This is a genomic window from Arthrobacter sp. NPDC080086, from assembly GCF_040702285.1.
This window is the reverse complement of the sequence record NZ_JBFBKP010000036.1, coordinates 1-41,440: the sequence shown is the minus strand read 5'-3', so window position 1 is coordinate 41,440 and position 41,440 is coordinate 1. Positions and strand designations below refer to the sequence as shown.

Annotated in this window: 49 protein-coding genes and 1 pseudogene; 13 read left to right on the top strand and 37 right to left on the bottom strand. The window is 65.3% G+C overall.

Features of this window, described 5'->3' with window-relative positions; all coding sequences use genetic code 11:
- The first annotated feature begins 10 nt into the window (after positions 1–10).
- The 8 genes from AB0305_RS13510 to AB0305_RS13475 all read left to right on the top strand — a co-directional run bounded on the left by AB0305_RS13510 (position 11) and on the right by AB0305_RS13475 (position 7,347).
- Entirely contained in the window at positions 11–385 is a 375-nt protein-coding gene (locus tag AB0305_RS13510) for a TadE/TadG family type IV pilus assembly protein (protein ID WP_364133312.1), read from the top strand.
- The gene (locus tag AB0305_RS13505) at positions 373–1,410 is read left to right on the top strand and encodes a TadE/TadG family type IV pilus assembly protein (protein ID WP_364133314.1); all 1,038 of its coding nucleotides are present in this window, start codon (positions 373–375) and stop codon (positions 1,408–1,410) included. The genes AB0305_RS13510 and AB0305_RS13505 overlap by 13 nt, the downstream gene beginning before the upstream one ends.
- Positions 1,411–1,454: 44 nt before the next feature.
- Entirely contained in the window at positions 1,455–2,231 is a 777-nt protein-coding gene (locus tag AB0305_RS13500; protein ID WP_364133317.1) for an RcpC/CpaB family pilus assembly protein, read from the top strand.
- The gene (locus tag AB0305_RS13495) at positions 2,228–3,418 is read left to right on the top strand and encodes an AAA family ATPase (RefSeq protein WP_364133320.1); all 1,191 of its coding nucleotides are present in this window, start codon (positions 2,228–2,230) and stop codon (positions 3,416–3,418) included. Before AB0305_RS13500 ends, AB0305_RS13495 begins: the two co-directional genes overlap by 4 nt.
- Positions 3,419–4,960, top strand: a complete 1,542-nt coding sequence (locus tag AB0305_RS13490) for a CpaF family protein (protein WP_364133322.1) — start codon at positions 3,419–3,421, stop codon at positions 4,958–4,960.
- A gap of 8 nt (positions 4,961–4,968) precedes the next feature.
- Positions 4,969–5,901: a type II secretion system F family protein gene (locus tag AB0305_RS13485; protein ID WP_290255904.1), complete on the top strand. Its 933-nt coding sequence runs from the start codon at positions 4,969–4,971 to the stop codon at positions 5,899–5,901.
- Positions 5,902–5,908: 7 nt separating this feature from the next.
- Positions 5,909–6,790 (top strand): type II secretion system F family protein, encoded by an 882-nt coding sequence (locus AB0305_RS13480; protein ID WP_290255905.1) that lies wholly within the window; start codon positions 5,909–5,911, stop codon positions 6,788–6,790.
- A gap of 107 nt (positions 6,791–6,897) precedes the next feature.
- Positions 6,898–7,347 carry an Hpt domain-containing protein gene (locus AB0305_RS13475; protein ID WP_364133325.1) on the top strand — a complete coding sequence of 150 codons (450 nt, stop codon included), beginning with the start codon at positions 6,898–6,900 and terminating at the stop codon, positions 7,345–7,347.
- On the opposite strand, the gene AB0305_RS13470 is transcribed toward AB0305_RS13475, so the two are convergent.
- Positions 7,344–8,087 carry a response regulator transcription factor gene (locus AB0305_RS13470; protein ID WP_290255908.1) on the bottom strand — a complete coding sequence of 248 codons (744 nt, stop codon included), beginning with the start codon at positions 8,085–8,087 and terminating at the stop codon, positions 7,344–7,346. The two genes, AB0305_RS13475 and AB0305_RS13470, sit on opposite strands and share 4 nt — an antisense overlap.
- Before the next feature lie 265 nt (positions 8,088–8,352).
- Between AB0305_RS13470 and AB0305_RS13465 the strand changes: the two genes are divergently transcribed.
- On the top strand, positions 8,353–10,002 hold the full coding sequence (locus AB0305_RS13465; RefSeq protein ID WP_366173162.1) for an ATP-binding protein: 1,650 nt from the start codon (positions 8,353–8,355) through the stop codon (positions 10,000–10,002).
- 44 nt (positions 10,003–10,046) lie between these two features.
- Here the strand turns inward: AB0305_RS13465 and AB0305_RS13460 are convergent, their stop codons facing one another.
- From AB0305_RS13460 to AB0305_RS13425, 8 genes are all read right to left on the bottom strand, one after another.
- Positions 10,047–10,937 carry a tRNA pseudouridine synthase A gene (locus AB0305_RS13460; RefSeq protein WP_364133331.1) on the bottom strand — a complete coding sequence of 297 codons (891 nt, stop codon included), beginning with the start codon at positions 10,935–10,937 and terminating at the stop codon, positions 10,047–10,049.
- A gap of 32 nt (positions 10,938–10,969) precedes the next feature.
- A complete protein-coding gene (gene rplQ, locus AB0305_RS13455; protein WP_290255911.1) occupies positions 10,970–11,524 on the bottom strand; it encodes a 50S ribosomal protein L17 in 555 nt (184 codons plus the stop codon).
- A 75-nt stretch (positions 11,525–11,599) separates the two neighbouring features.
- Positions 11,600–12,610, bottom strand: coding sequence for a DNA-directed RNA polymerase subunit alpha (locus AB0305_RS13450; protein WP_290255912.1), 1,011 nt, complete (start codon positions 12,608–12,610; stop codon positions 11,600–11,602).
- 125 nt (positions 12,611–12,735) lie between these two features.
- Positions 12,736–13,137: a 30S ribosomal protein S11 gene (gene rpsK / locus AB0305_RS13445; RefSeq protein WP_066436904.1), complete on the bottom strand. Its 402-nt coding sequence runs from the start codon at positions 13,135–13,137 to the stop codon at positions 12,736–12,738.
- A gap of 101 nt (positions 13,138–13,238) precedes the next feature.
- On the bottom strand, positions 13,239–13,616 hold the full coding sequence (gene rpsM, locus AB0305_RS13440; RefSeq protein ID WP_011775569.1) for a 30S ribosomal protein S13: 378 nt from the start codon (positions 13,614–13,616) through the stop codon (positions 13,239–13,241).
- A 184-nt stretch (positions 13,617–13,800) separates the two neighbouring features.
- Positions 13,801–13,914 (bottom strand): 50S ribosomal protein L36, encoded by a 114-nt coding sequence (gene rpmJ, locus AB0305_RS13435; RefSeq protein ID WP_009358722.1) that lies wholly within the window; start codon positions 13,912–13,914, stop codon positions 13,801–13,803.
- Positions 13,915–13,982: 68 nt separating this feature from the next.
- Positions 13,983–14,204: a translation initiation factor IF-1 gene (gene infA, locus AB0305_RS13430; RefSeq protein WP_009358723.1), complete on the bottom strand. Its 222-nt coding sequence runs from the start codon at positions 14,202–14,204 to the stop codon at positions 13,983–13,985.
- A 181-nt stretch (positions 14,205–14,385) separates the two neighbouring features.
- The gene (locus AB0305_RS13425; RefSeq protein WP_364133334.1) at positions 14,386–15,408 is read right to left on the bottom strand and encodes a P1 family peptidase; all 1,023 of its coding nucleotides are present in this window, start codon (positions 15,406–15,408) and stop codon (positions 14,386–14,388) included.
- Between the two features lie 246 nt (positions 15,409–15,654).
- Between AB0305_RS13425 and AB0305_RS13420 the strand changes: the two genes are divergently transcribed.
- The 3 genes from AB0305_RS13420 to AB0305_RS13410 all read left to right on the top strand — a co-directional run bounded on the left by AB0305_RS13420 (position 15,655) and on the right by AB0305_RS13410 (position 18,966).
- On the top strand, positions 15,655–16,605 hold the full coding sequence (locus tag AB0305_RS13420; protein ID WP_364133336.1) for a sugar ABC transporter permease: 951 nt from the start codon (positions 15,655–15,657) through the stop codon (positions 16,603–16,605).
- Positions 16,602–17,534, top strand: coding sequence for a carbohydrate ABC transporter permease (locus AB0305_RS13415; protein ID WP_290255916.1), 933 nt, complete (start codon positions 16,602–16,604; stop codon positions 17,532–17,534). Before AB0305_RS13420 ends, AB0305_RS13415 begins: the two co-directional genes overlap by 4 nt.
- Positions 17,535–17,619: 85 nt before the next feature.
- Positions 17,620–18,966 carry an ABC transporter substrate-binding protein gene (locus tag AB0305_RS13410; protein ID WP_364133340.1) on the top strand — a complete coding sequence of 449 codons (1,347 nt, stop codon included), beginning with the start codon at positions 17,620–17,622 and terminating at the stop codon, positions 18,964–18,966.
- A 107-nt stretch (positions 18,967–19,073) separates the two neighbouring features.
- On the opposite strand, the gene map is transcribed toward AB0305_RS13410, so the two are convergent.
- From map to rpsJ, 23 genes are all read right to left on the bottom strand, one after another.
- Complete coding sequence (gene map, locus AB0305_RS13405) at positions 19,074–19,901, bottom strand: type I methionyl aminopeptidase (protein ID WP_364133342.1); 828 nt, start codon at positions 19,899–19,901, stop codon at positions 19,074–19,076.
- A gap of 105 nt (positions 19,902–20,006) precedes the next feature.
- Positions 20,007–20,576: an adenylate kinase gene (locus AB0305_RS13400; RefSeq protein ID WP_290255919.1), complete on the bottom strand. Its 570-nt coding sequence runs from the start codon at positions 20,574–20,576 to the stop codon at positions 20,007–20,009.
- A 5-nt stretch (positions 20,577–20,581) separates the two neighbouring features.
- Entirely contained in the window at positions 20,582–21,892 is a 1,311-nt protein-coding gene (gene secY, locus AB0305_RS13395; protein ID WP_290255920.1) for a preprotein translocase subunit SecY, read from the bottom strand.
- Between the two features lie 190 nt (positions 21,893–22,082).
- On the bottom strand, positions 22,083–22,574 hold the full coding sequence (gene rplO, locus AB0305_RS13390; RefSeq protein WP_364133347.1) for a 50S ribosomal protein L15: 492 nt from the start codon (positions 22,572–22,574) through the stop codon (positions 22,083–22,085).
- The gene (rpmD, locus tag AB0305_RS13385; RefSeq protein WP_056626615.1) at positions 22,575–22,781 is read right to left on the bottom strand and encodes a 50S ribosomal protein L30; all 207 of its coding nucleotides are present in this window, start codon (positions 22,779–22,781) and stop codon (positions 22,575–22,577) included.
- 3 nt (positions 22,782–22,784) lie between these two features.
- A complete protein-coding gene (rpsE, locus tag AB0305_RS13380; RefSeq protein ID WP_290255922.1) occupies positions 22,785–23,465 on the bottom strand; it encodes a 30S ribosomal protein S5 in 681 nt (226 codons plus the stop codon).
- A 26-nt stretch (positions 23,466–23,491) separates the two neighbouring features.
- Positions 23,492–23,875 carry a 50S ribosomal protein L18 gene (gene rplR, locus AB0305_RS13375; RefSeq protein ID WP_290255923.1) on the bottom strand — a complete coding sequence of 128 codons (384 nt, stop codon included), beginning with the start codon at positions 23,873–23,875 and terminating at the stop codon, positions 23,492–23,494.
- 2 nt (positions 23,876–23,877) lie between these two features.
- Positions 23,878–24,414 (bottom strand): 50S ribosomal protein L6, encoded by a 537-nt coding sequence (gene rplF, locus AB0305_RS13370; RefSeq protein WP_290255924.1) that lies wholly within the window; start codon positions 24,412–24,414, stop codon positions 23,878–23,880.
- Between the two features lie 18 nt (positions 24,415–24,432).
- A complete protein-coding gene (gene rpsH / locus AB0305_RS13365; protein WP_018769139.1) occupies positions 24,433–24,831 on the bottom strand; it encodes a 30S ribosomal protein S8 in 399 nt (132 codons plus the stop codon).
- Positions 24,832–24,909: 78 nt separating this feature from the next.
- Complete coding sequence (gene rplE / locus AB0305_RS13360) at positions 24,910–25,491, bottom strand: 50S ribosomal protein L5 (protein ID WP_290255925.1); 582 nt, start codon at positions 25,489–25,491, stop codon at positions 24,910–24,912.
- The gene (gene rplX, locus AB0305_RS13355; protein ID WP_290255926.1) at positions 25,491–25,850 is read right to left on the bottom strand and encodes a 50S ribosomal protein L24; all 360 of its coding nucleotides are present in this window, start codon (positions 25,848–25,850) and stop codon (positions 25,491–25,493) included. Before rplX ends, rplE begins: the two co-directional genes overlap by 1 nt.
- Positions 25,851–25,853: 3 nt before the next feature.
- Positions 25,854–26,222, bottom strand: a complete 369-nt coding sequence (gene rplN / locus AB0305_RS13350) for a 50S ribosomal protein L14 (protein ID WP_003803789.1) — start codon at positions 26,220–26,222, stop codon at positions 25,854–25,856.
- A 696-nt stretch (positions 26,223–26,918) separates the two neighbouring features.
- Positions 26,919–27,227: a 30S ribosomal protein S17 gene (rpsQ, locus tag AB0305_RS13345; protein ID WP_056737811.1), complete on the bottom strand. Its 309-nt coding sequence runs from the start codon at positions 27,225–27,227 to the stop codon at positions 26,919–26,921.
- Complete coding sequence (gene rpmC, locus AB0305_RS13340; RefSeq protein ID WP_290255927.1) at positions 27,224–27,553, bottom strand: 50S ribosomal protein L29; 330 nt, start codon at positions 27,551–27,553, stop codon at positions 27,224–27,226. The genes rpsQ and rpmC overlap by 4 nt, the downstream gene beginning before the upstream one ends.
- A gap of 2 nt (positions 27,554–27,555) precedes the next feature.
- Positions 27,556–27,972: a 50S ribosomal protein L16 gene (gene rplP, locus AB0305_RS13335; protein WP_056737809.1), complete on the bottom strand. Its 417-nt coding sequence runs from the start codon at positions 27,970–27,972 to the stop codon at positions 27,556–27,558.
- Positions 27,973–28,800: a 30S ribosomal protein S3 gene (rpsC, locus tag AB0305_RS13330; protein ID WP_290255928.1), complete on the bottom strand. Its 828-nt coding sequence runs from the start codon at positions 28,798–28,800 to the stop codon at positions 27,973–27,975.
- Positions 28,801–29,166 (bottom strand): 50S ribosomal protein L22, encoded by a 366-nt coding sequence (gene rplV, locus AB0305_RS13325; protein WP_003803798.1) that lies wholly within the window; start codon positions 29,164–29,166, stop codon positions 28,801–28,803.
- A gap of 38 nt (positions 29,167–29,204) precedes the next feature.
- Positions 29,205–29,486, bottom strand: coding sequence for a 30S ribosomal protein S19 (gene rpsS / locus AB0305_RS13320; protein ID WP_018773666.1), 282 nt, complete (start codon positions 29,484–29,486; stop codon positions 29,205–29,207).
- 12 nt (positions 29,487–29,498) lie between these two features.
- On the bottom strand, positions 29,499–30,338 hold the full coding sequence (gene rplB / locus AB0305_RS13315) for a 50S ribosomal protein L2 (protein WP_290255929.1): 840 nt from the start codon (positions 30,336–30,338) through the stop codon (positions 29,499–29,501).
- 29 nt (positions 30,339–30,367) lie between these two features.
- On the bottom strand, positions 30,368–30,673 hold the full coding sequence (gene rplW / locus AB0305_RS13310; protein ID WP_290255930.1) for a 50S ribosomal protein L23: 306 nt from the start codon (positions 30,671–30,673) through the stop codon (positions 30,368–30,370).
- The gene (gene rplD / locus AB0305_RS13305) at positions 30,670–31,290 is read right to left on the bottom strand and encodes a 50S ribosomal protein L4 (protein ID WP_290255931.1); all 621 of its coding nucleotides are present in this window, start codon (positions 31,288–31,290) and stop codon (positions 30,670–30,672) included. Before rplD ends, rplW begins: the two co-directional genes overlap by 4 nt.
- 4 nt (positions 31,291–31,294) lie before the next feature.
- Complete coding sequence (rplC, locus tag AB0305_RS13300) at positions 31,295–31,945, bottom strand: 50S ribosomal protein L3 (RefSeq protein ID WP_290255932.1); 651 nt, start codon at positions 31,943–31,945, stop codon at positions 31,295–31,297.
- Positions 31,946–31,962: 17 nt separating this feature from the next.
- Complete coding sequence (rpsJ, locus tag AB0305_RS13295; protein WP_003803825.1) at positions 31,963–32,271, bottom strand: 30S ribosomal protein S10; 309 nt, start codon at positions 32,269–32,271, stop codon at positions 31,963–31,965.
- A gap of 395 nt (positions 32,272–32,666) precedes the next feature.
- Between rpsJ and AB0305_RS13290 the strand changes: the two genes are divergently transcribed.
- Positions 32,667–34,100, top strand: a complete 1,434-nt coding sequence (locus AB0305_RS13290; RefSeq protein WP_364133357.1) for a GH1 family beta-glucosidase — start codon at positions 32,667–32,669, stop codon at positions 34,098–34,100.
- A 108-nt stretch (positions 34,101–34,208) separates the two neighbouring features.
- Here the strand turns inward: AB0305_RS13290 and tuf are convergent, their stop codons facing one another.
- The 5 genes and pseudogenes from tuf to AB0305_RS13265 all read right to left on the bottom strand — a co-directional run.
- Complete coding sequence (gene tuf, locus AB0305_RS13285) at positions 34,209–35,399, bottom strand: elongation factor Tu (protein ID WP_290255934.1); 1,191 nt, start codon at positions 35,397–35,399, stop codon at positions 34,209–34,211.
- A gap of 240 nt (positions 35,400–35,639) precedes the next feature.
- Positions 35,640–37,754: an elongation factor G gene (gene fusA, locus AB0305_RS13280; RefSeq protein WP_290255935.1), complete on the bottom strand. Its 2,115-nt coding sequence runs from the start codon at positions 37,752–37,754 to the stop codon at positions 35,640–35,642.
- 69 nt (positions 37,755–37,823) lie between these two features.
- The gene (gene rpsG / locus AB0305_RS13275) at positions 37,824–38,294 is read right to left on the bottom strand and encodes a 30S ribosomal protein S7 (protein WP_026531948.1); all 471 of its coding nucleotides are present in this window, start codon (positions 38,292–38,294) and stop codon (positions 37,824–37,826) included.
- Between the two features lies 1 nt (position 38,295).
- Positions 38,296–38,670 carry a 30S ribosomal protein S12 gene (gene rpsL / locus AB0305_RS13270; RefSeq protein ID WP_009358312.1) on the bottom strand — a complete coding sequence of 125 codons (375 nt, stop codon included), beginning with the start codon at positions 38,668–38,670 and terminating at the stop codon, positions 38,296–38,298.
- Between the two features lie 466 nt (positions 38,671–39,136).
- A pseudogene (locus AB0305_RS13265) lies at positions 39,137–41,440 on the bottom strand (DNA-directed RNA polymerase subunit beta'); the annotation flags it as partial.

Below are 41,440 nucleotides of genomic sequence, written 5' to 3'. Positions count from 1 at the left end.
AGGCGGTCCCATGTCCAAATCAAGCGAACGGGGTGCCGTCGCAGTGGAGTTCGCCCTGCTGGCCCCGGTCCTGGTCATGATCCTGTTGGGAATCATGGAATTCGGCCGCGCCTACAACGTGCAGATCGCTCTCTCCAGCGCGGCCCGCGAAGGCGTCCGGGTAATGGCCATCAATAACAACAGCACCGCCGCCAAAACGGCAGTCAAAAACGCTGCTGCCGCATTGCAGCCGGCCCTGGCTGATACCAACATCACCATCAGCCCCACCCCCTGTACGTCCGGTGCGCAGGTCACGGTCAAGATCACCTACACGCTCTCCACCTTGACCGGCATTGCCGGGCCGTTCCCGATGGAAGGCAAAGGAGTCATGCTGTGCGGAGGTTAGCTGGTCCGGTCCCTAGCGCGAACCGTGAGCGCGGCGGGATCGCCATCATGGTTGCGATTCTGATGGTGGTTCTGCTGGGTTTCGGCGCGCTGGCTGTCGACGTTGGCATGCTGTACGCCGAGCGAACCCAGCTTCGTAACGGTTCCGACGCCGCCGCGCTGGCCGTTGCGCAAAAGTGCGCCAAGGACATCAACGACGCCGACTGTTCCACCACTTCGGTGCTGGCACAGGGGCTGGCTAACGGCAATGCCGGCGACGGGCTAAGCAATATCAAGTCGCTGCTCTTGGACAAGACAAACCGCACTGTCACGGTCGCCGCCGGATCCCAGGAAGCGGGCAAGGCGCCCAACCAGGTTTCATTGTTTTTGGCCCGCGCCCTCGGCTATAGCTCCGCCGAGGTCTATGCCACGTCGAGCGTCACCTGGGGCAGTCCGATCAAGGGCCCAATGCCTTTCCCGGTCGCCTTCTCGATCTGCCAGGTGCAGGGACACGTCGACGGCACGCTGCAACTGCTGCAGGACCACGGCAGCAACGCCAACCCGGACTGCAACTACGGACCCTCCGGAGCCGCCGTGGCCGGCGGCTTTGGTTGGCTGGTCAGCGATCCTGGCGTGTGCGGCGGGCTGATCGACCTCGCAGCGGCCGAGAGCGGGAGCGACCCGGGCAACAATTCCCCATCCATCTGCGCCGCCACGCTGAACAGCTGGGCCGCCGACATCACCGCCGGCAAGGACGTCATCGTTTTGCTTCCCGTTTTCAACCGCGTCACCGGTACCGGCAACAGCGCCATCTACGGCCTGACGACGTTCGCCGCGTTCAAGGTCAAGGGCTGGAAGTTCAGTGGCAACAGTACGCTCCCGGACACCTTCCAAAATACGACGCCGACCGTCACCGCTGCCGTGGCCTGCGACGGCAACTGTCGCGGCATCATTGGCAGCTTCATCAAATACGTTTCCCTGGCGGATGGCTTCACCTTGGGTCCCGTCGACGCCAACGGCGCCACAATAGTCCGCCTTACCCAGTAGCACTTTGTACCTCGCCATCCCCCTCACCGGTTCAGGAGCAGTTTTTGAAGTCACGCTTATTGGCAGGCGTCGCGGCAGTCGTTCTCGCCATTGTCGGCGCCGTCCTCGTTATCAGCTACGCCCAGGGCGCGGACAGCCGCGCCGTCCAGGACCTAAACCCCGTCAGTGTCCTGGTAGTGCAGAAGACCGTCCCCGCCGGCACGCCGACCGCGAGTCTGCAGGCCTTCCTCGCAACCCAGGAGCTGCCCGGCACGGCCGTCTCGAAGTCGGCCCTGAAGAATCTTGATGGCCAGGGCGGCAAAGTGACCTCCGCGGAGCTGCTGCCGGGCGAGCAGCTGGTGGCGGAGCGGCTGATCCAGCCCGAGGAACTGAAGACCAGCGGCGCCGTCGATGTTCCCAAGGGTCTCCAGGAAGTCTCCTTCCAGCTAGAGCCGCAGCGAGTGGTCGGCGGCCGCATAGCTGCCGGTGACCACGTCGGTGTATTCATCAATCTCAAAAACGGCGGAATCGAGGGCAAAAGCGACAAGGAGACCACACAGCTAACTGTCCACAAGGCCCTCGTCACTGCTGTACAACGAGCCCCGGTCGCCACGCCCAGCCCCCAGCCTTCGCCAAGCGGCCCCTCGGCACCCACCGCCGACACCTCGTTGCCAGTCGGCTCAATGATCGTGACCGTGGCGGTCAACGATGTGGACGCGACGAAGATTGTCTACGCCTCCAACTTCACCGAAGTGGCGAGCATTTGGCTGAGCCGGGAACCGCTCGACGCCACGGACAGCGGCCGTCCCGGGATCATCACCCGTCCGGAGGTATACAAGTGAGCCGCTTCGTCCTCATCTCCCCCAACACCGACTTCGACGCGCGGCTTCGGCGGGCCGTCGGCGGCGGACTGACAGGCGGCGTCCAGACTTTTGCCGCCGTCGACCCCGCCAACCCGGGCGAACTCTTCGCCAAGCTGGACCAGGAACGCCCGGAGGTGCTGATCCTCGGACCCGATGTCCCGGCCGAGGACGCGCTCCGGCTCGCCACGGTCTTCGACGTCCAACTGCCCGAACTCAGCGTCATCCTGGTCGGGGAGGCGGACCCCGACGTCGTCCTGCTCGCCATGCGCGCCGGCATCCGCGACGTCCTTAGCCCCTCCGCGGACCCGGCACAGATCCGGGTGCTGCTGGAGCGGGCCTGCCAGTCCTACGCCAGCCGCAACCGCACCGCCGCGGTGCAAAACCCGGACGCCCCGCGCGGCCTGGTGATCGGGGTCTTCTCCCCCAAGGGCGGCGTCGGCAAAACCACCATCGCCACCAACATCGCCATCGGTCTGGGAAAGGTCGCACCGATGAGCGTCGTCGTGGTGGACCTGGACCTGCAGTTCGGCGACATCGCCTCAGGCCTTTACCTCAACCCCGAACACACCGTCACGGACGCCGTTTCTGCCTCCGCCAGCCAGGATTCCCTGGTCCTCAAGGCCTTCCTCACCGTGCACCCCAGCAGCATCTACGCGCTGTGCGCTCCGCGGACCCCGGTGGAGGCGGACAGCATCACCCCCCAGCAGGTCAGCCGCCTGATCGCCCAGCTTGCCGAGCAGTTCCAATACGTCGTCATCGACACGGCGCCCGGGCTGCCGGAGGTGGGGCTGGCAGCGCTGGAGCAGTGCACCGATGTCGTCTGGGTCAGCGCCATGGACGTCCCCAGCATCCGCGGCCTCCGCTCCGGCCTGGACATCCTCCGCCGGCTGGACCTGCTGCCCGAGACCCGGCACGTCGTGCTGAACATGGCCGATGCGAAGTCCGGCCTCAGCGTCCAGGACGTGGAGGCCACCATCGGCGCCCCGGTGGACGTGAGCATCCCCCGGTCCAAGGCCGTGGCCTACTCCACCAACCGCGGTATCCCCGTCCTCCAGGACGCCCGGCGGGACCCCGCCGTGAAGGGGTTGCGGCAGCTGGTCGCCCGGTTCGATCCGGCCTGGCGTGCCAAGGCCCAAAAGAAACTGCACCGAAGGGTGGTCGTCTAAATGAAACTCTCCGAACGCCTCTCGGCGGCAGAGGGCGGCCACGTCCCGGCAGCCCCGCAGCCGGCTCCCCCGGCGCCGCACTTGTCCCCTGCCCACGGTCATCCGCTGCCGACGCAGATCGGGGGCGGCTCCGCCCTCGACGCTGCTTCCGGGCACACTGCAACGGAACGCCACGAGCCCTCCCGCCTCTCCGCGGCGGCGCCGTCGCACGCCCTCGGTGAGCACCACGACGGCGGCCGCGGAGCCCAGCCAGTTGACGCCTTCGCCGCACTCAAGGAACGTGCCGCCACCGCCCTGTTCGAGCGGATGGGGACCCGCTTCAGCGACTCCGCCGTGAAGGAGGAAGAGCTGCGGGCTACCGCCCGGGACGAACTGATCCGCATTGTCGACGCCGAACAGGTCCCGCTGTCCGCAGAGGAACGCGGCCGGCTGGTCCGCGACGTCGCCGACGACGTCCTCGGCTACGGGCCGCTCCAACGGCTCCTGGACGACCCGGCCGTTACCGAAATCATGGTCAACCGGATGGACCAGATCTACGTGGAACGCAAGGGTCAGCTCACGCTCACGGACTCGCGGTTCAGCTCCGAGGAGCACCTGCGCAAGGTGATTGAGCGGATCGTTTCCAAGGTGGGCCGCCGCATCGACGAGTCCTCGCCCCTGGTGGACGCCCGACTCGAGGACGGCTCCCGCGTCAATGCCGTCATCCCGCCGCTGGCCGTCGGCGGGTCCTCGCTTACCATCCGTAAATTCAGCAAGATCCCCCTGACGGTGCAGAACCTGATCGAGTTCGGCACGCTCACCCCGGAGATGGCAGAGCTGCTCAACGCCTGCGTCCGGGCCAAGCTGAACATCATCGTCTCCGGCGGCACCGGTACCGGCAAGACCACCCTGCTCAACGTCCTGTCCTCCTTTCTGCCCCACGACGAGCGGATCGTCACCATCGAGGACGCCGTGGAACTGCAGATCCAGCAGGAACACGTGGTGCGGCTGGAGAGCCGTCCCCCGAACACCGAGGGCAAGGGCGAGGTCACTATCCGCGACCTGCTCCGCAACTCCCTGCGTATGCGGCCGGACCGGATCGTCGTCGGCGAGGTCCGCGGTGGCGAGTCCCTGGACATGCTCCAGGCCATGAACACCGGCCACGACGGATCACTGTCCACCGTCCACTCCAACTCCCCCAGGGACGCCGTCGCCCGCTTGGAGACGCTGGTCCTGATGGCCGGGATGGACCTGCCCCTGCGCGCCATCCGCGAACAAATCGCCTCCGCGGTGAACCTGATCGTGCAGATCTCCAGGCTCCGTGACGGCTCCCGGCGCATCACCCACGTCACCGAGGTCCAGGGCATGGAAGGGGACATCGTCACCCTCCAGGATGCCTTCGTCTTCGACTACTCCGCCGGCGTCGACGCCCATGGACGCTTCCTGGGCAAACCGGTGGCCACAGGCATCCGCCCCCGCTTCATCGACCGCTTCGAGGACCTCGGCATCTTTGTCTCGCCGAGCGTGTTCGCGACGCCGCTGGCCCCCGCCGGACGGGGGTGACCCGGACCGTGACTCTGTACGCCGGCGTCGCCCTCCTGGTCGCCGCCATCCTGCTCCTCGCCGTCGCCGTCGTGGCCCCCGGTGCGTCCCGGGTACCCCTGGACCGACGGCGGCCGGTACAGGTCGCCGCGGAGTCCTCCCTCAGCCGCTTCGCCGGATCCGCCGCGGGCCTGGCCGAGGGCTTCTTCGCACGCCGCAAGGTCCGGCTCTTCAACCGGGAGGCCCTCGAGCAGGCCGGTCTCCGCCTGGGACAGGGGGACTTCTACGTGCTGCTGCTCTCCGGCGCACTCGTCGGAGCCCTGGCCGGCCTCCTGGTGGGCGGCCCCCTCCTGGCGGTCCTCCTGGTCCTTCTCGCTCCGGTGGCGGGTCACCTGGTCCTCACCTTCCTCGCCGGCCGCCGCCGTTCCCGGTTCGATGACCAGCTCGGCGACACCCTGCAGCTGCTCTCCGGCGGCCTGCGCGCCGGGCACAGCATCCTGCGGGCCATCGACGCGGCTGGCAACGAATCCCAAAGCCCCACCGCCGAAGAGATGCGCAGGATCATCACGGAAACCTCGCTGGGCCGTGACCTGCTCGACTCCCTGACCGACACCGCGGACCGGATGCAGAACGAGGACTTCGTCTGGATCGCCCAGGCCATCCAAATCAACCGCGAGGTCGGCGGCAACCTGGCGGAAGTCCTCGACCAGGTCAACGAGACCATCCGCGAGCGCAGCGAGATCAAGGGCCACATCAAGTCCCTCGCCGCCGAAGGCAAATTCTCCGCCTACATCCTGATGGCCATGCCCGTGGGCATCGTGCTCATGCTGATGCTGGTCAACCCCGGCTACATGAACGTCATGTTCACCAACCCGCTCGGCTGGGGCATGATCGCCGCGTCCGTCATCCTGATGACCATCGGCGGTCTGTGGATGCGCAAGATTATCGACCTGAAGTTCTGAGGCCGCCGTGAACGCCATCCTCCTCGCCGGGCTGCTGCTGATCTGCCTGCCCCTGTCCTACCTGTCCTGGTCCGTGCTCTCGGTGGACCGGAAATCCCAGCGCGCCATCCGCCAGATGCTCGCCCTCGGTACCGCACCCGTAGAGGCCACCGAGACGCGCAAACGTGACGTGCTGGAGCGGCTGGGTCGCCGCCTCACTCCCCCGGCTTACGTGCGCAAACTCGACCACCTGCTGGCCCTCGCCGGCCGGCCGGCGTCGCTGCCCTTGGGCCGGGTGCTCGCCGCGAAGCCGCTGCTCGGCGCCGTCGGTGCCCTGCTGGGGCTGTGGTTCGCCAGCGCCCCCGCGCCCATGCTCAAGCTCGTGGGACTCTTCGTGATACTGCTGGGCTACTTCATCCCAGATCTGCTGCTGTACAGCAAGGGCCAGGAGCGTCAAAAGGCCATGCAACTGGAGTTGCCCAACACGCTGGACCAGATGCTGATCTCCGTCGAGGCGGGCCTGGGCTTCGAGGGCGCCATGGCCCGGGCCGGAGAGAACGGCAAGGGACCCCTGGCGGAGGAATTGGTCCGCACTCTGCAGGACATGCAGGTGGGTCGCAGCCGCCGCGAGTCGTATCAGGCCCTCTCCGAGCGCACCAGCATCCCCGAACTCCGCAGCTTCGTCCAGGCCGTGGTGCAGGCGGACACCTATGGCATCGCCATCAGCCGCGTGCTCAGGATCCAGGCGAAGGTCATGCGCGTCAAGCGCCGGCAACGGGCCGAGGAGAAGGCCATGAAACTGCCCGTGACCATCCTGTTCCCGCTGCTGTTCTTCATCTTTCCGGTGCTTTTCATCGCCATCCTGGGCCCCGCGGTTATCAACGCGATCAACACCTTCAGCGGCCACTGACGCCGCGCGTGGCGGGCGCCTTCGGGCCCGACAAGGTTCCCCTCAGGGTTTGCGCAGGATCATCGGGCGCCCGGACGGCCGCCCGGTCAAGCGGGTACCGTAGTGCCATGTCTCTTTCAGCTGCCATCCCCGAAAACCCGGCGTCGGGGGCCGCGACCACTGCCGTCACGTCCGACGACGGCGCGCGGCCGGGGCCCGCGGCGGCACCCCTGATGGACCCGGGAGCCCTCCAGGACTTGGGCGAACAGCTCAACAGTGCGACGGTCGCGCGAGGCTTTGCCCGCGACTACGCCCTGATGTGGGAGCAGCGCTACGCCTCCCTGGCTGATTCTCTGACGCGCCGGGACGCGACGGCTGCCCTCGACGCCGTGCTGAGCGTGAAGACCTCGTCCTCGATGGTCGGCGGCCTGCGCCTGGCCGCCCTGGCCACGGAGCTGGAAGGCCTGGTCAGGGAAGGCCTGTTGGCGGAGGCCGAGGGCAGGCTCGGCGAGGTCGCGTCCCGGGGCCGGGAAACCGTCCAGGAACTGCAGTTCAGCTACATCCTGATGGAGTGCTAGGGCTGCGCAGGCGCGAGCCGGTAGCCCACACCCCGGACGGTCTGCAGCCAGCGGGGCTGCACGGCGTCCTCGCCCAGTTTCCGGCGCAGGTTGCCGATGTGGACCTCGACGGCGCGCTCGTCGGAATCGCTGATGTACGCGTCGGCCCGGTAGTACTCCCCCCGTACCACGCGGACCAGGTCCGTCTTGGACCGGACCGCGCCGGCGCCCTTGAGGAGCGCATGCAGCAGGTCGAATTCGCTGCGGGTCAGGGAGAGCGGCTCGCCGTCGACCGTCACGGAGCGCATGTCCGGGTTCAGCGACAGCCCGTTGTGGCGCAGCACGTTGTCCGGCGCCGGTGCAGGCGCCGCCACGGCTCCGCCGTTGTCCCGGCGTGGGCGGCGCATCATGGCCGCCACGCGGGCGCGGAGTTCGCGCGGCCGGAAGGGCTTGGTGAGGAAATCGTCCGCACCCGTGTGGAGTGCGGTCAGGGTGTCGAGTTCGTCGGTGCGGGCCGTGAGCATGACGACGTATGCGTCGCTGAACTGGCGGATGCGGCGCAGGACCTCAAAGCCGTCAATGTCCGGCAGTCCCACGTCCAGGGTGACCACCTGGGCATCCTCGCGGCGGACGACGTCGACGCCTTCGCGGCCCTCGGATGCGGAATGCACCTCGAAGCCCGCCTGCCGCAGCACGGCCTCGACGAGGTTCCGCACATCGGCGTCGTCTTCTACGACCACGGCCACGCCCAGGTCTGTCATGCCACCCTCACATCCGCTGCAGTTCCGCTTCCACCGCCGCCACCGGCCCGGGGTACCTCCGTCAGGCGGGGCGCCGCCGCGCCAAAGACCCGCAGCACGTCCTGCCACCATACCCAGCCGGGGACCGAATCCCGGGCTCCGGCACATTTTTGTTCAGCAATCTTCGTATGTTTTATGTCAATTTATTTTGACACAACTGTAAACTCAAGCTTCGTGAGAGGAGCGTTGGTCTTTGGGTGAGTGGCGGCTGGTTCATGACGTGCGGGTGCCCCGCCGCCCGACCATCCTGCACACCCGGCTCCGCGTCCTAACCTCTCAGCTTCCCCTCACTCTGCTGCTGACCGCCGGCCTCGCTGCGGCACCCTCGGCGTGGGACCTGCACCTCTACAGCGGCTGGGGCCAGGCCGCCGTCGCCGCCCACGCCGCGCTCTTCCTTGCCTGCCTGGTGGTCCCTTGGGAGCGCCTCCCGCCCCTGGCAACCCTGTGGATTCCGGTGCTTGATCTCGCCGCCATCGGACTGAGCCGGGTCGCCGCGGCCGAGGAGTTGCCGGGCCTCGGGGTGTTGTCCGTCCTGCCTGTGGTCTGGCTCGCCTCTTCCCGGCTCTCCCCCGCCATCACCGCCGCCCTGAGCTTCTTCGGCCCGCTGCTGGCCGGCCTCCCGTGGTTCTTCGACGCCGGCCCCGACGACAGCCCCGGCCGGATCGCCACCGTCGCCCTGCTGTCCCTGACCACCCTGGCCGTGGCGGTGGCCATGGAATTCGTCAAGGGCCAGCTTGCCCGCCAGCAGCGCCGTGTGGACTCGAAGGAAGCACAGCTGCAGGCGCTGCTGGCCGAGAGCCGGGAGCGGGAGCGGCTGTTGAACACCATCCTGGACACGGTGGACGTGGGGATCGTGGCCGTCGACGCCGAGGGGCGGCGGCTGCTCACCAACAGCTGGCAGAGCCGGCTCGAGGCGGGCGCCGCGCCGCAGGGGGCCAGCACCGCCGTGCACCGCGGCTGGGAGGACCACCTGCTGCTGACCGGGGCGGACCAGCGGACCCCGCTCCAGCCCGAACGGCGGCCCATCCGGCGTGCCATGGCAGGGGAATCCTTTGCCGACCACCTGGTCTGCTTCGGCGGTGCCCCCGCCGGCCGGGTGGTCTCCACTGGCGCCCGGCCGCTACGCGACGACGATGGCGGCTTCGGCGGCGCCGTCGTGGTCTACAACGAGGTCACGGGGCTGGTGAATGCCCTGGCCGCCAAGGACGACGTCGTCGCCACCGTCTCGCACGAATTCCGGACGCCCCTGACCTCCATCATCGGCAACCTGGACCTTGTCCTCGGCGAGGAGCTGCCGCCGTCCGTGCTGCGCCGCATTGAGGTGGCCCAGCGCAACGCCGAGCGGCTGCTGGCCCTGGTCTCCGACCTGCTGGTTACCGCCAGCGCCGCCGTCCAGCTGCAGCCCCGCCGCACCGACCTCGCCGGGCTGGTGGAGGCCAGCATCGGCTCCGCCCAGGCCCACGCGCAAGCGGCCCGGGTGTCCCTGTCGATGGAGGCCCGGGAGCCGTTGTGGGCGAACGTCGATCCGCTGCGCATCAGCCAGGCCCTCGACAACCTGGTCTCCAACGCCATCAAGTACTCGCCCGACGGCGGATCCGTGACGGTCTCCGGCTGCGCCGCGGAGGGCCGCGTGGTCCTCCAGGTCCGGGATACCGGGATCGGGATGACCGCCGCCGACGCCGACAGGGTGTTCACCCGCTTCTTCCGCAGCCCGGCGGTGCGCGACGGTGCCATCCCCGGGGCCGGGCTGGGACTGTCCATCACCAAGGCGATCGTGGAGGGACACGGCGGGTCCATCACCTGCCGCACCCGCCCGGGCCACGGCAGCACCTTCACCGTCGAATTGCCGGCGGACGGGCCGCCGCGCTCCTTCTAGCCGCGGCCTGCCAACCGAAGATCGGGAGCCGCCGGGGAAAGGCGCTACTCGCGCCGGGCGCGGGTCAGCTCCGCCCGGGCCAACAGCCCTTCCGCCGAGGGGTAGGCCACCTCTTCCAGGATGAGCGGGTGCGGCGGGGCCAGGACGGAGCGTGCGTCCCGCTGCCGGGCCAGCAGCCGTTCGTAGAGCCAGCCCGGGGGCTGCTCGGCGGCGCCGACGAACAGAGCCGAACCGATGAGGGCCCGGACCTGGTTGTGGCAGAAGGCATCCGCCTGGATGGTCGCGACGATGACGCCGTCGGCCCCGCGGGTGAACTCGAAGCGCTGCAGCTCGCGGATAGTGGTGGCGCCCTCCCGCGGCTTGCAGTAGGAACGGAAGTCCTGCAGCCCCAGCAGCGGCGCGGCGCCCTCGTTCAACAGGTCGGTGTCCAGGGCCGTCTTGTGCCAGAGCGTGGCGTGCCGGGTGACAGGGTCCCACCGCGGTGTGCCGTCGGCGATCCGGTAGCTGTAGCGGCGCCAGAGCGCGCTGAAGCGGGCGTCAAAGCCTTCCGGCGCCAGCGCCGCGCGGTGTACCTCGACGGCCCCGGCGAGGTCCCCCATGCCCCGGCGGAGGGCGCCGCGGAGCCGGCGCAGCAACGCCGCGGCCGGATCCAGCCCGGCGCCGCGCGGGAGCCCGGCCCATTCGGCGGCAGCCATGTCGAAGTGCACCACCTGGCCGCGCGCGTGCACGCCGGCGTCGGTCCGTCCAGCCACGGTGACCCGGACCGGACGGCGCAGCAACAGGGCCAGGGCCTCCTCCAGGACGCCCTGGACGGTGCGCAGGCCGGGCTGGAGCGCCCAGCCGCTGAACGGCGCCCCGTCGTAGGAGAGGTCCAGCCGGATACGCAAAAACCCGCCGTCCCCGGTAAGGGGGACAGCGGGTTCGTGCTCGTTCATAGACCTAAGTCTATAAGAAGGCGGTCAGCGAATTACTTCGCTTCCTTCTCGGTCTCGGCGGGAGCTTCCTCGGCGGCCGGAGCCTCTTCGGTTGCTGCTGCCTCGGCCTCGGGGGCCTCTTCGGTCTCAGCGGCTTCGGTCTCGGCAACCGGAGCAGCCTCGTCCTTCTTGTCGGCGTCGCGCTTGGCGGCGGTGGTGGCCTCGGCAACCACGGCCTGCTTGGCGGAAACCGGCTCCAGGACCAGCTCGATGACAGCCATGGGGGCGTTGTCGCCCTTACGGTTGCCGATCTTGGTGATGCGGGTGTAGCCGCCGTCGCGGTTCTCCATCGCCTGCGCGATGTCGGTGAACAGCTCGTGGACGACGCCCTTGTTGCTGATCAGGCCCAGCACGCGACGGCGGGAAGCCAGGTCGCCGCGCTTGGCGAAGGTCACCAGACGCTCGGCGTACGGCTTCAGGCGCTTGGCCTTGGTCACCGTGGTGGTGATGCGCTTGTGCTCGAACAGTGCGGCAGAGAGGTTCGCGAGCATGAGGCGCTCGTGAGCCGGGCCGCCTCCGAGGCGCGGACCCTTAGTGGGGGTAGGCATAACTATTTCTCCTCATATGGAAGCCTGCGGACCGTGCACGCTGCGGTGCGTCCGGCCCGCCGGCCAAGATCTGTTTTAGAGCTCGTCGTCGCTGAACGCGGCGTCGTCCTCTTCGATGGCTGCGGCACGGGCTGCAAGGTCGAAACCGGGAGGGGAGTCCTTGAGGGACAGACCCAGCTCAACAAGCTTTGCCTTGACCTCGTCGATGGACTTCGCACCGAAGTTACGGATGTCCATCAGGTCAGCCTCGGAGCGGGCAACGAGTTCACCCACGGTGTGGATGCCCTCACGCTTGAGGCAGTTGTAGGAACGGACGGTGAGGTCCAGATCCTCGATCGGCAGTGCCATGTCCGCTGCCAGGGCAGCGTCCGTCGGCGACGGGCCGATCTCGATACCTTCAGCTGCGGTGTTCAGCTCGCGGGCCAGACCGAACAGTTCCACCAGGGTGGTACCGGCCGAGGCAACGGCATCGCGCGGGGCGATGGCCGGCTTGGTCTCGACGTCGACAATCAGCTTGTCGAAGTCGGTGCGCTGCTCGACACGGGTAGCTTCCACGCGGAAGGTCACCTTCAGCACCGGCGAATAGATCGAGTCGACCGGGATGCGGCCGATCTCGGAGTCGCCGGACTTGTTCTGAGCTGCCGACACGTAGCCGCGGCCGCGCTCGATGGTCAGTTCGAGTTCGAACTTGCCCTTCGAGTTCAGCGTGGCGATGTGCAGATCCGGGTTGTGGAATTCGACGCCGGCCGGCGGAGCGATGTCCGCGGCGGTGACGACTCCCGGGCCCTGCTTGCGCAGGTAAGCGACAACCGGCTCATCGTGCTCGGAGGAAACCGACAGGTTCTTGATGTTCAGGATGATCTCGGTGACATCTTCCTTGACACCCGGAACCGTGGTGAACTCGTGCAGCACGCCATCGATCCGGATGCTCGTGACAGAGGCACCGGGGATGGAGGAGAGCAGGGTACGGCGGAGGGAGTTACCGAGGGTGTAGCCGAAGCCCGGTTCCAGCGGTTCGATGATGAAGCGGGAACGGTTTTCGGAGACGACCTCTTCGGAGAGGGTGGGGCGCTGTGCAATGAGCACTTAGGTTTCCTTTCGGCGAGCATCCGCTATATGACGCAACACAGGTGGTGGAAAGATCGGTCTAATGGCTTAACGCCGCGGCGCTTGCCCGGACCGGCGACGGTCCGGGCAAGCACGGCAAAGCACTAGACGCGGCGGCGCTTCGGCGGGCGGCAGCCGTTGTGGGCGCTGGGGGTGACGTCCTGGATGGAGCCAACCTCGAGGCCAGCAGCCTGCAGCGAACGGATGGCGGTCTCGCGTCCCGAGCCCGGTCCCTTGACGAAAACGTCAACCTTGCGCATGCCATGCTCTTGGGCGCGCTTGGCAGCGGCCTCGGCGGCCATCTGAGCGGCGAACGGAGTGGACTTACGCGAGCCCTTGAACCCAACCTCACCGGACGAGGCCCAGGAGATGACAGCACCGGACGGGTCCGTGATGGACACGATGGTGTTGTTGAACGTGCTCTTGATGTGCGCCTGGCCCAGCGCGATATTCTTCTTGTCCTTCTTACGCGGCTTGCGAACCGCGCCACGAGTCTTCGGGGGCATTATTTCTCCTACAGAAAGTTATTTGGGGGAAGCGAACGCTGTCGGCCCACAAATGCCTGGTTCCCTGCAATCGCGAAGCGATCTCAGGGGGCACATGGGTTTTAGCGTCCGGCCTTCTTCTTGCCGGCGACGGTGCGCTTCGGGCCCTTGCGGGTACGAGCGTTGGTCTTCGTACGCTGACCGCGTACGGGCAGGCCCTTGCGGTGACGCAGGCCTTCGTAGCTGCCGATCTCGACCTTGCGGCGGATGTCGGCGGCTACCTCGCGGCGAAGGTCACCCTCAACCTTGTAGTTGCCTTCGATGTAGTCACGCAGCTGAACCAGTTCGGCGTCGGTCAGGTCCTTGACCCGAACGTCGGCGCTGATGCCGGTGGCAGCCAGGGTTTCGTGTGCACGGGTCTTGCCCACGCCGTAGATGTAAGTAAGCGCAATTTCCAGCCGCTTTTCGCGGGGAATGTCTACGCCAGCGAGACGAGCCATAGTGGCGGTACTCCTTGAATAAACCGGAGGTCGTAGGCAGTACACCCGCACGGTGTGTGCGGCCCCAGCCTCCGACCGGGGGTTAGCTGTCCGGACTCGTTGGTGCTCAATGTCCCAGATCAGCTTGTGCTGCCCTTTATTTACTTGCGTGGGTTAGCAACCCGGGGTTCTCCGAAGGGGAGAATTAGCCCTGGCGCTGCTTGTGGCGCGGGTTCTCGCAGATCACCATGACCCGGCCATTACGGCGGATCACTTTGCACTTTTCGCAGATCTGCTTGACGCTCGGCTTGACCTTCATGGCGTTCCTTTGCGTGTTGCAGTGGTCAGCTGGCCCGGACCCTGGCTGATGCCACGGCCGTCCAGTGGTTATTTGTAGCGGTAGACGATACGACCACGTGTCAGGTCGTAAGGGCTCAGTTCCACCACTACGCGGTCCTCGGGGAGGATCCGAATGTAGTGCTGTCGCATCTTTCCAGAGATGTGTGCCAGAACGATGTGCTTGTTGGTGAGCTCAACGCGAAACATCGCGTTGGGCAGCGCCTCGGTCACAACGCCCTCGATCTCAATGACCCCGTCCTTCTTGGCCATACCCTCCGCTAACTGTTGTTGCCGCGGCACCCCGGTTTGCACCGGATGCGGCCGCGAACGTTTGTGATTTCTTGCTTGCCTCCCGGCTACCGCTCCCCAAAAGGGCACAGCAGGGCAGACAACCAACAGTCAACATTACGGCATCGAAGGCCGAATGTTAAATCCAGTCATGCTAGCGCACTCAGCGACGGTATGCACGAAACCGGCCCGCCGGGGTGGTCTCGTCGACCGCGGCGTCGACCCCGTCCAGGATCGCCAGGCGCACGGCGTCCGCCGCCGCGCTCTGCAGCGTGATCAGGCTCAGCTGCCGCGCCGCGTCGGTGTCGCGGTCCAGCGCGAGGGCGCCCGTGGCGAGGCAGAAGACCGTGTCCCCGTCGGCCAGGGTATGGCTCGGGTTCAGCGCCCGTGCCAGGCCGGCATGCGCCGCCGAGGCCGTGCGCTTGCACTCGGCCTTGTCCAGGATGGCGTTCGTGGCGACGACGACGAGGGTCGTGTTGAGGGGCGGCAGCTGCGGCGCTTGCGCGCCCTCCGGGCCGTGGCTGGCTTCCGCCGGCACGGGCGCAACCCTCTGCGTGCTCGCTCCTTCGTCGCTTAGACGCACGCTGCCGGGTTCCACCCGCGTCGGCGATGTGCCAAAAGGTAACCCCAGCGCGTTTACTACGGCTATGGCCCCTACGACGACGCCGTTGTCCAGGGTGATGGAGGCTGTGCCAACTCCCCCTTTGTAGGATCCCCGGCCGATCAGGGCTCCGGTGCCGGCGCCGACGTTGCCGCGTTCGACGTCGTGCCCTTCCGGACGGGCGGCGGCGTCCGCGGTAGCCGCGTAGCCCATGGCCGCGTCCGGGCGGGCGCCGAAGTCGCCGCCCCGGCCCAGGTCGAAGATCGCCGCGGCGGGCACGATCGGAACCACCCCGCCGGGGACGGCTAATCCCCTCCCCTGCTCCTCGCACCACCGCTGCGCACCGTGAGCGGCGGCAAGGCCGAACGCGCTGCCGCCGGTGAGGACGACGGCGTCGACCGTGGCCGTCAGGGTGGTGGGGTCCAAGGCGTCGGTCTCGTGGGTGCCGGGTCCGCCGCCGCGGACGTCGACCGAGCCGGTGGTCCCGGTTGGCGGCAGCACCACCGTCACCCCGCTCAGCCAGCCCCCGCCGCGGCGGCCCGCATGGCCCACCTTGATCCCCGGTACATCCGTGATCCCCGTCATGGCTCCATTGTGCGCCGGGCCGGGCGGAATTGGTGCCCGGTTTGCCAATCCGAGCATCCCTGACCACAGGCGAACGGTGTGGAATACTGCAACCAACAGAAGGTAAACGGGCAAGGAAGCCTGGCATAACAAAGCTCTGACGGGGCCTTGTGCGGGGTTCCACCCATCAAGTGTGTGATGAAGTGTATGTTGATCCCCCGCCCGAACGCCTGCCAGTGGCAGGCCTGGATCCGTTAGAGACGCACCATGACAAGACAATTGACTGACAGGCCTGCGGCTACCGCCGCGGCCGTCGCACCGGCCCGGCGCAGGGGACGCTGGTCCGCCAGGACCCGCCGGGACTTCTTCGTATTTCTCGCGCTGGCACTGCCCAACCTGGCCCTGATCGCGGTGTTCACCTATCTGCCGCTGATCAACAACATCTACTACTCGACGCTGGACTGGACGCTTGGCTCCGCCTCGGCGACCGTCGTCGGCTTCGACAACTACATCAACTTCTTCACCAGCGCCGATGCACCCAACGTGCTCGGCACCACGGCGGTCTTCACGGTCGTCACCGTCGGCGGCTCGATGATCCTGGGGCTGCTGGTGGCCCTGGCCCTGAACGCCAAGGTCCGCGGCACCACCTTCGCCCGCTCCGCCGTCTTCGCCCCCTACGTCCTTAGCGGCGTCGGCGTCGGCCTGGTCTGGCTGTTCATCTTCGACCCGGGCTACGGCGTGCTCTCCTGGCTGCTGCGCGGCATCGGCCAGCAGAGCCCCCAGTGGATTAACGACCCGCAGCTCTCGCTGGTCATGGTCATCATCGTCTACATCTGGAAGAACCTCGGCTACTGCGCCGTGGTGTACCTCGCCGGGCTGCAGTCGCTGCCCAAGGACGTCATGGAGGCAGCGTCCCTCGACGGCGCCAACGGTTTCCGCCGCTTCGTCAGCATGTCCGTGCCGCTGCTCTCCCCGACCACCTTCTTCCTCCTGATCACCACGCTGCTCAGCTCCCTGCAGGCGTTCGACCTGATCCGGATCATGACCCCGCTGGGCAACGGCACCTCCACGCTGATCTACGAGGCCTACCTGCAGGCCTTCGGCGCCTACAACCGGGCCGGCTACTCCGCGTCCATCTCCGTGATCCTCTTCGCGATCCTGCTCATCATCACCGTGCTGCAGGTGCGGTTCGTCGAACGTAAGGTGCACTACTCATGAGCACGCTCTCCCCCGTCAGTCCCGATCCGGCGGCCGGGGCCGCCCCCGCGGCAGGCGCGAACCAGGACCTGCCGCCGCAACGGAACCGCCCGTTCTCCCGCGCCAACCTGGTCCAGACGATCGTCGGCGGCTACGTGCCGCTGATCCTCGCCACCCTGGTCGTCGTCGTCCCGCTGCTGTGGATGATGCTCAGCTCGCTCAAGACTCCCGGCGAGATCGTCACCACAGACCTGAAAATCCTGCCGCAGAGCTTCAACCTGGAGAACTACAAGGTGGCCATGACCACCGTGCCGTTCGGCCAGTTCTTCATCAACAGCCTGATCGTCACCACGGTCGGTTCCACGGTGAAGGTCATCCTGGCCATCCTCACCGCCTACGCCCTGGTGTTTGTCCGGTTCCCGTTCAAGAACGTCATCTTCATCGTGATCCTCGTGGCCCTGATGGTGCCGCCGCAGGTGTCCATCCTGCCGAACTACATCCTGATCGCCGGAATTGGCGGGAAGAACACCCTCTGGGGCATCATCCTCCCCGGCCTGGGCACCGCGTTCGGCACGTTCCTGCTGCGCCAGCACTTCCTGACCCTCCCCGGGTCCATCCTCGAGGCCGCGGAGATCGACGGCGCCGGCCACTGGCGCCGCCTCTGGCAGGTCGTCGCCCCGGTGTCCCTGCCCTCGATCGCCACCGTCGCGCTCGTCACCGTCGTCAGCGAGTGGAACGACTACATCTGGCCGCTGATCATCACCGATCGGCCCGAGACCATGACCCTGCCGGTGGGCCTGACCCTGTTGCAGAACTCTGAGGGCAACGGCGCGGGCTGGGGCATCCTGATGGCCGGCGCCATGCTGGTGATCGTCCCCATCCTGCTCGTCTTCGCGGCGCTGCAGCGGTACATCGTCGCCGGCCTCACCCAGGGCAGCGTCACCGGGTAGCCGGCCCGGCCCGCCCTACGGCCCCACCCGATTTCCCCGTTCCACCACGCTTCAATCGAGTCAACCTTTCCCGAGAGGAACCATCATGGCCCCCAAACTCGACCGCCGTAACTTCCTTGGCCTCGCCGGCGCCAGCGCCGGTGCCGCGGCCCTGGCCGCCTGCGGCGGACCGTCCACCAGCGGCGGAGGCGCCACCACCGGCGCATCCGACATCGACTTCACCGGTGTGAAGCCGGCCGGCTCCTTCGACTTCTGGACCAGCCACCCGGGCAAGTCCCAGGACGTCGAGAAGGCCATCATCGACAAGTTCCAGGCCAAGTACCCGGACATCAAGGTCAACCTCATCACCGCCGGTGCCAACTACGAGGAGATCGCCCAGAAGTTTCAGACCTCCCAGGCGGCCAAGTCCGCCCTGCCCGGCCTGGTGGTCCTCTCCGACGTCTGGTGGTTCCGTTACTACACCAACGGCAACATCATCCCGCTCGACGGCCTGATCAAGCAGCTGGACTTCAAGATGGACGACTTCCAGAAGTCGCTGGTCGATGACTACAAGTACAACGACAAGCAGTGGGCCCTCCCCTACGGCCGGTCCACCCCGCTGTTCTACTACAACAAGGACCACTTCAAGGCCGCGGGCCTGCCGGACCGGGCACCGAAAACCTGGCAGGAATTCGGCGAGTGGGCCCCGAAGCTGAAGGCCGCCTCCGGCGCCAGCTACTCCTACATGTACCCGGCACTGGCCGGCTACGCCGGCTGGACGCTGCAGAACAACCTCTGGGGCTGGGGCGGCAGCTGGTCCAACGGCTGGGACCTCAACTGCGACTCCTCCGAGTCCGTGGCGGCCCTGCAGTGGGCCCAGGACTCCGTCTACAAGGACAAGTGGGCCGGCGTCTCGTCCAAGAACGCCGCCGACGACTTCGCCGCCGGCATCGCCTCCGCCACGATCTCCTCCACCGGTGACCTGCTGGGCGTCCTGCAGTCCGCCAAGTTCAACGTGGGCGTCGGCTTCCTGCCGGGCGGCCCGAAGAAGGACACCGGCGTCTGCCCCACCGGCGGCGCCGGCCTGGGCATCCCTAGCGGTGTCAGCAAGGAAGTCCAGATGGCCGCCGCGACGTTCCTGAAGTTCATGACGGAGCCGGAGAGCACGGCGGCCTTCTCCGCCGCCACCGGCTACATGCCGATCCGCAAGTCCGCGGACATGACCGCGGTGCTCGCCAAGACCCCGCAGATCAAGACCGCCATGGACCAGCTCGCCGTGACCCACGTCCAGGACAACGCCCGCGTGTTCCTGCCCGGCGCGGACCAGGAAATGGCCAAGGCCGCTGCCAAGATCCTGACCCAGCAGGGCGACGTCAAGGCCACCATGACGGACCTGAAGACCACCCTCGACGGGATCTACACCAAGGACGTCAAGCCGAAGCTGAAGAGCTAGCGCCAGACGGCGACACGCAAAAGCCCTGGTGCTGCGGGAAATCCCGCAGTACCAGGGCTTTTTCTGTGTCACCGGGGACGCGGCGGCACCCCCTGGGTCACGGGACGTTAGGGAATGGGAACGGGCACGACGCCGAGCGGGGCGAGCTTTGCGGCGCCGCCGTCGGGTGCGGAGAGGACCCAAATGCCCTTATCGTGCACGGCCACGGAGTGCTCCCACTGGCACGAGCGGGCGCCGTCGGTGGTGACGACGGTCCAGTCGTCCTCCAGCACTGCCGTGTCGATGCTGCCGCGCACCAGCATGGGCTCGATCGCCAGGCACAGTCCGGGACGGATCTTGGGCCCGCGGTGGCTGGTGCGGTAGTTCAGCACGTCCGGCGGCATGTGCATGGCCGAGCCGATGCCGTGGCCCACGTAATCCTCGAGGATGCCCAGCGGCTTGCCCGGGACTGAGAAGACGTAGTCGTCGACGGCGTTGCCAATGTCGCCGACGAACTTGCCCTTCGCCAGGGCCGCGATCCCCCGCCACATGGCTTCCTCGGTGACGTCGGAGAGGCGCTGGTCCTCTGGGTCCGCGGTGCCGACGATCACGGTGCGGGCCGAGTCCGAGTGCCAGCCGTCAACGATCGCGCCGCCGTCGATCGAGATGATGTCGCCGTCGTTCAGCACCCGGTCTCCCGGGATGCCGTGCACGACCTCCTCGTTGACCGAGGTGCAGATGGTGGCGGGGAAGCCGTGGTACCCGAGGAAGTTCGACGTGGCCCCGGCTTCCTTCAGGACGCCGGCGAAGACGGCGTCGAGGTCCTTGGTGGTGACGCCGGGGACGGCCGCGGCGACGGCGGCGTCGAGCGCCCGGCTCAGCACCAGGCCGGCCTCCTGCATGGTCCGCATCTGGGCGTTGGTCTTGTATTCAATGCGCGTCTGGCCGAATGCCATACTCTGCGTCCTCTCGGTGGTGCCGCCGCCCCTGGCGGGATGGCGGACAAATGCCTGAGGCCCCTCCCGGCAGTGCGGGAGGAGCCTCAACGGTTTGCGGCGGGCCTAGGCGGACTGTGCTGCCTTGATGGCCTGCATGACGCGGTCGGTGACCTCGTCGATGCCGCCGATGCCGTCGACGCGGGTCAGGATGCCGCGTTCGGCGTACTTGTTGACGACCGCCTCGGTCTGGCCGTGGTACAGGTCCAACCGGTGGCGGATGACGGCTTCGTTGTCGTCGCTGCGGCCGGTTTCCTTGGCGCGGCCCAGGAGCCGGGTGACGAGCTCCTCGTCGTCGGCAGTGAGCTGCAGGACGACGTCGAGCTTCTGGTCGTTGTCGGCCAGGATCCCGTCGAGGTAGTCCACCTGGGCGGTGGTGCGGGGGTATCCGTCCAGCAGGAACCCTGCCTCGACGTCGCCCTCGGAGAGTCGGTCGCGGACCATCTTGTTGGTCACGCTGTCCGGGACGAAGTCGCCGGCGTCCATGTACTTCTTGGCTTCGAGGCCGAGCGGCGTCTCGCCCTTGACGTTGGCCCGGAAGATGTCGCCGGTGGAGATCGCAATGACGCCGAGGCGCTCCGAAATGCGTTCCGCCTGCGTTCCCTTGCCGGAGCCGGGAGGTCCGATAATCAACATTCTCGTCATCGCAAAAGCCCTTCGTAGTGACGCTGCTGTAGCTGCGCATCAATCTGCTTGACGGTCTCCAAGCCGACGCCCACCATGATCAGGATCGATGTGCCACCGAACGGGAAGTTCTGGTTGGCGTTGATCAGGACCAGGGCGATGAGCGGGATCAGGGCAACGAAGCCCAGGTAGATCGCGCCGGGCAAGGTGATCCGGGAAAGCACGTACTGCAGGTAGTCCGCGGTCGGCTTGCCGGCACGGATGCCCGGAATGAAGCCGCCGTACTTCTTCATGTTGTCAGAAACTTCTTCAGGGTTGAAAGTGATCGCAACATAGAAGTACGTGAAGAACACAATCAGGGCGAAGTACAGGGCCATGTAGATCGGGTGGTCGCCCTTGGTCAGGTTGTTGTTGATCCACTCAACCCAGGGGGCCATCTGCTCGCCCGGCTTGGGCGCGTTGAACTGTGCGATCAGGCCCGGCAGGTACAGCATCGACGAGGCGAAGATGACGGGCACGACGCCGGCCATGTTCACCTTGATCGGGATGTAGGTGCTGGTGCCGCCCACGGTGCGGCGGCCGATCATGCGCTTCGCGTACTGCACCGGGATGCGGCGCTGGGACTGCTCGACGAAGACCACCAAGGCCACGGTCAGCAGGCCGATCAGCAGCACCAGGAAGAACGTGCCGGGTCCCTGCGCCTTCCAGATGGCGCCGAGGGACGTCGGGAAGCCGGCGGCGATTGACGTGAAGATGAGCAGCGACATGCCGTTGCCCACGCCCTTCTCGGTCACGAGCTCGCCCATCCACATGATCAGGCCGGTGCCGGCCGTCAGGGTGATGACGATCAGGATGGTGGTGATAATGCTCGAGTCCGGGATGATCGGCAGCTGGCAGTTCGGCAGCAGCTGGCCGGAGCGCGCCAGCGACACCAGCGTCGTGGCGTTCAGCAGACCCAGGGCGATTGTCAGGTACCGGGTGTACTGGGTCAGCTTCGACTGGCCGGAGGCACCCTCTTCGTAGAGCTGCTGGAACCGCGGGATGACCACGCGGAGCAGCTGCACAATGATGCTGGAGGTGATGTAGGGCATGATCCCCAGGGCAAAGATGGAGACCTGGAGCAGTGCACCGCCGCTGAACAGGTTGACGAGCTGGTAGATCCCGCCCGAGGTCTGACCGTTCTGCAAGCATTGCTGGACATTCTGGTAGCTCACACCGGGCGAGGGGATGAAGGCACCCAAGCGGAAGATGGTGATGATTCCCAGCGTGAACAACAACTTGCGTCGCAGATCAGGCGTGCGAAAGGCCCGGCCAAATGCGCTAAGCAAGCGTCCTCCTGTGTAATAAGTAAAATCGTGTGAGATAGGTCAAACAAACCCAACAACCGAGTCTAGCGGTTGGAAGCTCCCTGCGAACAATCGACAGGGTGTCCGGGCGTGAAAAAACTCCCGGCCCCCGGAGGCGTGAGCCCCAGGGTACCGGGAGTTTTATGCAACGGGCATCAGCCCCGCCGCCTCCTTAGAGTGCGGTGGTGCTTCCGCCGGCTGCGGCAATCTTTTCCGCGGCGCTGGCCGAGAATGCGTGGGCGGTGACGTCAACCTTGACGGTGATGTCGCCGGTGCCCAGCACCTTGACGGGCTGGTTCTTGCGAACGGCGCCCTTTTCGACCAGGTTCTCCACGGTGACAGTGCCACCTTCCGGGAACAGCTCGTTGAGCTTGTCCAGGTTTACAACCTGGAACTCAACCCGGAACGGGTTCTTGAAGCCGCGCAGCTTCGGCAGGCGCATGTGCAGCGGCAGCTGGCCGCCGGCAAAGCCAGCCTTGACCTGGTAGCGGGCTGCAGTGCCCTTGGTGCCACGACCGGCGGTCTTACCCTTGGAGCCCTCACCACGACCAACACGGGTCTTGGCGGTCTTGGCACCCGGGGCGGGACGCAGGTGGTGAACCTTCAGCGCGTTCTGCTTCTCAGCAGCGCCCTGTGCCTTCTCGGCGGTGTTCTTCTCGGCCATTTACTTCGCCTCCTCTACCTTTACCAGGTGCGGAACCGTGTTCAGCATGCCAACGGTCACGGCATCGGCGGTGCGGACAACGGTGTGTCCGATCCGCTTCAGGCCGAGGGACCGAAGGGTGTCGCGCTGGTTCTGCTTGCCGCCAATGGCGGACTTGATCTGGGTGATCTCCAACTGAGCGTCGGACGGAATCAGGTTCTTCGCCATGACTCAGACACCTGCCTTCTGGTTCATGATCGCCTTCACCATTGCCGGCGTCGCGATCTCGTCGAGGGGCAGGCCGCGGCGTGCTGCCACTGCTGCCGGCTCTTCGAGGCGCTTCAGCGCGTCAACGGTCGCGTGAACGATGTTGATGGCGTTGGAGGAACCGAGCGACTTGGAGAGGATGTCGTGGATGCCCACGCACTCCAGGACCGCGCGGACCGGACCACCGGCGATAACACCGGTACCAGCCGACGCCGGGCGCAGCATGACGACGCCTGCGGCGGCCTCACCCTGAACGCGGTGCGGGATGGTGCTGCCGATGCGGGGAACGCGGAAGAAGGACTTCTTGGCCTCTTCAACGCCCTTCGCGATGGCGGCGGGAACTTCCTTGGCCTTGCCGTAGCCGACGCCGACCATACCGTTGCCGTCACCGACGACGACGAGGGCGGTGAAGCTGAAGCGACGACCACCCTTGACGACCTTGGAAACACGGTTGATGGTTACGACGCGCTCTACGAACTGGCTCTTCTCCGCTTCGCGGCCGCCGTCGCGGCCACCACGGCCACCACGGTCGCCACGGCCCTGGCCGCGGTCGCCACGCTCGCCACGACGGGCACCGCCACGGCGGTCGTCGGTGGTAGCAGGCGCAGCGGTCTCGGTTGCCGGAGCAGCTACAGCTTCAGTCACCTGAGTGTCCTTTTCGTTATTTTCGGTCACAGTGCCAGCCCACCTTCACGTGCGCCGTCAGCGACGGCGGCGATCCGGCCGTGGTACTTGTTACCACCGCGGTCGAAGACGACAGCTTCGATGCCGGCAGCCTTGGCACGCTCGGCAACGAGCTCGCCGACGCGCTTGGCCTTGGCGGTCTTGTCGCCGTCGAACGCGCGCAGGTCGGCTTCCAGGGTGGAGGCGCTTGCCACGGTCAGGCCCTTGGTGTCATCGACAACCTGGACGAATACGTGGCGGGCCGAACGGTTGACGACCATGCGAGGACGTACAGCCGTACCGGAAATGCGCTTGCGGATACGAAGCTGGCGGCGGCTGCGCTGGGCAGACTTGCTCTTGTTCGTACGCTTCTTGTTAATTGCGATGGCCATGGTTACTTACCAGCCTTTCCGACCTTGCGGCGGATGACCTCGCCGGCGTAGCGGATACCCTTGCCCTTGTACGGGTCGGGCTTCCGCAGCTTGCGAATGTTGGCAGCAACTTCGCCGACCTGCTGCTTGGAGATACCTGAAACAGAGAGCTTCGTCGGGGTCTCAACTGCAAAGGTGATGCCGTTCGGAGCCGAGACGTTGACCGGGTGGCTGTAGCCCAGAGCGAACTCCAGGTCAGAACCCTTGGCCTGGACGCGGTAACCGGTACCGACAATCTCAAGCTTCTTCTCGTAGCCTGCGGTGACACCCTGGATCATGTTGGCGATCAGGGTGCGGGTCAGGCCGTGCAGCGAACGGGAGGCGCGCTCGTCGTTCGGGCGGCTGACGGTCAGGGTGCCATCTTCCAGGGCGACCTCGATCGGGCTGGGCACGGTGTGGCTCAGCTCTCCCTTGGAACCCTTGACGGAGACGACAGAGCCGTCAACCTTGACCTCAACGCCGGCAGGAACGGTGATGGGGAGACGTCCAATACGTGACATTATTCTCTTCCTTTCCCGTTACCAGACGTACGCGAGGACTTCGCCGCCCACGCCCTTCTTGCCGGCCTGCTTGTCAGTCAGGAGGCCGGAAGAGGTGGACAGGATTGCGATACCCAGGCCACCCAGCACGTGCGGCAGGTTGGTGGACTTCGCGTAAACGCGGAGACCCGGCTTGGAGATACGGCGAACACCGGCGATGGAACGCTCGCGGTTCGGACCGAACTTGAGCTCGAGGGTCAGCTTCTTGCCGACCTCCGCGTCTTCTTCCTTCCAGCCGGCGATGAAGCCTTCTGCCTTAAGGATGTCGGCGACGCGAGCCTTGAGCTTGCTGTAAGGCATAGACACGGAATCGTGGTATGCCGAGTTTGCGTTGCGCAGACGCGTAAGCATATCTGCGACAGGATCTGTCATAGTCATGGTGGGCTCTTGCCCTTCCTCATAACGGTTTCCGCTGCCGGCCTAGTGACTGGCGTGCGGACCTTTTATGTAGCTGGATTAGTCTTCGGTCTTGAACGGGAAGCCCAGCGCCTTGAGCAGCGCGCGGCCTTCGTCGTCGGTCTTGGCAGTGGTCACGACGGTGATGTCCATACCGCGAACGCGGTCGATGGAATCCTGGTCGATCTCGTGGAACATAACCTGCTCGGTCAGACCGAAGGTGTAGTTGCCGTTGCCATCAAACTGCTTGCCGCTGAGGCCCCGGAAGTCCCGGATACGCGGCAGAGCCAGCGTGACAAGGCGGTCCAGGAATTCCCACATGCGGTCGCCACGGAGGGTGGCGTGCGCACCAATCGGCATGCCTTCGCGCAGCTTGAACTGTGCGATCGACTTGCGGGCCTTGGTGACCTGCGGCTTCTGGCCGGTGATCAGGGTCAGGTCGCGGACAGCGCCGTCGATCAGCTTGGAGTCCTTGGCGGCATCTCCAACACCCATGTTCACAACGACCTTCACCAGGCGGGGAACCTGGTTGACGTTGTCGTACTTGAATTCCTCAACGAGCGCGCTCTTGATGGAATCGGCGTACTTGGTCTTCAGACGAGGAACGATCTTGCTAGCCGGAGTCTCGAGAGTCTCAGTCATTAGATGTCCTTCCCTGAGCTCTTGGCCACGCGGACGCGCACTTCGCGCTTCACGCCATCGCGCTCAACGGTCTCGGTGCGGAAACCGACGCGCGTGGGCTTCTTGGTGGAGGGGTCAACCAGGGCCACGTTGGAGATGTGGATCGGGGCCTCAACGACCTCGATGCCACCGGTCTTGGTGCCGCGCTGCGACTGACCGACCTTGGTGTGCTTGGTGACGCGGTTGATGCCTTCGACCAGCACGCGGTTGGTCTCGGGGAACACGCGCAGGACCTTGCCCTGCTTGCCGCGGTCGCCGCCGCGCTCAGCCTTGGCGCCAGTGATGACCTGAACGAGGTCACCCTTCTTGATCTTAGCCATGGACTAGAGCACCTCCGGAGCCAGAGAAACGATCTTCATGAACTTCTTGTCGCGCAGTTCACGACCAACCGGTCCGAAGATACGGGTACCGCGGGGGTCACCGTCGTTCTTCAGGATCACAGCTGCGTTCTCGTCAAACTTGATGTAGGAACCATCCGCACGGCGGCGTTCCTTCTTGGTGCGGACGATGACAGCCTTGACGACATCGCCCTTCTTTACGTTGCCGCCCGGGATTGCATCCTTGACGGTGGCGACGATGACGTCGCCGATGCCTGCGTAGCGACGACCGGATCCACCGAGAACGCGAATGGTAAGGATTTCCTTAGCACCCGTGTTGTCGGCGACCTTGAGTCGCGACTCCTGCTGAATCACTATTTACTCCTTGCGTCGCGCCGGTTCTCAGGCCGTGATCTTGCTACGGAATGAGCCTTGCGGAACGGTTGATCGGGGTGTCTCTTGACCTGCCTGGATTTTGCCAGACCAGGCCTAAACGCCCGTGCCAAAAGCAGTTGCATCCCGTGCGCCCTGAGGCGCGGGCATGCACTATGCTGTGGCACGATTGTTTACGAGGTTGACGATGGCACACGAAAAGCGCCATACAAACTCAATATCCTAGCACGGCCGGGGCCACTGCAGAAAATCGCCCATTACCACAGACCCTCCCCCGGATCCGGCGGCCACTCCCCCGACGCCCCCTCACATCCGGCGCTTCTCCCCCGACGCTCCCTCACATCCGGGGCGCTCTCCCCGACGCTCCCTCACATCCGGGCGCCCCTCCCCGACGCTCCCTCGGATCCGCCTCGGGGCCCTGCAGCAACGCACCGAAAAAGCGGAGCATCCCGCAGGGACACACCAGAGTTGAGGGAGCGTCCCGCAGGAGCGCACCAGAAGTGCGGGAGCGTCCCACGGAAACGCGCCAGAAGTGAGGGAGCGTTCCACGGAAACGCACCAGAAGTGAGGGAGCGTCCCACGGTGTTGCGGCCGCTCCCCCGGGAACGGCGAAACCCCCGCTCCCAGACGGGAACGGGGGTTTCCTAGCCGGTTCCCCTGACGGGGAGGCAGCAGGTGCTACTTGGCCTTTTCGAGGATCTCGACCAGGCGCCACCGCTTGGTAGCGGAGAGCGGGCGGGTCTCGGCGAGGAGAACCAGGTCGCCGATGCCGGCGCTGTTCTCTTCGTCGTGAGCCTTGATCTTGGTGTTGCGCCGCATGACCTTGCCGTAGAGCGCGTGCTTCACGCGGTCTTCGACCTGGACAACGATGGTCTTTTCCATCTTGTCCGAGACGACGTAGCCGCGCTTCGTCTTGCGGTAACCGCGCTCGTCAGCCTTGGCAGCGTCGGAAACAGTTTCCGTCACGTTCTCGTCCTTTTCACTCACTTGGCGTCCTCCTCGGTCTCAACCTCGTCGGCCTTGTCAGCCTTCTTGGTTGCAGCCTTCTTGGACTTCTTTTCTTCCTTGGCTTCCACAACCGGTGCGGCAACCTCGGCACGAATGCCCAGCTCGCGTTCGCGGAGAACGGTGTAGATGCGTGCGATGTCCTTCTTTACCGCGCGCAGACGACCGTGGTTCTCCAGCTGTCCGGTGGCGGACTGGAAACGCAGGTTGAACAGCTCTTCCTTCGCCTTGCGGAGTTCCTCAACGAGACGCTCGTTGTCGAAACCGTCCAGCTGCTTGGGTGCGAGTTCCTTCGACCCTACTGCCATTTCTATTCACCACCTTCGCGACGCACAATGCGTGCCTTCAACGGCAGCTTGTGGATTGCCAGGCGCAGGGCCTCGCGAGCTACCTCTTCATTGACACCGGAGAGTTCGAAGAGAACCCGGCCCGGCTTGACGTTGGAGACCCACCATTCCGGCGAACCCTTACCGGAACCCATGCGGGTTTCGGCCGGCTTCTTGGTCAGCGGACGGTCCGGGTAGATGTTGATCCAGACCTTGCCGCCACGCTTGATGTGGCGGGTCATCGCGATACGGGCGGATTCGATCTGACGGTTGGTGACGTATGCCGGGCTCAGAGCCTGGATACCCCACTCACCGAACGAAACCTCGGTGCCACCCGTGGCAGCGCCGGAACGACCCGGGTGGTGCTGCTTACGGTGCTTGACTCGACGTGGGATAAGCATTTAAGCCTGTCCTCCTTCTGCAGCGGCCGGAGCCGCCTCTGCCGGAGCCTCGGCAGCAGGAGCTGCGTCGGCGGCCGGACGGTCGTTACGACGACGGCGGTCACCACGGTCGGCGCCACCGGGACGGCCCGGACGGTCGCCGGCGCGGCCGCGGGACGGGGCAGCAGCAGCCTGCTGGGCCAGTTCCTTGGCGGTGACGTCACCCTTGTAGATCCAGACCTTCACGCCGATGCGGCCGAAGGTGGTCTTGGCCTCGTAGAAGCCGTAGTCGATGTTCGCGCGGAGGGTGTGCAGGGGCACACGGCCTTCGCGGTAGAACTCCGAGCGGGACATTTCAGCGCCACCCAGTCGACCCGAGCAAGCGATACGGATGCCCTTGGCACCGGCACGCTGCGCGGACTGCATGGCCTTCTTCATCGCGCGGCGGAAAGCCACGCGGGAAGTCAGCTGCTCTGCAACGCCCTGGGCAACAAGCTGGGCTTCCATCTCGGGGTTCTTGACCTCGAGGATGTTCAGCTGGACCTGCTTGCCGGTCAGCTTTTCGAGCTCGCCGCGGATGCGGTCTGCTTCGGCGCCGCGGCGGCCGATCACGATGCCCGGACGAGCCGTGTGGATATCCACGCGGACACGGTCGCGGGTGCGCTCGATCTCAACCTTGGCAATACCGGCGCGCTCCATGCCCGTGGACATGAGCTGGCGGATGCGGATGTCTTCGCGGACGAAGTCCTTGTACCGCTGGCCGGACTTGGTGCTGTCGGCGAACCAGTGCGATACGTGATCGGTGGTGATGCCGAGTCGGAACCCGTGCGGGTTTACTTTCTGTCCCACTTAGCGAGCCTCCTCTTTCTCCGGGGTAGCGACTACCACGGTGATGTGGCTCGTGCGCTTCTTGATCTGAAATGCACGACCCTGGGCGCGCGGCTGGAACCGCTTCATGGTCGGGCCTTCATCAACAAACGCTTCGCTGATGATGAGGTCACCTTCGTCAAACGCCACGCCGTCGCGGTCCGCGAGGACCCGGGCGTTGGAGATTGCCGACTGAACTACCTTGAATACCGGCTCAGAAGCTGCCTGCGGGGCAAACTTCAGAATTGCCAGAGCCTCGTTCGCTTGCTTCCCACGAACAAGGTTGACGACGCGCCGGGCCTTCATAGGCGTTACGCGGATGTGACGCGCAATTGCCTTGGCTTCCATTGCTTTCCTTCTCTCGTCTTTGACGTAAGTGCAGGCGCCTAGCGGCGCTTGCCCTTACGGTCGTCCTTGACATGGCCGCGGAAAGTCCGCGTGGGAGCGAATTCGCCGAGCTTGTGCCCGACCATCGACTCAGTGACAAACACCGGGATGTGCTTGCGTCCGTCGTGCACGGCGATCGTGTGGCCGAGCATGTCGGGGACGATCATCGAACGGCGGGACCAGGTCTTGATGACGTTCTTGGTGCCCTTTTCGTTTTCCCTGGCTACCTTCACAAAGAGGTGCTGGTCAACGAAAGGACCTTTTTTCAGGCTGCGTGGCATGTGTCCAGGCTCCTATCGCTTGTTCTTGCCAGTACGACGGCGACGAACAATAAGCTTGTCGCTCTCTTTGTTGGGACGGCGGGTGCGGCCTTCGCGCTTACCGTTGGGGTTGACGGGGTTACGACCACCGGAGGTCTTACCCTCACCACCACCGTGCGGGTGGTCAACCGGGTTCATGGCGACACCACGGACGGTCGGGCGGACGCCCTTCCAGCGCATACGGCCGGCCTTGCCCCAGTTGATGTTCGACTGCTCGGCGTTGCCGACCTCGCCGACGGTGGCGCGGCAGCGCACGTCAACGTTGCGGATTTCGCCGGAGGGCAGACGCAGCTGGGCGTAACGGCCTTCCTTGGCGACGAGCTGGATCGATGCGCCGGCGGAGCGGCCCATCTTGGCGCCGCCACCCGGACGCAGTTCAACTGCGTGGATCACGGTACCGACCGGGATGTTGCGCAGCGGCAGGTTGTTGCCGGGCTTGATGTCAGCGTCGGCACCTGCTTCCACGGTGTCACCCTGGGCCAGCTTGTTCGGGGCGATGATGTAACGCTTGGTGCCATCAACGTAGTGCAGGAGGGCGATGCGAGCCGTGCGGTTCGGATCGTACTCGATTTCGGCAACGCGGGCGTTGACGCCGTCCTTGTCGTGGCGACGGAAGTCGATCAGACGGTACTGACGCTTGTGTCCACCACCCTTGTGACGGGTCGTGATCTTACCGGTGTTGTTACGTCCACCCTTTTTCGGAAGGGGACGAACCAACGACTTTTCCGGCGTCGACCGCGTGATTTCGGTGAAGTCCGCTACGCTCGAGCCACGACGGCCCGGGGTAGTCGGCTTGTATTTACGGATTCCCATAATTTATTTCCTCGTTAAAGTGGTCTCCGCTACGAGAGCGGACCGCCGAAGATGTCGATAGTGCCTTCTTTGAGGCTGACAATCGCACGCTTGGTGCTCTTGCGGGTGCCCCATCCGAATTTGGTCCGCTTGCGCTTACCGGCACGGTTGATGGTGTTGATCGAGTCAACCTTGACGGAGAAGATCTTCTCCACGGCCAGCTTGATCTCGGTCTTGCTCGAGCGGGGGTCCACCAGGAAGGTGTACTTGCCCTCGTCGATCAGGCCGTAGCTCTTTTCCGAGACGACGGGCGCCAGGACGACGTCGCGCGGGTCTTTGATGGTGGCTGCGCTCACTTGGCATCCTCCTCGGTCTTTGCAGCCTTGTCCGCAACGAATGCGTCGTAGGCGGCCTTGGTGAAGACTACGTCGTCAGAAACGAGCACGTCGTAGGTGTTCAGCTGGTCTGCGTACAGAACGTGAACGTCCTGGAGGTTGCGCACGGAAAGTGCAGCAACGTCGTTGGCGCGGTCGATGACGACGAGCAGGTTCTTGCGCTCGGAGACGCCACGCAGCGTTGCCAGTGCTTCACGGGAGGACGGCTTGGAGCCGGCAACCAGTTCAGCGACGACGTGGACGCGGCCGTTGCGGGCGCGGTCAGAGAGAGCGCCGCGCAGTGCAGCAGCAATCATCTTCTTGGGGGTGCGCTGGCTGTAGTCACGCGGCGTCGGGCCGTGGACGATGCCACCACCGGTCATGTGAGGAGCGCGGATGGAACCCTGACGGGCGCGGCCGGTGCCCTTCTGCTTGAACGGCTTGCGACCGGCACCGGAAACCTCGGCGCGGGTCTTGGTCTTGTGGGTACCCTGGCGAGCAGCAGCGAGCTGTGCGACGACGACCTGGTGCAGCAGCGGCACGTTGGTCTGAACGTCGAAGATCTCTGCAGGCAGGTCAACCTTGACAGTGCTAGTCATTGAACTAGGCTCCCTTCACGGCGGTGCGTACGAGGACGACCTGGCCGCGGGCGCCGGGAACGGCACCCTTGATAAGGAGCAGCGACTTCTCGACGTCAACCGCGTGGACCGTGAGGTTCAGCGTGGTGTGACGAACGGCGCCCATGCGGCCGGCCATTTTCATGCCCTTGAAGACGCGGCTCGGGGTGGATGCGCCACCGATTGAACCGGGCTTACGGTGGTTCTTGTGAGCACCGTGGGAAGCTCCAACGCCGTGGAAGCCGTGACGCTTCATAACACCGGCGAAGCCCTTACCCTTGGTGGTGCCGACGACGTCGATCTTCTGGCCGGCTTCGAAGAGCTCAACGGAGAGCTCCTGGCCCAGCTCGTAAGAGTCGGCATCTGCAGTGCGCAGTTCGACGACGTGGCGGCGAGGCGTGACGCCTGCCTTTTCAAAGTGACCAGCCAGCGGCTTGGTGACCTTGCGGGGGTCGATCTGGCCGTAGCCGATCTGAACGGCGACGTAGCCATCAGCCTCTGCGTTGCGCAGCTGGGTGACGACGTTCGAGTCTGCCTGGACCACAGTGACGGGGATGAGCTTGTTGTTCTCGTCCCAGACCTGGGTCATGCCGAGCTTCGTGCCCAGCAGGCCCTTTACGTTACGGGTTGCGGTCATAGTCTCTCAGCACCTCCCTACAGCTTGATTTCGATGTTCACGTCGGCCGGCAGGTCGAGACGCATGAGCGAGTCAACAGCCTTGGGCGTGGGGTCGATGATGTCGATAAGACGCTTGTGCGTGCGCATTTCGAAGTGCTCGCGGCTGTCCTTGTACTTGTGCGGAGAGCGGATAACGCAGTACACGTTCTTCTCCGTCGGCAGCGGCACGGGGCCAACTACAGTTGCGCCTGCGCGCGTGACCGTCTCAACGATCTTCCGTGCTGAAACGTCAATGACCTCGTGGTCGTATGACTTCAGCCGGATGCGGATTTTTTGTCCCGCCATGTCGCCTGACTCTCTTTCAGTCTGTGCTTCCCCTGGTTAGGGCTGCCCTGTTCACTTACGTGTTGTGCGGCTGCCGAAGCATTTGAGGTCGTAACCACCACCCGCCGCACAAGCTGAATCCGGATGAATCCGGGTTCCTCAACCTGCCGGCGCAACCGACCCCCGCGGTCGGGCGTGTCGCGCTGTGCACGCGTACTCGTCCGCAAATCCTTGGAGAGAGGGTTATGTTTGGGCTCTTACCTGGACCCTGACACCCGGCATTATCCGGATCGGGACGCGAAAGAGCGCTTGAACAACTCATCTAGTATGCCGGAAAGATCGGGCAGACGCCAATTGGCGGGATTTTCGGCCGCCGATCCGTTGCCTTCGGCGCCCGCGCGGACGAGGATGTGGTGATGACCGTGCAGGACTCCGCCGCCGTCCGCGACCTCGCCGAACGCCTCCCCGAGGGCTTCCTCCTGGGGGTGGCCTCCGCGGCCTTCCAGATCGAGGGCGCCCTGTCCGCCGGCGGCCGCGGCCCCTCCGGCTGGGATGCCTTCGCCGAGAAGCCCGGGACCATCCAGGACGGCCACTCCCCCGCCGTCGCCTGCGACCACTACCACCGCATGGACGACGACGTGGACCTCATGCGGGACCTCGGCGTCGACTCCTACCGCTTCTCGCTCTCCTGGCCGCGGATCCAGCCGGACGGAACGGGACCGGTCAATCCGGCCGGCCTGGACTTCTACGACCGGCTGATCGACCGGCTGCTGGCCGCGGGCATCGCCCCCATGGCCACCCTCTACCACTGGGACACCCCCCTGCCACTGGAGCACCGCGGCGGCTGGATGAACCGGGACACGGCCCTCCGCTTCGGCGAGTACGCCGCCGCGGCGGCCGACCGGTTCGGCGACCGCGTCTCCCACTGGGTGACCCTGAACGAACCGGCCTCTGTGACGCTGAACGGCTATGCCCTCGGCGTGCACGCCCCCGGCCGCGACCTGCTGTTCAACGCCCTACCCTCCGTCCACCACCAGCTGCTGGCGCACGGCCTGGCGGTGCAGGCCCTCCGCGCCGCCGGCGTCCCCGGGGCGGTCGGCGTCACCAACCTGCACTCCCCCGTGCATCCGGCCAGCGGCTCGTTCCTGGACCGGCTGATGGCCACCGTCTTCGATCTCGCCCTCAACCGGATCTACGCTGACCCGATCCTGCTGGGCCGGTACCCCACACCCCCGCTGGCGGCCCGGCCCTGGTTCCGCCACCTGTCCCGGGTGTCCGACGCGGATCTCGAAACCATCCACCAGCCGCTGGATTTCTACGGACTGAACTACTACTACCCGGTGCGCGCCGCCGCCGGCCGGGGCCCGGCGGAGAGTCCCGCCGGGACCGCGGAGGCGATGGCACGGCTGCCTTTCCACCTGGCCGCTTTCCCCGAGTACCCCACCACCGGCTTCGGCTGGCCCGTGGCGCCGGAGCACCTCGGCACGCTGCTGCGCGGACTCAAGGACCGTTACGGTGCCGCGCTTCCGCCGCTCTTCATCACCGAGAGCGGCGCCAGCTTCCCGGAGCCGGACCATGTCGACGGGACACTGCCCGATCCCAGCCGCATCGCCTACCTCGAGGGGCACCTGGGCCAGGCACTGGCGGCGACCGCTCCCGGCGGTATCGCCCACGACGTCGAACTCCTCGGGTACTACGTGTGGACGCTGATGGACAACTTCGAGTGGGCCGCCGGCTATTCGCAGCGCTTCGGCCTGGTCCACGTGGACTTCGAGACCCTGGAGCGGACGCCCAAGGAGTCCTACTACTGGTACCGCGCGCTCGGCCGGGCCCGCCGCCGGGGTGTCTGACGGCGATCGACCGTTCTTAGAAGCCAACAGCCCCGCTGCAGTGCAGCGGGGCTGTTGTGATCATCGTGGCTCCGAAGGGAGCCGTTCCGATCGTGCTAGGCCATCAAATTACTTGATGATCTTGGTGACACGTCCCGAACCAACGGTGCGGCCGCCTTCACGGATAGCGAAGCCGAGGCCCTCTTCCATTGCGATCGGCTGGATGAGCGCAACGGTCATCTCAGTGTTGTCGCCGGGCATAACCATTTCCGTGCCTTCCGGCAGGGTGATGACGCCGGTAACGTCCGTCGTACGGAAGTAGAACTGCGGGCGGTAGTTCGAGTAGAACGGGTTGTGGCGTCCGCCTTCGTCCTTGGAGAGGATGTAGACGTTGGCCTCGAAGTCGGTGTGCGGGGTGATGGAACCCGGCTTGACGACAACCTGGCCACGCTCGACATCGTCGCGCTTGAGGCCACGGAGCAGCAGGCCACAGTTCTCGCCGGCCCATGCTTCGTCGAGCTGCTTGTGGAACATCTCGATACCGGTAACCGTGGTCTTCTGGACCGGACGGATGCCGACGATCTCGACCTCGGAGTTGATGGCGAGGGTGCCACGCTCGGCGCGGCCCGTAACAACGGTGCCACGGCCGGTGATGGTGAAGACGTCTTCGATCGGCATCAGGAACGGCTTGTCGCGGTCACGAACCGGGTCCGGAACGGACTCGTCGACGGCTTCCATCAGGTCCTCAACGGACTTGACCCACTCCGGGTCGCCTTCCAGAGCCTTGAGGCCGGAAACGCGGACAACCGGGGCGTTGTCGCCATCGAAGCCCTGCGAGCTCAGGAGCTCACGAACTTCCATTTCGACGAGGTCGAGGAGCTCTTCGTCGTCGACCATGTCAGCCTTGTTCAGGGCGACCAGCAGGTAGGGAACACCAACCTGGCGGGCGAGCAGAACGTGCTCGCGGGTCTGAGCCATCGGGCCGTCGGTAGCGGCAACCACGAGGATTGCGCCGTCCATCTGGGCAGCACCGGTGATCATGTTCTTGATGTAGTCAGCGTGACCGGGGGCGTCAACGTGTGCGTAGTGACGCTTCTCGGTCTGGTACTCAACGTGGGAGATGTTGATGGTAATGCCGCGCTGACGCTCTTCGGGAGCAGAGTCAATCGAGGCGAAGTCACGCTTCTCGTTGAGAGTCGGGTACTTGTCGTACAGCACCTTGGAAATGGCGGCCGTCAGCGTCGTCTTACCGTGGTCAACGTGACCAATGGTACCGATGTTAACGTGCGGCTTAGTCCGCTCGAACTTTGCCTTTGCCACAGGTTCCTCCTAGAACGTTTTCAAATGACTTACCCTTCGCCCGCGCTTGTCGCGGCCGAAACTCCAGTAAGTCTACTTGGGGGGCTTTGGATTGGTGAAATTGCAGATTCAGGAACTAATACTAGTGCCTCGAGCCTGTTCGTGCTGGCGGCCGGACCGGGTCCGGCCGCCCGCACAAGGTGAATCTCCCCTGGAGGAAACGCACCCGAGTTTTTGTCGCAGCTGCGTGCAGTCCGGAGACTACTCGCCGCGGCTCTTCTGGATGATCTCGTCGGCAACTGCCTTCGGGACCTCCGCGTAGCTGTTGAACGTCATGGAGTACACAGCGCGGCCCTGGGTCTTCGAACGCAGGTCACCGATGTAGCCGAACATGCCGGACAGCGGAACGTGCGCGCGAATGACCTTGACGCCCTGGGCATCCTCCATGGACTGCATCTGGCCACGGCGGGAGTTGAGGTCACCGATAACTTCACCCATGTATTCCTCAGGGGTGCGGACCTCGACATCCATCAGCGGTTCAAGCAGGACAGGGTTCGCCTTGCGGGCGGCTTCCTTGAAAGCCATCCGGCCAGCGATCTTGAACGCCATTTCCGAGGAGTCAACATCGTGGTAAGCGCCGTCAATCAGCGTGGCCTTGATACCGACAACCGGGTAACCGGCCAGGACGCCGTCGTTGAGCGCGTCCTGGATGCCGGCGTCAACCGAAGGAATGTATTCGCGCGGAACGCGGCCACCGGTGACCTTGTTCTCGAACTCGTACATCTCGCCCTCGGCGGTGTCCAGCGGCTCGATCGCGATCTGGATCTTTGCGAACTGGCCCGAACCACCGGTCTGCTTCTTGTGCGTGTAGTCGTGACGCTCCACAGCACGCTTGATGGTTTCGCGGTAGGCGACCTGGGGCTTGCCCACGTTTGCCTCGACCTTGAATTCGCGGCGCATGCGGTCCACCAGGATGTCCAGGTGGAGCTCGCCCATGCCGGCGATGATGGTCTGGCCGGTGTCTTCGTTGAGGGAGACCTGGAAGGTCGGGTCCTCAGCGGAGAGCTTCTGGATGGCCGTGGAGAGCTTCTCCTGGTCACCCTTGGTGTTCGGCTCGATGGCAACCGAGATCACGGGCTCCGGGAAGCTCATGGACTCGAGGACGATCTGGTTGGACGCGTCGCACAGGGTGTCGCCCGTGGTGGTGTCCTTCAGGCCGATCGCTGCGTAGATGTGGCCAGCGGTAGCGCCGTCAACCGGCATTTCCTTGTTGGCGTGCATCTGGAACAGCTTGCCGATGCGCTCCTTCTTGCCCTTGGTGGAGTTGACCACCTGGGCGCCGGCCTCAACGTGACCGGAGTACACGCGGATGAAGGTCAGCTGACCGAAGAAGGGGTGCGCGGCGATCTTGAACGCCAGAGCAGAGAACGGCTCGTCAGCGGAAGGCTTACGGGTCAGTTCCTTCTCTTCGTCGCGCGGGTCGTGACCGACCATCGGCGGGACGTCAAGCGGGTTCGGCAGGTAGTCCACGACGGCGTCGAGCATCGGCTGCACGCCGCGGTTCTTGAACGCGGAGCCACAGAAGACCGGGTAGAGCTCGGAGTTGATCGTCATCTTGCGGATGCCGGCCTTGAGCTCGTCGATCGTGATCTCTTCGCCCTCAAGGTACTTTTCCATGAGCTCTTCGGAGGACTCGGCAACGGTCTCAACGAGGGCGTTGCGGTACTCCTCGGCCTTTTCCTTGAGGTCAGCCGGGATCTCCTGGATCTCGTACTTGGCACCCATGGTCACGTCGCCCTTGGCATCGCCGGGCCACACCAGGGAGCGCATGTAGAGCAGGTCTACGACGCCGATGAAGTCATTCTCGGCACCGATCGGCAGCTGCATGACCAGCGGCTTGGCGCCGAGGCGGCTGACGATGGTGTCGACGGTGAAGTAGAAGTCAGCGCCCAGCTTGTCCATCTTGTTGACAAAGCAGATACGCGGAACGTTGTACTTGTCGGCCTGGCGCCAAACAGTCTCGGACTGCGGCTCCACGCCTTCCTTGCCATCGAACACGGCGACTGCACCGTCGAGGACGCGCAGGGAGCGCTCAACCTCAACCGTGAAGTCCACGTGGCCGGGGGTGTCGATGATGTTGATCTGGTTGTTTTCCCAGAAGCAGGTCACGGCGGCAGACGTGATGGTGATGCCGCGTTCCTTTTCCTGTTCCATCCAGTCGGTGGTCGACGCGCCGTCGTGGGTCTCGCCGATCTTGTGGTTCACACCCGTGTAGAACAGGATGCGCTCGGTAGTAGTGGTCTTGCCGGCATCAATGTGGGCCATGATGCCGATGTTGCGGACCTTGCTAAGGTCGGTAAGCACGTCCTGTGCCACGGTGTCTCCCTTTCGGATGGACTGCACGTTCGCCGCCGGCCCGGTTGAGCCGGCGGCGTCCGGGAAGTATTACCAGCGGTAGTGTGCGAAGGCCTTGTTGGACTCGGCCATCTTGTGGGTGTCTTCGCGACGCTTTACAGCGGCTCCGAGACCGTTCGAGGCATCCAGGATTTCGTTCTGGAGGCGCTCGGTCATCGTCTTCTCGCGGCGGGCCTTGGAGTAACCGACCAGCCAGCGGAGGGCCAAGGCCGTGGAACGGCCCGGCTTGACCTCAACGGGAACCTGGTAGGTTGCGCCACCGACACGGCGGGAGCGGACCTCGAGGGAAGGCTTGACGTTGTCCATGGCCTTCTTGAGGGCTGCAACGGGGTCGCCGCCGGACTTGGCGCGGGCGCCTTCGAGGGCACCGTAGACGATGCGCTCTGCGGTGGACTTCTTGCCGTCAACCAGCACCTTGTTGATCAGCTGAGTGACCAGCGGGGAGCCGTAAACGGGATCTAGTACTAGCGGCCGCTTGGGGGCCGGACCCTTGCGAGGCATATTACTTCTTCTCCATCTTTGCGCCGTAGCGGCTGCGGGCCTGCTTACGGTTCTTCACGCCCTGGGTATCGAGGGCGCCACGGACGATCTTGTAGCGGACACCCGGGAGGTCCTTCACACGGCCGCCGCGGACGAGCACAATGGAGTGCTCCTGCAGGTTGTGGCCAACACCGGGGATGTAAGCGGTGACTTCAACGCCACCGTTGAGGCGCACACGGGCAACCTTACGCAGAGCCGAGTTCGGCTTCTTCGGGGTGGTCGTGTAGACGCGGGTGCAAACACCGCGGCGCATCGGGCTGCCCTTAAGCGCGGGAGCCTTGGTCTTCGAGACCTTAGGCGTGCGGCCCTTGCGGACCAGCTGGTTAATCGTAGGCACTCTCGTGTTCTCCGTTTTATCCGGAACGGCCGTTGGCGGCCGCTCTCTTGTCGCTGCGCCCCGCCGCTCGAGCTTTGAAGTGATCTCCAGAGCAGCTGAGGCGAAGCCTTAATAGTCGGACCGCACACCGGGGCCGGCGGACTCGCGTCCGGAAGTGCCCCTGGGCATGCGAAAATGTGGCATACGTTGCACAAGAACCCTGCAAACCGGAAACGTCGTCTCGGTTCATCCTCAGCACGAAGCTGGTTCCTGAACCGGCGCACTCATCCACTGCCACAATAACAATTAGTCTCCAGTCTACCACGGGCGGGCCCCGGCCCTTAATCGGCGGGGAATTCGGCCCCCCGGACCGGACATAAAGGCCGCCGGCAGACGGCCCGACGCGCTTAAAAGGGAACGGTCCCCCACCGTGAAGGTGGAGGACCGTTCAGTGACCTGTTACCGGGGCGGCGGGCCGCCCGGCAGGTTAGCGGAAGTCGCTGCCCAGATCGTAGTCATCCAGCGGGATGGCGTGGAACTCAGGAGCTCCGTCGCCGCCCAGGGAATCGTAGGAGAAGTCGCTGAACGCGCTCGGGCCGGTGAAGAGGTTGGCCTTCGCTTCCTCGGTCGGCTCGACCGTGACCTCGGTGTAGCGCGGGAGACCCGTGCCGGCCGGGATCAGCTTACCGATGATGACGTTCTCCTTGAGGCCCAGCAGCGGATCGCTCTTGCCTTCCATGGCCGCCTGCGTCAGGACGCGGGTGGTCTCCTGGAAGGATGCTGCGGACAGCCAGGACTCGGTGGCCAGCGAGGCCTTGGTGATACCCATGAGCTCGGGACGGCCGGAGGCCGGCGTCTTGCCCTCGGAGACCACGCGGCGGTTCGCGTCCTCGAACCGGCTGCGCTCGGCGAGCTCGCCGGGCAGCAGGTCGGATTCACCGGACTCGATGACCGTGACGCGGCGCAGCATCTGGCGGACGATAACCTCGACGTGCTTGTCGTGGATACCGATGCCCTGGCTGCGGTACACGCCCTGGACCTCGTCCACCAGGAACTTCTGCGCGGCACGGGGACCCATGATGCGCAGCACCTGCTTGGGGTCGACCGGACCGTTGATCAGCTTCTGGCCGACGCTGACGTGGTCGCCGTCTTCGATCAGGAGACGGGAACGGCGCAGCACCGGGTAGGCGATCTCTTCGGAACCGTCATCCGGGGTGATGACCAGACGCATCTGGCGCTCGGACTCTTCGATGGTGATGCGACCGGCTGCCTCGGCAATCGGTGCGACACCCTTCGGGGTACGGGCTTCGAAGAGCTCCTGGATACGGGGCAGACCCTGGGTGATGTCGTCACCGCCGCCGGCGGACACAGCACCACCGGTGTGGAACGTACGCATGGTCAGCTGGGTACCGGGCTCACCGATGGACTGTGCGGCGATGATGCCGACGGCCTCGCCGATGTCAACGGTCTTGCCGGTGGCCAGCGAACGGCCGTAGCACAGGGCGCAGGTACCGACACTGGACTCACAGGTGAGTACGGAGCGGACCTTGACCTCGGTGATGCCGGCCGCGAACAGCTCAGCGATGACCACGTCGCCGCAGTCGGTGCCGGCAGCCGCCAGGACCTTGCCCGAGGAGTCAACGACGTCCACGGCCAGGGTGCGGGCGTAGGCGCTGTTCTCCACGTTCTCGTCCAGGACCAGCTCGCCGTTGGCGTCAGCCACGGCGATCGGGGTGACGAGGCCGCGTTCGGTGCCGCAGTCCTCTTCACGGACGATGACGTCCTGCGAGACGTCCACCAGTCGACGGGTCAGGTAACCCGAGTTGGCGGTACGCAGTGCGGTATCGGCCAGACCCTTACGGGCACCGTGCGTGGCGATGAAGTATTCCAGCACCGACAGGCCCTCGCGGTAGGAGGACTTGATCGGACGCGGGATGATCTCACCCTTCGGGTTGGCCACCAGGCCACGGATACCCGCGATCTGACGGACCTGCATCCAGTTACCACGGGCACCGGAGGACACCATGCGGTTGATGGTGTTCATCGGCGACAGGCTGTCACGCATCGCCTGGGCGATCTCGTTCGTGGCCTTGTTCCAGATCTCGATCAGTTCCTGGCGACGCTCGTCGTCGTCGATCAGGCCCTTGTCGTACTGGCCCTGGATCTTCGCGGCCATGGTCTCGTAACCAGCCAGCAGCTCCGGCTTGGAGGCCGGAACCTCGATGTCCGAAATGGCGACGGTGACGCCCGAGCGGGTGGCCCAGTAGAAACCGGCATCCTTCAGGTTATCCAGCGTTGCCGCCGTGACGACCTTCGGGTAGCGCTCGGCGAGGTCGTTGACGATCCGTGACAGTTCGCCCTTGTCGGCAACAGCCTCAACCCACGGGTAGTCCGCGGGCAGCGTCTGGTTGAAGATGACCTGGCCCAGCGAGGTCTCGACCAGTGCGGTCTGACCCTGCTCCCAGCCCTCCGGGGCTTCCCAGCCGGCGTAGGGCACGAAGCCGTCAAGACGGATCTTGATCTTGGAGTTCAGGTGCAGCTCGTGCAGGTCGAACGCCATGATGGCCTCGGAGATCGAGGAGAAGATCCGGCCTTCGCCCGCCGAACCCACACGCTTGGTGGTCAGGTGGTAGAGGCCGATGATCATATCCTGCGACGGCAGGGTCACCGGGCGGCCGTCGGACGGCTTCAGGATGTTGTTCGAGGACAGCATCAGGATCCGGGCTTCGGCCTGGGCTTCGGGGCTCAGCGGCAGGTGCACTGCCATCTGGTCGCCGTCGAAGTCGGCGTT

Coding starts and splice junctions, on each gene's coding strand:
- AB0305_RS13510 (WP_364133312.1), top strand. CDS start 11: ATGTCCAAATCAAGCGAACGGGGTGCCGTCGCAGTGGAGTTCGCCCTG.
- AB0305_RS13490 (WP_364133322.1), top strand. CDS start 3,419: ATGAAACTCTCCGAACGCCTCTCGGCGGCAGAGGGCGGCCACGTCCCG.
- AB0305_RS13475 (WP_364133325.1), top strand. CDS start 6,898: ATGTCTCTTTCAGCTGCCATCCCCGAAAACCCGGCGTCGGGGGCCGCG.
- AB0305_RS13470 (WP_290255908.1), bottom strand. CDS start 8,087: ATGACAGACCTGGGCGTGGCCGTGGTCGTAGAAGACGACGCCGATGTG.
- AB0305_RS13460 (WP_364133331.1), bottom strand. CDS start 10,937: ATGAACGAGCACGAACCCGCTGTCCCCCTTACCGGGGACGGCGGGTTT.
- rplQ (WP_290255911.1), bottom strand. CDS start 11,524: ATGCCTACCCCCACTAAGGGTCCGCGCCTCGGAGGCGGCCCGGCTCAC.
- rpsK (WP_066436904.1), bottom strand. CDS start 13,137: ATGCCCCCGAAGACTCGTGGCGCGGTTCGCAAGCCGCGTAAGAAGGAC.
- rpsM (WP_011775569.1), bottom strand. CDS start 13,616: ATGGCTCGTCTCGCTGGCGTAGACATTCCCCGCGAAAAGCGGCTGGAA.
- rpmJ (WP_009358722.1), bottom strand. CDS start 13,914: ATGAAGGTCAAGCCGAGCGTCAAGCAGATCTGCGAAAAGTGCAAAGTG.
- infA (WP_009358723.1), bottom strand. CDS start 14,204: ATGGCCAAGAAGGACGGGGTCATTGAGATCGAGGGCGTTGTGACCGAG.
- AB0305_RS13425 (WP_364133334.1), bottom strand. CDS start 15,408: ATGACGGGGATCACGGATGTACCGGGGATCAAGGTGGGCCATGCGGGC.
- AB0305_RS13420 (WP_364133336.1), top strand. CDS start 15,655: ATGACAAGACAATTGACTGACAGGCCTGCGGCTACCGCCGCGGCCGTC.
- AB0305_RS13415 (WP_290255916.1), top strand. CDS start 16,602: ATGAGCACGCTCTCCCCCGTCAGTCCCGATCCGGCGGCCGGGGCCGCC.
- AB0305_RS13410 (WP_364133340.1), top strand. CDS start 17,620: ATGGCCCCCAAACTCGACCGCCGTAACTTCCTTGGCCTCGCCGGCGCC.
- map (WP_364133342.1), bottom strand. CDS start 19,901: ATGGCATTCGGCCAGACGCGCATTGAATACAAGACCAACGCCCAGATG.
- AB0305_RS13400 (WP_290255919.1), bottom strand. CDS start 20,576: ATGTTGATTATCGGACCTCCCGGCTCCGGCAAGGGAACGCAGGCGGAA.
- rplO (WP_364133347.1), bottom strand. CDS start 22,574: ATGGCCGAGAAGAACACCGCCGAGAAGGCACAGGGCGCTGCTGAGAAG.
- rpmD (WP_056626615.1), bottom strand. CDS start 22,781: ATGGCGAAGAACCTGATTCCGTCCGACGCTCAGTTGGAGATCACCCAG.
- rplR (WP_290255923.1), bottom strand. CDS start 23,875: ATGGCCATCGCAATTAACAAGAAGCGTACGAACAAGAGCAAGTCTGCC.
- rplF (WP_290255924.1), bottom strand. CDS start 24,414: ATGTCACGTATTGGACGTCTCCCCATCACCGTTCCTGCCGGCGTTGAG.
- rpsH (WP_018769139.1), bottom strand. CDS start 24,831: ATGACTATGACAGATCCTGTCGCAGATATGCTTACGCGTCTGCGCAAC.
- rplE (WP_290255925.1), bottom strand. CDS start 25,491: ATGACTGAGACTCTCGAGACTCCGGCTAGCAAGATCGTTCCTCGTCTG.
- rplX (WP_290255926.1), bottom strand. CDS start 25,850: ATGGCTAAGATCAAGAAGGGTGACCTCGTTCAGGTCATCACTGGCGCC.
- rpmC (WP_290255927.1), bottom strand. CDS start 27,553: ATGGCAGTAGGGTCGAAGGAACTCGCACCCAAGCAGCTGGACGGTTTC.
- rplP (WP_056737809.1), bottom strand. CDS start 27,972: ATGCTTATCCCACGTCGAGTCAAGCACCGTAAGCAGCACCACCCGGGT.
- rplV (WP_003803798.1), bottom strand. CDS start 29,166: ATGGAAGCCAAGGCAATTGCGCGTCACATCCGCGTAACGCCTATGAAG.
- rpsS (WP_018773666.1), bottom strand. CDS start 29,486: ATGCCACGCAGCCTGAAAAAAGGTCCTTTCGTTGACCAGCACCTCTTT.
- rplB (WP_290255929.1), bottom strand. CDS start 30,338: ATGGGAATCCGTAAATACAAGCCGACTACCCCGGGCCGTCGTGGCTCG.
- rplD (WP_290255931.1), bottom strand. CDS start 31,290: ATGACTAGCACTGTCAAGGTTGACCTGCCTGCAGAGATCTTCGACGTT.
- rplC (WP_290255932.1), bottom strand. CDS start 31,945: ATGACCGCAACCCGTAACGTAAAGGGCCTGCTGGGCACGAAGCTCGGC.
- rpsJ (WP_003803825.1), bottom strand. CDS start 32,271: ATGGCGGGACAAAAAATCCGCATCCGGCTGAAGTCATACGACCACGAG.
- AB0305_RS13290 (WP_364133357.1), top strand. CDS start 32,667: ATGACCGTGCAGGACTCCGCCGCCGTCCGCGACCTCGCCGAACGCCTC.
- rpsG (WP_026531948.1), bottom strand. CDS start 38,294: ATGCCTCGCAAGGGTCCGGCCCCCAAGCGGCCGCTAGTACTAGATCCC.